The following is a 53,750-nucleotide window of genomic DNA, read 5'->3' as shown; positions in this document are numbered from 1 at the left end:
GTTCAACCATTTGTGCCCGGAATTCCGCCGGGTACGGGGTACGATGCTTGCCCATTTCGGCACCTCCTTCTTCAAAAGGATAGGCGTCCGTTTTCGCGGGTCAACTTCAGTATTGCGCCGTCGGTGAAACTCACCTATGCGTTCTACTATCTGGCGCTGCTGGCGTTTCTCGCGATGATGACGTTTGGCATCCACGACATGCTTGGGCCGGTGCGTGGCGGTATGCGCTGATTTGTGTTTTGGCTTTGTCCGGCGGTTCATCGACCGGAGCTGCCACTCGGGCGGGCTGGGTTCTACGTCAGCAATGCGGCCGATTGCCGACGATGGCGGCATCGAGCAGCCCGATGGCAGCTTCCTGCATCAGCGAACGCACACTCCCGACCCTGAAGAGACCATGGCGGTTCTCCAAAACAGCCATTCGCGAGGGTAATGCTGGAGAGACCCGAGCATACCTTTTAAGTACGGCGGCGTAGCTTGCGCTGCTGTAGCGACACCATCCGTTCGATAATTTCTTCCGGCAGTTTGCGTTCCCGAGCGATCGCTACGCTGTCGCGACCTACCGAATCTGGAATCGACGGGTCCGCTCCGGCGTCGATCAATAGGGCCAACGTAGCAAGCCGCTGGAGCCTCGCCGCATAGAAAATGGGTGTCTCGCCATGCGCCCTGAGATTCAGTTCCGGTTTGGACTTCAACAGCGCACGACATACATCGTCGTCGTCGCGCCACACGGCCGCCCAAAGCGAATAGCTGGCGTTGGCGCCACGCTGCAAAAGAAACTCGACCAAAGGAAAGTTTTCTCCACGGGCGACCGCATACCATAGCGGCGTAGCTCGAAAATCCCCTTCGTCCTCACCCATTGGCACGGCCCGTTCGAGGTCCGCACCTGCTTCGAGCAACGTTGTGATGGTTCTTACGCCGTGCGGCTCGACCAGTTGTGGACTACTGCCAGGCTTGACCGCGCATGCCCGATGCAGGGCGGTGTGCCCCTGCGGGTCGCTCGCCGCGACGAGTTCGGGGGCTGCAACCAATAATGCGGCGACTGTCGGCCAGTCCCACATGCGGGATGCAGAGAATAGCGCTGTTCTGGAAGGTTTACCCATTTACGCCTCCTTGATCGCGACCGCTCTGATTCAAGCAGTGCCAATTGTCACAAAGTTTAGACTATTAGATTGTCGTCAATTCGGGGCAGGCAGTCCAATGACCGCTGATGGCCGATAGCACCAGTTCGATTAACGTGCCGCCGTGAGGATGTTGGAATTCTCAATGGCAGCTTTCCGGCGGTTTGTGCGAACGCGTACTGCTGGCCAGAAGGGTCATTCGTCCGACGTGTCACCCGGACATTCGGATGGCGGCTCCGCCCTATCAAACGGCCATTCGACAGCCGGGGGCCAAGGTTGCTTCAGAGAGCACCACTTCGGTCAGCCGAGCCTGCCGATAATTGGCCGATCTTGAACCGGCCCAGGAAAAATCGAACAGGGGCTGACCTTGAGGGTTGTTCGACGCCTGCCGGCACGCGGCGCAGCATGTTCACAGTCATGGCGACCACGGCGGTCATCCAACAACCCTCAACGAGCCAGGACAGTCGCGCAGGCGTCAAAGAGAGGAGCGCAGTTCAAAGCCAGGTGCCGCCCTGGCGTTCGGTCGGCTCTTGTGCAAGGGCGTCGAAATCGTGAATCCAGTCGATATGATGCAGCAGGCTGTCGCGTGCGCTAAGGCGGGCGTTGCGCGCCTGTGCCTCGGGTCCGTCCGGCAGATGCAACACGTCTGCCGTCGATATCGAGGCGTATTGCACCTTGCGCGTGCGGCCGCGCCGCAACCGCTCGTAGGCCTCCTGCGCCTCGCGCCAGCGACCCGGGCCCGCCTTGGCCAGCTGCGCGGCCAGCACCACGGCATCTTCGATCGACTGATTGGCACCCTGGCCATGGTGCGGCACGAGCGCATGCGCGGCATCGCCGATGAGCGTTACGCGGCCCTTGCTCCAGCGCCCGAGCGGGGGACGATGGAACAGGCCCCAGCGCTGGCTGATCGGCACCGCCGTGATCATCTGCACCACCGCCGGATGCCAGTCCTTGAACAGGCGCAGCTGCTCACCCTCGCTCGCCGGCGTGACCCAGTCGCGTGACGGCCACGGCGAGGGATGGCGCTCGACGAGCAGAAAGTTCTGGTCGCCTTTGTCGCCGATCGGATAGTGAAGCAGATGGCCCTGTGGTCCGACCCAGAACTGAATGGCCTCGGGATCGGGCAGCAGATCCATGCGTCCAGCCGGCACCACGCCACGAAAACCTGAGCAGCCCGAATACAGGGCGTCGTCGTAGCCGAGCATCCAGTGCCGCGTGATCGAGCGTGCCCCGTCCGCGCCGATCACCAGATCGGCGTCGATGTGCCGACCGTTGGCGAAACTCAGACTCACACGATCCGGGTGCTGCACGAGATCGGTCAGCCGATGGCTGAGATTGATGCGCTCGAGGCCGACCGCGTTCGACAGCACGGCCTGCAGGTCCGCGCGGTGTACGCCCCAATAGGATCCCCCGAACTGCTGGCGATAGCTCGGTTCGCCACGATGCTGTCCAATCACTTCGCCGCTGCGCCCGTCCCGATAGATCAGCGCGGGTATTTCAGCGCACACCGCGTCGAAGGCTGCACGCAGTCCCATGCGCTCGTAAAACCGCGTCGCATTCGCCGACAGCGCGACTGCCGCTCCGACCTCGCGAAGTTCGTCGGTCTGCTCGTAGAGCTGCGCGTCGATGCCATGTTCTCGCAGTGCGAGCGCGAGCGTGAGGCCGCCGATGCCGGCACCGATTATTGCGATCTTCAGATCCAGCTGTTCCATGGGGTGTCTCCAATATTCAGACTGTGTGATTGAATCGGCACGGCACGCGAACTGCGCTGAAGTCGGATGCGTGCGCCGTATCTGAATTCTCGGCACTGGTCGTCCATTTCGCAATAAAATGGGGTGAATCTGCATCATCACTGAAATCAATGAGCCCGGGATACCCGCGTCATGAAGCTGAGTGAAGTTGATCTCAATCTGCTGCTGCTTTTCCAACGGTTGATGCAGGAGCGGCGCGTATCGACCGTGGCCGAGCAGATGAACATGAGTCAGCCCGGCGTCAGCAACGCCCTCGCCAAACTGCGTCGACGGCTCGGTGACCCGCTGTTCGTGCGTGGGCCGGGCGGAGTAGTGCCCACGCCGTTTGCGTTGCGCCTGGCAGAGCCGGTTTCTCAGGCGCTAGCGATCCTGCACGCCGCACTCAATCCCGAGACCGGTTTCGATCCGCTGCGTGTCACGCGCACGATAACGATCGGCATGACCGATATCGGCGAGGTCGTCTTTCTGCCCGCGCTTGTCGAACGACTGTCGCGCGAGGCGCCGGGCATCGCGCTCAATACCGTTCGCGACACGAGCGTCAATCTGAGCAACGAGATGGCCGAGGGCCGGGTCGATCTCGCCATCGGCCTGCTGCCGCAGCTCAAGGGCGGTTTCTATCAGCGCCGCCTGTTCGATCAGCGGTATGTCTGCCTGTTCAGGCGCGGCCATGCGCTCGAAGATGCGCCACTCACGCTCGCTGCCTGGCGTGAAACCGAGCATCTGGTAGTGGTGTCCGCCGGCACCGGACACGGTCAGGTGGACGATTGGCTAAAACGGCGAGGCGTGCAGCGCCGGGTGCGATTGACGGTGCCGCACTTCATGAGCGTCGGCTACATCCTGCAACGCACCGATCTGATTGCCACGGTGCCGGAGCGACTGGCCTTGCAACTGGCAGCGCCGTTCTCACTGAGCCTTCGCACATTGCCCTCGACGTTGCCCGCCGCGCCGATTCATTTGCTCTGGCACGAGCGAGTCCAGCAGGACGAAGGCAATCGCTGGCTGCGCGGGGTGGTGATCGACCTGTTCGCGGACTCGGCAATGCAAACGCGCAGAACGAAGTCCGTGCAAAAAAGATCGTAGTTCGAAACAAGACATCGGGTCGAGCGGCCTGATCGAGGCGGGCGAGCGAGCATATGACTGGATCTGGCGCCATAAACTGCCGCTCACAGGCGTCGTCGGTCGGACATTCCGGGGTCGGCTCCGCCCCGCAAGCGGCCGTTGACGGCGCGCCGACACGACCGTCAGTTGTGGGTCGGAAGTGTGAGTTCACCGATGCAGGAAGCTGCCGTCCGCCTGCTCGACGCTGTCACCGTCAGTAGCCCTCCGCATTGCGGACGTAGAATCCAGCCCATCCCGATGACGGCTCAGGCCGACGAGCGGGTAGCGGCAGTTGTGCGCGCAACGACTCGAGTTCGGCCATTGCCGACGTTCACGCAGCGACGTCTGTGAGGCAGCTTCAGGGCACCTTCCTGCCGTTTGCACATCGATGGCAGCGAATGTCAGGTCCCGGTGTCAGCCAACGTGTGGTTTCCACCCTGTGTGGACCATCGAGTTTCCACATAGCTGTTCCTCACTGGCTTTTACTGATCTGACCGGTACCGGACAGAGTTACCGCAGTGTTGGTGGAATGCTTCATTCTCAACCTGTGTCCACCAGTGACCGTCAGGTCACTCTCGCGAGGCAGGTCACGGCAAACCGCCGTATATAGGTCCATCGCATTCACCAGGCGCGCGATCGGGGGTAGACATGTCAGCGCATCCAGGTTCTTTCCGTTGGTTCGTCGGCACGCCCGATGCACGCCGCGCAGTTTTGACAGACGAAATGATGGAACAGGCGCAGCAACGTTCCATCATGGAACTTTCCGGGTGTGCTTCGCAACCGGTCAAGCATTTTGACGCGTTGCGACTCAAGGACGAAATCCTTGCGATGGTGGCGCATGAGCTTCGCGGGCCTTTGACGCCGATGCAGTTCGCGGCGGACTTGGCAGCGGCGCGACGCAAGCAGACTTTAACGGTCCAGATTGCTGACAGGACGTTGCGCGTTGACTGTGATCCTGTTCGCCTCGCACAGGCCGTGAACAATCTGCTGCACAACGCGCTGAAATATACGCCGGAAAACCGTTGTATCACGGTGAAAGTGCTGGCGGAGCGCAACGTTCTTGTCTTGTCCGTGAGGGACGATGGTATGGGCATGTCGGATTCGCTCATGCCGCATATCTTCGAACTTTTCGCTCAAGCCCGCAGAACGATAGGGGCAAGTGCCGGTGGGTTGGGGGTCGGTCTTGCCGTCGTGAAAGCCGTTGCCGAGTCGCATGGCGGGACTGTGTCGGCGTTCAGTGCTGGCCCCGGTGCTGGCAGCGAATTCACACTTCGACTACCCATCGTGGTGGAGGCGTGCGTAACGGAGCGGCTAGAGTGATGGCGCGCGCTCCAGTTACGCGCGATCAACATCATCCATGAAACGAATAAAGAACGTGGTGCGACGATCCTGATTCCGAGTTAGATGGTCGACAGCCTGAATCCACCGCTCGCGCTGGCGATTGCAGTTCATGATTTAACGGGCGCTGCGCCGCCCCAGTTCAAGATATCTGGGGAATGCGGTACTTCGAACACTGCGTCGATCGAAACGGGATGACGCCAATGGTCCAGATAAATTTCAGAAAGGGCGGCTTAAGTAGACGCTACCGTACAGACGGCCAAAACTCGATCGGTTCATGCTGATCTCAAGAACAGGAGGCGGCCATGTACATCGAACTTTCCCCCGAGGCTGTCCAGACTCTCAAATCGCTTGATCGGATTCCAGATTCCGTGGCAGAGACGCCGCGCTCGATAGCGGAAGAACTATTAAGCTTCGGACTTGCCTACGAATCGCGTGCCTGTGGCGTCATCAACATGACGGCGGCGGGCCGGGTGTGGTTGAACCAGCGCGTCGCATAGCTCGCTGCAACTGGCTGAGCTTTGTTTTCGCCTGTTGGCCGCAGCGGGCGCCTTTCGATTTCTCGTCTTTGCGTCCGGCAGCGGACCGACTACCGCTAGCCTGGCGACTATGTCAACGTCAACTATGGCGACATGACGTTGGGTTGCGAACACCTACGTCGAATCGGTCGGCACCTTGCATATCCGTTCGCGGCACAGGGAGACTTAAAATGTCATTAGGATTACTTCTTCTTATCGTTTTGATTCTGCTGCTCGTCGGCGCTATTCCGTCATGGCGATACAGCAATGGATGGGGCTACGGTCCGAGTGGCGTCCTCGGCGTTGTGCTGGTCGTGGTGATTGTTATGCTCTTAATGGGACGATTGTGATACATCTGTCCCGATCGGCTCGCGTACCTCGACCGCAAGTGCTGCGCTGGGCTGGTTTGCCGGTGAAACGGCTCAGAAGCCGGTCGCTCTCGCTTTCGCGCCTGACAGCAGGTCCAGATATACCGCCGGGCCTGTGCCGCCTATAATTTCATGATGGGGTGGGGGCTGCTGCGCGCCACCGCGCAGGGTAATTCAATAAACCGTTCCGAACGGTAGTGCAACTGCGCCTGCGTCCATCTTGTTAGTCGCAATCTTACGAATGCGACGCCACTTCTCTCGGGATTTCGGGGAGTGTCTCATGTCGAGTATCGATCAACCCCACGACAACCATCTGCTTGCGGTGTTGCCTGAAGCGGAGTGGGCCCGCATCGGACCGCATGTGGTGCAAGTGGATATGCCGCTGGGGCAGGTCGTCTATGAATCCGGTGACCGCTTCGACCATGTCTATTTCCCGTCCACCGCAATCGTTTCGCTGCTGTACGTGATGGAAGACGGCGCGTCCGGCGAGATTGCGATTGTCGGCAATGAGGGGGTGGTCGGCATTGCCCTCTTCATGGGCGGCGACACCACGCCAAGCCGGGCGGTCGTGCAGAGCGCGGGGAGGGCAGCCCAACCTCGTTCAAAGCGGTTGTCGTTGCTCATACCATCTGCTGAACTAAAGATCATTGCCTGATACCGTACAGACACATGCCTGTCGCGTGAGAGAGAGTCGTGCCCAGAAAGATAGATGCGGGCGAACCTGGGTGTCGCCATCATGAGTCTCGATTACCAAAGGATATCGCGATGAACATCAATCCTCTCGCCGGAAAGCCGGCACCTTCTGCGATGCTGGTCAACATCCCCCGGCTGGTCACGTCGTATTACACCGAAAGGCCCGACCCCGCGATACCGGCGCAGCGGATCGCGTTCGGCAGCTCCGGGCATCGCGGCTCGGCTTTCGCGCGCAGCTTCAATGAGTGGCATGTGCTCGCCATCACGCAGGCGATCTGTCGTTATCGGCAGCAGCAGGGTATCGACGGCCCGCTCTTTATCGGCGTCGACACGCATGCACTGTCTGAACCCGCTTACGCCAGTGCGCTCGAGGTGCTGGCCGCCAATGGCGTTGAACTCATGATTGCGCAAAACGGCGAGTACACGCCCACGCCGGCGGTGTCGCACGCAATCGTCGCGTACAACCGCGGTCGCACTACTGGACTGGCGGACGGTATCGTCGTGACGCCCTCGCACAATCCACCGGAAAGCGGCGGTTTCAAATACAACCCACCGAGCGGCGGTCCGGCCGACGAGATCGTGACCGGCTGGATCGAAGCGGCAGCGAACGGATTGCTCGAAAGCAAGCTGGATGGCGTGCTGCGTATGTGTTTATCGAGGGCGCTGCGCGCCACGACGACGCACCGGCATGACTTCCTCAACGCCTACGTTGGCGATCTCGTCAGCGTCATCGATATGGATGTGGTGCGGGGCGCGCCGATCGTCCTGGGCGTCGACCCGCTTGGTGGCGCGGGTGTGCACTACTGGGGGCCGATTGCCGAGCGATATGGCCTGAATCTGAGCGTGGTAAACGACCACGTCGATCCAACTTTCCGCTTCATGAGCGTCGACTGGGATGGGCGGATTCGCATGGATCCATCGTCGCCGTATGCAATGCAAACGCTGATCGACCAGAAGGATCGCTTCGATGTGGCCTTTGCGTGCGACCCCGATCACGATCGTCATGGCATCGTCACGCGGCACGCCGGTTTGCTGCCGCCGAATCACTATCTCACCGTTCTCGTCGATTATCTGTATTCTCATCGTCCCCAATGGCGCGCCCATGCGGCGGTGGGCAAATCCGTTGTCAGCAGCCAGATGATCGATCGCGTGAGCGAGCGGCTCGGTCGTACGGTTTACGAAGTGCCTGTCGGATTCAAGTGGTTTGTCGACGGCTTGCTCGACGGCTCGCTCGGCTTCGGCGGGGAGGAGAGCGCGGGTGCCAGTTGTCTGCGGCTCGACGGCACGGCGTGGACGACCGACAAGGATGGCATCGTGCCGGCGTTGCTGTCGGCCGAGATCACGACACGCATCGGCCGCGATCCCGCTGAAATCTACCGGGATCTGACCCAGAGGATGGGCGAGCCGGTTGAGCGTCGCGTACAAGCCGTAGCAACGGCGCCGCAGCGCGCGATGCTGGGGCGGCTCTCGCCGGCGCAGTTTCCCCACACCGAACTGGCCGGCGAACAGATCGAGCAGGTGCTCGACCGTGCGCCAGGCAATCACGCCGCCATCGGCGGCATCAAGGTGATCACGAAGAGCGGTTGGTTTGCGGCACGTCCGTCAGGAACCGAAGATATCTACAAGATCTATGCGGAGAGCTTCAAGGGTGAAGATCACCTGACGCGTATCGTTGAGGAAGCCCAGGCGATGGTGGATGGCACGCTTGAGGAATACACGCTTGCCTATGATTGCGCTCAGCCGTAGAGACCGGCCGCCGTTAACCTGGCTGCGCCCGGTCTCATACCGCGCAAACGCGATGAACGCGGCACGCCTAGTAATGGTCGTGAGCCTCGTGATAATCGCCACCGCCGTGGTGGTCGCCGCCGCCGACCGGGACGAGAATGCACGCACTCAGGCCGGCAATCAGCGACAGCGCGATCAGCATCCATACACGTGTTTGGTTCTTCATCTCCATCCCCCTTTTAGTGCAATTTTTTCTTGAACATCCATAACGCCGATAGCGGGCGCAGCTTACTTGGCGTCCTCGGCGGTATTGTGGATGGCCTGGCCGCCTTTTGATACGTCCTCGCCCGCGCCCGCAATAGTGTTGCAGCCCGCGAGCAGAGCGGTACCAGCGATCATAAACAGAACGATGAGTCGCATCATGGTGTCCTCCGAACGGTTCCTGTTGCCGGCCGCGGTTGCGCGCCGGATACTTTTCCATCAAAGCTAGAGCGGCAGGAACAAGCTGATTCCAGGGGACTCCTGCGGTGCATAAACAATAGGTGGCGCTCCGTAGGCATAGTCCTGATTGCCATAAGCGTGGCTGTTGCGATGATGATCGTCATGGTGATACGCCTGGCGTGGGGGGGCGGCATGGCCTTGGGCATGCTGCTGATCGCCATGGTGAGCCTCTTCCGCTTGCAGAGGCGTCGTTGTGACGAGGCAGGCGATCGCTAACGTGAGGCCAAGTGCGCTCAAAAGCCGTGCCCTCATCGCGCCCTTGTCAGGCGCGCGGGTGATTGAAGTTTTCATGGTGTATTCCTTGGTTCGGACCGGGACCCGCGCAGTAGTGCGCGGCGCCGGCTGCGTGGCGCGGCCCCGGGGTCATCCCTTCTTCGCCGCGTGATGGGTGTTGCTGCGGAAAATCAGATCGGCATTGTGCTTCTGCGTATCCGACATGCTGTTGTAAAGCGGCTCGAAGGCCGACGTGAGCTTCTTGACGCCGTCCGCGTGAGCATCGATAACCTGACCGTAGGTTCGGAGATCGTCGATCGCGCTCATGTTGTTGGCGTTAGCCATACGGGACTGCCTGAGCGAATCCATCGTGCTGGCGTTGTCGCGCATGACCTGCGCAACGGGTTGCCAGAGGGATTCCTGGTCAGCCGTGATCTGAAGCCTCGCATGAAGGTTGTTGATGCGGGTATCGACCGGGGCATGGGTTGCCACGGTCATGACATGTGCGCTTGCCGGAGTCTGCCCTGGCGTGGCGGCGCTTGTCGGCGTGGCGAGCGTCGCGATGGCTAGAAGCAGCGCTGCCGCGAGCACAGGCATGGGACGGCGTTGGAAAGGGGTGGTCGTGCGCTTCATGGTTTCTCTCCCAGGTAATTCGGTCAGGGATCGAATTGCCTGCAAAGTACCGATGCTGCGAGCGCACTGCGAACGAATTCGATTGAACAAATGACTTATGCCCCCATTCCCGATCGAGGTCTGTCCGATGGCGGACGTTTGCGTGCAAGGTAGCGGAACGCCGCTCGCGGCGTTCGTCAGGAATGTTACGCTTGAGCGGCGGGGAGACTACGTCACTCCTTTCCTCCGCCGTTGATCCCGCTTCCGCTGCGCCATACCTGCTTGCCCGGCTCGGAGAGCTTGCCGCAACAATGCGCGGCATCGGCCTGCGCCCCTTCAACCGCCGTCTCGCCGCCTGCCTGTTCCTGTGCGCTCGAACTCGTTGAAGAGCTTGAGCAACCGGGCCACGCGTTTGGTACCGTCGGGCAGGAGGGTCTGCTGCGCCTCCAATGCTGTGACGCGTTGCCGCCAGTACGGTAGCGACAGAGGATTGCCCCGCTCGAGCAACGGCAGAACGTATTCAAGGTGGGCCAGATCTTTGGCGAACTCATGCAGTGACATTTCTTTTCCTTTGGGAGGCCGGTCAATGCCTCCGCCACACGGTATGCCAACTCAGGTTCGGCGTCTGCACGTTACCGTACAAGGCGCGAAGTAGCGTCTACGCACCGCAGATAGCCGGCAGTTTGTACGCTGACGTACCGCTTCCGGAGTCGATCGGGCGTAGTGTCAGAGTCACTATCTGTAGAAGTGGAGGCCATGATGCTACGAAGAAAATTTCTATTCACGACACCCGGTTCGATCCTCGCGATCGGGCTTGCGGTGTCAGGTTGCACGACGACGAGTCCGTCCGACACCAGTAGCGCACAGATGGACAAGCGTCACAGCATCGACGCTGGCGTGGACTCGACCTTGGGGCGTCTCTACACCGCCGCAAAGGGATCGCGCGAGCTGGTTGCGAAGGCCCGTGGGGTGCTGGTGTTTCCGTCGGTCATCGATGCCGGCTTTGTCGTAGGCGGCCAGTATGGCGAGGGCTCGCTGCGGGTCGGCGGCCGTACCGTCGGGTACTACAGCACGGCAACGGGTTCGATCGGCTGGCAAGCGGGCGCGCAGTCAAAGGCGATCGTCTTTCTGTTCATGACTGAAGAATCGCTGACGAAATTCCGTAACAGCGAAGGCTGGTCGGCGGGCGGCGATGCGTCGGTGGCCTTGCTGAAAGTCGGTGCGAACGGCAACCTCGACACGAGTACCGCAACCGGTCAGGTGGACGCGTTTGTATTGACCAACACTGGACTCATGGCAGGGGTGACGCTCGATGGCACGAAGGTCAGCCGGCTGAAGACCCTGTAACGCGAGCTGGCCGGGACGCGCATGCGGCGCATGTCGCGTGTGCGCGAGGAGACAGTCATGCATATGCTCACAAGCGCCGGTCCGCTGGTTTCACTGATCGCCGGCATCCTGATTCTTGTGGTGCCACGTCTGTTGAACTACATCGTGGCGATCTATCTGATTGTGATTGGACTGCTGGGACTTTTCGGAAGCCACATTCACTGAACGCGCGTTTTCCACCTGGGAGACGACGCGGCGAACCGGGTGCCGGGAAGCAGAAACGGAGTATCGAACATGCTGCGCAACATAGAGTTTTTGCAAGGGTCCACCGTCAAGGCGAGCGACGGTGACGTCGGGACGGTCACGCAAGTTTACTTTGATGACGAAAAGTGGGGCGTTCGCTATCTGGTGGTTGAAACCGGCGACTGGCTCAGGGACCGGCAGGTGCTGATTTCCCCATATGCCGTTTCTCACTCGGATCCCGGATCAAGCGCGGTGCACGTGAAACTCACGCGGGAGCAGGTGCGCAACAGTCCGAATATCGACGCGCATAAGCCTGTGTCGCGCCAGCATGAGATCCAGTACCTGCGGTACTACGGCTATCCGACGTATTGGGGAGGAGCAAACGTGTGGGGAATGGGTGCCTATCCCGCCTTCGACGGGCCCGCTGCGACGGCAGCTCTGCCATTGGGCGCCTTTCCGGTTGTCGATCCGGACCCGGAGGCCGATGAGCCGCCGGCGGACACCCATCTGCGTAGCACCGAAGCGGTGAAGGGTTACCACATCGAAACGATCGACGGCACCATTGGTCACGTTTCCGGCTTCATTTTCGACGATGAGACCTGGGTCATACGCTACCTGACCGTCGATACGCGCAACTGGTGGCCCGGCGGCAAGGAAGTCCTGTTGGCGACGGAGTGGATCGAGCTGATCGACTGGTTCGGCTCAACCGTTTCCACGACGCTGACGCGCGATGCCATCAAGCACAGCCCGGCGTACGACGATGCGATTCCGGTCAATCGGGACTACGAATCGGCACTGTACGAGTTTTACGGCAGGGAAGGCTATTGGTCGAAGGAGAGGGCGGCTTTACCGAGTGAGCGAATGATCGCACCATGAGTACCGATGCCGGGGGTATCCGGCCTTCACGGGTCACGAGCCTTCACGAAAGGCCGTGACCTGTTGGTCTTGCCCCCGCTAGATGGCGCGCAGATCGGGCAACAGCCGGTCGAATTCGCGTCTCACGACGCCGTAGCATTCGCAGACACGCTTTTCCAGCCCGGGCCTATCCAGTACCTCGATATGACCATAGCTATAGCGGATCAACCCTGCGTCTTGCAGCTTCGTGGCCGCCTCGGTCACGCCGGGGCGGCGCACGCCGAGCATATTGGCGATCAGTTCCTGAGTCATCTTCAACTGGTTGGACGGCAATCTGTCAATGCTCAGGAGCAGCCAGCGGCACAACTGTTGATCGATCGAGTGGTGCCGGTTGCAGACGGCGGTTTGCGCCATCTGGGTGATCAGCGCCTGGGTGTAGCGAAGCAGCAGCCGTTGCACGGGGCCGGCGCGATGAAACTCCTCCTTCAGGACGCGTGCGTCCAGCCGGTAGGCGTGCCCTGCGCTTTGCACGACGGCGCGGCTGGGCGTGGTTTCTCCACCCATAAAGAGCGCGATACCGACGAGTCCTTCGTTACCGACAATCGCTATCTCGGCAGACGCGCCGTCTTCCATGACGTACAGCAGCGAGATGATGGCAGTGATGGGGAAATAGACGTGATCGAGGCGGTCGCCGGATTCGTAGACGACCTCTCCCAGCGGCATATCGACCGGCACGAGATGCGGTTCGATGCGCTTCCACTCTGCCTCCGGTAAGACCGATAGCAGGTGATTTTCTTTGGGATGATGCGATTTTGACATCGCCGCTCCTCGACATTCTGTTGAAAAACGGCGTCGTTTTAGAACGATTACGCTGAAAAATCGGCTGTTGAGGCCAGACTTCAACTGAAGTTCGACGTGAAGCTGGCTGAACGGAGTTGTTGTGCCTCTGCGGCACGGCCTCAAGGTAGTGCGATCTGGTGTCCCTTACCCTATTATAGGGCAGCGCTACCAGACGCTGCACTGAGGTAGCGAAACATCAGTTGGATCGGGCGTCCGCGCGCTTTGTGAAGTACGTGCTCGCCAAGAGCCGGCATGGAGTCCCCGGCCGTATGGATACAGCTAGCGGCGTGCGTCAAAGTCAGCGGTAGAGAGGAGGACGGCAGGCGCAGCGTGAATTTGCCGCAGGTCAGGAGAAACCGGTGACCGTGGTAGCTATTCTGGACGTCAGGAGCATTCTCCCTGACGGATATGACAAGGCCAGGACTTTGGTCGCTTATAGACGTTTCTTGAAACGCGCCTTCGCATCGCCGTAAGACGCCTGTGTCTTCCCGATGACCTGTTCGATGCGGCCCTTCAAGGTGATTGCCCGGTTGCCGATGGCTTTGCCAAAACCGGCGCGTAGCTTACCAGCGTGCTCTCTGACCCACCCCTCTATCTGATCGTTGTTCATCATCTGGCTCCCCGAGCGCTGTGTCTATATGGGTGGGCTCCGGCCAGCTACTTTCCATAATCAACGACTTGGCATAATCGGCCATAGCTGACGTTGGAGCGGACCCGGTTCTACGTCAGCTATGTGGCTTATCGCGACACAGCCCCCCAGGCTAACTACCCTGATAGATATCGCACGACAGGCCCACCACGCACGGTTGACCGTCTCGGGTTTTGCCGTAGCCATTTCGTCCGCCCGGTTGGGCTCCATAGTCCCACGTACTGCCGCCGTCCATCGGCATCGCCCGCTGCGATGGATTGATTGGCTGCTGACTGGATGAGTGGCTAGCGATGTCTGACGGTTGCGTTTCCTGAGAGTGGGCAGAGCCGGCCGCAGTGAGCAGGAATAGCACGATGGTTACGGCCGAGGGTTGCACTTTCATTTCTTCACCTTTTCGTCATCAACGGGTTGCATGGTTCGCGCGCCGTCAGATCTTTGTTAGCTCCCTCCGAAAAAAACGTTGCACTGCGGATCTATCCGGCACGGTCTGGCATTTTTTGCACCGCTTTGTACCCGTGTGTCGGGCGTACCGCCGTATGCTTCCATCCCCGCATTCGGGTCAGAGCTTTGTGTTGCGGCGTTTTCTTGTGGGGCGGATTGAGAGGCTTGCGGTGTGCCCTGCGAATGCGCAACGCCGGCCGCGACAAACAGCACAACAGCGGATGCGACTATCAGTGGCGATTTCATGTTGGTTCCTTTATCTACGTTGAGTTTTCCATTCGTGCGATTCGTTATTCGCGTTTCGCACGAGCCAAGGCTGGTTCAGCTCATCACGACGACTCACCGCTCCGGGTGCACTCGACGAATTCCCGCTCAGCGTTGCTGTCATATTCATTCTTGGTCAGGCGAAATGCCGTCGCCACGCACATGCGTAGCCGGTAGACAGCAATCGTCGGCGAAAGATGTAGGTACTGTGATCGTCCGATTCTGGTGACATGCCGGATACTCGCGTCCCGACGGCGCCTTCCTGAACCGTCCAGGTGCGGGGCGAGCGCATGTCACGTCGCTGATACATTTGTGTATCGAATGCGATCGATCGGAAGCAGGCTGGCTGAAGTCAGTGGGTTGGGTGCCCGCCGGCAGCCGGCAGGCTTCGGTCAAGCGCCGGATCCGTGACCGGCGGGACGCCGAGTTTGATCCCGCTATCCGCCAGCATGACGATGAGTTCCGTACGGCGCCGCAGATTGAAATGCGCAAGCAGATGACTGATGTATTTCCGTACCGTAATGTCCTCGAGCCCCATTCTCAGGGCAATGGCCTTGGACGGAAGTCCGCGCACCAGCCACACCAACGTTTCGAACTCTCTCGGTGTGAGTCCCAGCTCGGATGCATTGCTCGTTTCCGATTTAACGCGCGGCTGTCTATCCTCAGGTCGATTTGCCGGAGCCTTGTCAGTGTCCATATCACGACTGAGGCTGGCGATGCTGGAGGCTGGCAGGAACACGCCCCCGGCAAGCACCGCGCTTATCGCCGCACGAAGCGCTTCAGGCGGCGACGATTTGGGCACGTATCCCATGGCGCGAAGTTGGATGCATCGACTGATGGTTTCCACTCGTTCATCGGCCGATATCACGATCACCGGTAACGACGGTCGCGACTCCTTCAATTCGGCAAGCGCGTTGCTACCGTTGCCATCGGGCAGGTCGAGATCGAGAAAAACGATGTTCAGGAGCTCGCCAAGCGCATGATTTACCCCCTGCGACAATGTGCTCGCGTGCAGCAACTCGATGTTCGGAAAGAGCTCCGTCAGTAGAAGCGCCAATCCGGCCCTGAACAGTTCATGGTCGTCGACGATCAGTACGCGCATTCCATCGTCTCCTGGAACTGTTTTCGAGCCGAGCTGCGATTGCACATCGGAGGGTGGCTAAACCGGTCGTGATCGTCCGATGTATTCAGGTCTGATAGTACACAGTGGCGACTGATATATTTGGCGTCGCCTGCAAAGTGGCGGTTTTCGCCCATCATTAGACGAATCAAGCGTACCAGGCGTAGCAAAAGGACCACCGCGCTCGGGACGCTTGCAGTCACTGATCGTTGGCGAGATCGAGTTTCATCTTCCGCTGAGCGCTCACGTACCGGCTGATCTCCGCCAGCAGGTCTTTGGGGGCAGAGGACTTGCGCAATAGCACGAACGGTTCGGGGAAGTCGCGAAGGACCTGATCGGACAGCAGTTCGCCGGTGATAAATGCGACGGGGATAACGCCCGCCCACGCGAAATGACGCCTGATCTGATCAGCAACCTCCTTGCCGGTGGCTCCGTCGCGCAGACGGATATCGGCGACGATGAGATCGGGAATGCGGCTGTCATCGGCAAGGATGGCTTCGAATCCAGTCATCGATTCGGCGGCGTACACGAGCGCGCCCGCGCTTGAGAAAAGACGCCTCAGGCCTTCGAGGACGGTAGGTTCATCGTCGCACAGGAGCATGAACGTGCCAGTGAGATCGGGCGTGTAGACGTCGCCATTCTGAGCATTTGTCCCGACGCACGGGGTTGATGCCGAAACCGTCGCGTAAAGGGAAAAGCGCGACCCGCGCCCTTCCACGGAGGCGAAACTCATGCTGTGTCCAGGCAGAATATGGATCGCACGCTGCACAATCGACAGCCCCAGTCCCAGCCCTTTCGAGCGGTCGCGCCCCGGATTGTTGATCTGATAGTACTCGGAGAAGATCGCGTCCCGATGGGCGGGCGCGATGCCGATGCCGGTATCCCAGACATCGACGCGCAGCCGTTCATTCAGTTGCACCCAGCCAAGCACAACGCCACCCGATGACGTGTTCTTGATCGCGTTCGATACGAGATTCGACACGGACCGCTTGAAGAGCGATCGGTCGGTCTCGATGGACGGCGGGTACCTTCGCCGCCCCGCGATTCTTAGATCGATGCCACGCAATCGGGCCGTCTCCCGGTATTGCTCGAAGACCTCGGTCAACAGGCCGTGGGTATCGACCGGTACGAGATGGGGAACATACGAGCCCAGCTCACTGTAGTCCTGAATGTCCTTGAACATGTCGAGGATGTCTGACGCGGTCTCCTCGATGACATCGAGCTCGCGATCCACGGCGTATCCGTCCCTGATCCTCGTCCGGGCGCTTCGGATGAAAAGGTTGATCGCGGCGAGAGGCTGCTGGATGTCGTGATACGCCGACGAAAAGAATCGCTCTTTCTCCTTGACGAGCTCTTGCATGCGTCTGTTCTGCTCGTTGACCGCGCGCGACGCCGCTTCGACGCGCGCCTTGGCCGCGCGCAAGGTGCGCCGGTACATGAATTCGCGCCTCGCGGCGCGTTCCAGCGGGATGCTGAGCAGCACACCGACGATAGCCATCAACGGCACCATCGTGGCGTGCGCAGCCACCGACTCCATGCGCAGTTCGACACTCCCGCCGACGGGTTTGAAATAAAGCATGATCAGATAGCTGACGACGCATATCCCGATTAGCCAGGCCGCCGTGATGACCCGAAGCCGAAAGGCCATGAATATCACGAAAAGGCAAAGCATCAGCACCGGATAGACTTCCCGCCAGCCAAGGTCGCCCGGATAGAACTGCAGCATTCTCAGGGTGGTGAACCAGCAACTGATCGTCCAGACACTGAGCAGCCCGACGGCCCAACGCTCATCGAGTGCGCGTGGGGTCCAGAACAGCACGGGAATCGTCATGCCGATTGCTCCGGCGACTCGCAGGAGAATGAGCTCGTTGTGGTGCAGATGGGCGGGATCGAGTACGTTTAACCGGGGGAAGTCGCGGATGGAAAATACGATCCACAACGCGGTGAAGATTGCGATGGCGAGTCTGCGCTGTCCGGAGAACCGTCGCGCGTAGTCCCACCGGAACGCGCGCTCCTGAGCCGCCGAGCTGAACCTGCGCACCCTGAGGCCTGACGATCTCATGACGACGCTCGATCAGGAAATTCGCTGCCTGCGGATGGGGCAGCGTGGAATTCGAACAGGATAGCAGGGCGCGATCCAAAGTTATACCTACAAATGTAGTGGCCTGGATGCGCCTGGCAGAGCAGGAGCGGCTACATCTTTCCGGATTCGATCGATGTTGAACGTTTGAAGGTGTTTGGGTTTTTACGGCGCCTGCCCACATCTGCTTGTGGCGCTCGTCCATGCTTGTGGCTGAGGGCAGGCATTCTACAAATCTGAACGAATGAAGTCGGTCACGTTCTCGATGGTTAGTGCTGCGTCGGCGCCGGCTGTTGGGCAGCGTCTGCTTCTTCGTTTGTCGTGGGTTTGGCTGACGTTTGTTTGCCCGGGCTGGGCTTCGTGGATGCCGGTGTTTCCGTCGTCACTATTTGTGATGCCTCTGCGAGAAGGCGTGCTGCACGGCTCGCGGTGATGCGGCTCTGCGGGATGCCCTTCGCATCGAGCGCGATCACCTGGTATAGCTCACGGTCACACTCAAGCGCCTGCTGATATTGCTCTGCCGTGTCGACAAGCAATTCAAGCATGGTCTGTTGACGTCGTCTTTCGTCGCTCGTGATGGCAGGATTCCTACATATTGAGGACGCGAGTGTGATCAATGTGTTTAGTTGGCTCAACTGCCGGTTGCAGAGGTCGAAGGTGGAAAGCGCGAGCTTTTCGTACTGGATCGCGTCGACAGGCGGGCGTGAAGCGGGTTGGGATTGTTTTGTAGGTTTGCTGCTCATGGTGCGACCTCCCTGATACTTCTTGGATCGCCCGACACTCGCTTGCTTGGGGAAGTGGGTGAGCGGGCACGTGATGGGTTTGGAAGACCGGGTCAGAAACATGCCGGCGAGCCTCGCGGCTCCCCCACCACAGCCCGCCCATTGAAGACAACAGACGTGCAGGGGTAGACGCACCCCCGCCTGGGCGGAGGTGCGGTTTCTGACTTCAGGCTTCCACACCTGACCGCCGGGTGTTTCCCGATGGCTTGATGATTATAAATCAGGCCGGACAGGTAGTGTTCAACTGAGTGGGCTAAAAGATCCGGTTTGACCGATTGGACAAGGCGTGGACTGCCTTCGTTGACCTGTTACGGGACGGAGCCGTTGCTGCGACAGGTGCTTCCTCAGTTTAACGATGAACAGAACGGCGTTCTCATTTTCGTTTTAAATCGTCACTTTCATGATCGGTACTCCATATAAATCTATCAGCGCGAGCGTGATTGACGAGATGGACGCACTAGGTGTCAACATTGATGCACGTCAACCCCGCTGATAGTTTCTGACTTGTCTCGCATCTGGCCTCCTCAAACGAAGCTAGGCTTTCGGGAAGAGATTGTTCAACCCTGAGGGGGGGCATTGGTGGACTTTGACAATCTTCGTTTTATGGTTTTGGGTCCGTCCGTGATCTACGGCTGTGTCGATTGCGTCGGTCTCGGTCGACATAGGTCAGTTATCCGATGGAATACTGCCGGATTAATTCTGTTCTTTGGAACGACTATCTTCTAGCTGATATGCGTAAAGAGCGTTCATTTAAGTGTGGGAGAGTTGCCGCAACGACGATCTTAGCGATCACGCTTGCGGCCGTCACCGTTACAAGAGCACTCGGAGAAGATGCAGGTGTGACGCAGTGCGTCGGCCCGCTTTCTTTGCGACTTGCAGACGCAGCGCTAAACGCGCCACGCGTTGCCAACAGCGATGGCACGCTATACGGCCTGCAACGATGGCGACCAGGTACCAATCAAACGTATTTAGGCGTGGCGTTCCCAGGCTTGTTGTCGTGTGCATATACGGTCAGCGCAATCTTTGGCGCAGCGTGTCATCCGATTGGCGCGCTCGCTTCAGTGAGGCAAGTTGACGCCGCTCTATCTGGTTGGAAAAAAATCTCGAACCTCAACGAACTACAACCGGGAGACGTCATATTCTGGAGGCCAAGGAAAGCCAAAATCTTAGGTGTTTCCTGCCCCAATACTCATTGGCATGTCGGCATTTCTGTGGGTGGAGACCGAACGGTCGACAACGACTGGTGGTCGGGTCAACCACGGCTAAATAGGATCGCTAGACTCTGCTCAGACTTTGCATACGCCCGCCGACCTTTGCGTTAGGTTGTGTAAAAGTTCTATTGATAATCGAGCGTGTCATCGACTTTGGTGATCTTCCAGCCGTCGCCTTGCTTGCGCAGAAACACCAACACGCTGATCTTGTCTTTCGAGCCAAGTGTAACTGGAACAACCGCGACATCGCCGAGCATGATCGCCTGGTGTGTTGCGATGTTGTTAGACCAGTCGTGTTCGTCGTAGTCCTGCACCTTCGTGAAATAGTCGCTGTCGCCTGGCAGCCTGTTGTGGCGGTAGGCGCTCCGAAGTCTGTCGACCGTCACTTTGGTCACGCGGGCATAAATGCCCTTGTCCAGCAACGGGTAGGTATCTTTGGATTCCAACTTGATATACCAGGCGTAAAACGCCTTCGTGCTTGCGTCGGGAGCAGCGCTTTCCGCGAACGCCCCTTGCTGGAAAAGCAATCCGCCAGCCAACAGCAATACCGACACGGCGAGGGTCAATAGCTTCTTCATCTTTCGTCTCAGTTGTATCGATAAATTTTGTATGCCGGTTGCGATTGTCGATACGATGCACCCGGATAGAAGCCTTGCGAGCCTGGGTGCGTTTGCTTGAAATCAGATACCCATATGGAGCCGTCAAAAATCGCCAAGTGTCATGCAGGGTGCCCGTGGGCTGGCTGAATCACAACCACATCGCCTTTCTGCGGCTCTGCGGTCGATTGACGAAAGCCGACGGCCTCAAGAAGCGGGCCGTAGTCTTTGGCGTAGTGTGCGTGGTGCGAGGAGATTCCGCCCCATTCGATTGCTTTGCGCACGTACCTTGCACAGTTACCCGAGGACAGCACTCGACCCCCGGCCGTGGATCAGCCCGTCACAGATCAACGGCCGCTATCAGAGTGATTCGGTCGACCATGCTGTCTCGTAACCTCATTGGGCGACTACACGAAGCTAGAGCCAAGTCGCAATTGCTTCCACGCACCGTTCTACGCCATCTAAGCCCTCAGAGTATGCGCTGACAACACCCACGCCAAAAGTCTCCCACGTCTGCGGTCGCTCGAGCGATTCGACCTCCGAGGCGGCAGGTAACAGGAGGAGACACAGATCGGGGCGACGATCTTCCAGAAAAAGGGAGTCCCGATAAATGTGCGCCGATGCCATCGCGTCCAGCACATTGCTTCTCCCGCTGCGATACTTTGCGTCGAGAATCAGCATCCTATGTGCGCCACCGTTGGACGCCACGAGTACGATGTCAGGACGTCGCTCTCTGGAAACACTCCACGCTTTTCTCGTGCTGCTTATCCCGTCCGAACGAAATGTCGTCTGGAACAACAGCTCGAGTTCGTCACCGTTGGGCAGTCGCGCAGCCAAGGTCACTTCTGGAGACACATCGTTGAATCGCGACTTTCCCGGCTCCAGCCTGACGCCCAACCGCGATTCAAGTGCGTTCGCCAAAGCCACGTAACACCACGTCTCATATACGCCCCATGAAGGGCTGACATGTAGATGTTCTGCTGAAGATTGGCTTTCCACGCCAAGACGGAGTGCCTCGGTACCGGTGCGAAAGGCACGCGAATAGATGGGGCTCGCAGCGATCTGAGTAAGGCCGGCTGCGGTGATCTCGGGCTTGTCGACAGCCCGGAACGGATAGCGGTTCAGCAAACGTCCGACGTTAGCTTCCAGAGAACGAAGAATGGCCAGACGCCGGTTGCATCGCCCGAGCGCATCGGCATCGGAGAGCTCTCCGCGGTCGGACATGACCCATGATTCCAGCGCGATGACGGCCCGTCTGAATCGTTTGAGAAGCGCGCAGATAGCCCGGTTCGCCGCAGTATCGATTGTCTCGACAGGTACATGGGCATTCACCCGGATGGAATCGATACGCTCGTGTTCGGATAGCTGCCCTGTAGCCAACGCAACGATGCGTCTGTCGCGCAGTGCGGCCACGGGCAGCCGCTTTATCTGCACCAATGGCAGGAGTTGCCTTACCGGCTTGAGTTTCACATGAGGCATGCGTGTGATCGATTCCACGCAAGTCAGAAAAGCGCTGCCGTGCCGCTTCACGCGCTCCCAACGAACCAGGCCGTCGAATTTGCCGCTCATCCCGGCGTTGCCGAATCCCAGACATGCGGAAGCCTGCCCCAGAAGGAGCCGCTGATCGAATCGCCGGATGGCGTCGATCATAGACGCGAACTGAGCGGTTTGGAGTTTGCGGTTTGCCGGCACGACTTCGAGATAAAACGAAGTTTCCGTTCCGTTTTGGTCGACAGAAATGACTTCGACGCGCCCGGCAAAGAAACCAGACGTCCAGGCGAAGTGTCCATCGTGCGCTTCCGTCAACGGAACATCGTCCACATACAAGCGTGTTCCGCCGTCGACCTTGAGAAGGTAGGAGGCGTCTTCCCTGAGACCGGAAATCAGCCCTCCCTGCCCGGTCCGGCCCAACTCTTCCTGAGCTAGGCCGATGGCATGGATGACGAGGTGCTGCCGCGGACCCACGTTATCGCCAGAACCGGGTTGAGCCGGCTTCGCTCAGGTCACGCAGCATGTCCTGCACCTTACTGGCGCATCTGGCCAAGCCATACTCCTGGCAGATGGCCTGAGCCTGAGACATTGCTCTCGCTAGGCGGTCGGAATGTTCACCGCGCAACTTCGGTAACACTTTTGCATACACGACATCATCCAAAGCCTTGTTGGATTCGACGCCCAACCCTTGCGTGAATACAAGGTAATTAACGACATCATCGATCGTGCGCAATCCGAAGTGCAGGCGCACAGGTTCGAGCGCCTCCATCAGCTTTCCGAGGACATCTTTGACTTTATTTCGAACCTCTTCGGCTACGAGGTTTGACCACTTAGGGTAGCTCTCGGGGTCGATCTTCCAGAATTCCAGCGTGTATGCGCGGTCAAGGACCTTGTCGGACAGACCATGAGTCGTCTCGTCCATGTTGACAGTACCGATGATGGCAAGATTCGCGGGATATCGAATCTGACTCGGCACGCCAACGACATCTTCATCCATCTGATGGAGGTCGATCACGCCCTGAGTTTCCATGGCGGACAGGATCGGCGCCAGATATTGTTCAGGATGAGACAGATTCATCTCGTCGAGAACCGCGACATACGGACTCGTCGGGTTCTCCGCTGCTCTCAGGAGAAGCTCCAGGAATGGCGTCCCATCATAGATATTCTGTGAGAGCATGTTCATCTGTCCAAGCAGGGGGCCCGTATCGAACCAGCCTGGCTGGACTGGAACCACTTTCACGCTTTCCTGTCCGGCTCGCTGCGGCCCGCACAGGGCCAGCGCGTAGTTGAGCGCGAGCTGAGTTTTACCCGAACCCGACAAGCCGGCCATCACTGCAAAGTGACGCACCGGATGAAACCACAGGCCGCCGTGCAACTGCTCGATGAGACCTCTGTCCCACCTGAAGTTGCCGGCTGCGGCTTCGGCAAGACGCGATTGTAGCGTCGCCCAATCAGGTAGGGTGAGCTTCGCATCCACTTCCTCCTGAATCTCGATCACCGTCTCGGCCACCTTGGGAAGTGTCGGCGGGTCCCATGTGATGAGATCGTTCCATTGTCGGCCCGCATCTGTCAGGGTGTAGCCGTTTGCTGGCTCGTACGAGATGACCTGCAGGCTCATCAGCCAGCTCAGCAACGCTGACGGCGCGAATCCTGTCGTCCAGCCGGGATTCACTCTCTGCAGTATCGCGACGAGCTCGGCTTTGGATTTGGGGCCTGCTGCCAAAGTCCGAATGACGTAGTCGACACCCAGAACCTTCGTCAGAAGCTGGTCAGCCAGTTCTTGAGGGTCCTGAGAATCGAGAACATTGACGCCGCGAGCGGAAAGCTGATACACGGAGCCATTGCGCTTGCAGAGGTCGAACTCTCGCATGACGACGTTGACGACCGTTCGGATGCTGCTGTCCACCAGCGTCGGATTCGACTCGCGAATGAGGTCGCGGAAATCCTCCTCGCTCAGACCATCGCCACTCAGCGCAGGCAGGTATCCCAAGAGCGTCTGGAAGTAGCCCTTGATGGCAGTGAGTCCCTTGCGGCGCAGAAGCGCTGGCATAGGAACGAGGCCGCCTCCGCGAACGGACTCGGACTGCGCAACGACTGCTTCCTTGTCATCGCTGATACGCTCGTAGAGAAACCACGACAGGCACATCTGCTTCACACTGTCCATCGTTCCCGGTTCGGCCGGGCCAACGACGTCTCTGATCATCCTGCGGATAGCCATATGCATGTGAACGGCATGGGCTCGCCCTTTGCCACCCAGTGCGCGGTAAAGCTCCGTGAGCTTCCCTTCGTCTGCCACCGTGGTAAAAAAGTCCGGAAACAGTGCGGACAGCGCCCGGTTGATCTTGAGCAGCGGCCGCTTTCCGCACAACTTGCGAAATCTGACTGCAAGCTCGTCGTGCAATTCGGTAAGCCGCGCCGCTGCCTCGTTCGGGTCGGGTGGAAGAGGCCTGGATGCATTCTCGGAGAACCAGGCCACGAATTCTTCGTCATCGATGGCCGGCCCCACTCTGATGGTACACATGCCTGTTGCCGACACGTTCTCGGAATCGAATAACGTCTTCAGGAAATCTTTGTCCCGGAGCTGGGCAGCGGACGCGCCGCGCGTAGCAATCAAATGGCGTTGCAACCTCGGAAGCCAGGTTTCGACAGCCCACTTCGGCGGCGTCTCATACAGGGACTCAATATCTGCCCGGAAGGCAGTTTCATCGGGCAATTTCCCCGTCACTTTCGGCTCCGCCGCACCAGGTGGATTCTTTACACCAGGATTGTTCTCGAAGAGAGCCAGCTCCGCATCGACGAAGCTCAGGAACTCCGCAACGGTGCCGTCGAATTCACGCAGAACGTCTGTCCCGGCCAAAGAAGAAGAGATGGAGAGTTTTACCGTCACCGGCCCTCCGTCAGCGGTCCGGCTCACGCGCAACAGACGTTTTGCCGGTTCTATACCGTTCGATAACCAGATCGAACACCCGTCGCTTCGCGGCTCCACCTTCAGTTCCGGCCGCTGTGATTGGACACCGGCAATAATCTCGTCGAAGATCATGACTTCCCCTTTCGTTTTGTCTGTACGCTAGTTCCGGCCCATATGAAGGTCGGGCGATCCGGAGCCGGACTTTGCAACTTTGTCGAGATTGTACTTGTCGAAGCGTCATCAACTGTGCGATCTACCAATGAGCAGTGTAGGTAGTCGCAGGTGCCCGATCGCGATTCAACGATACGTTTAATACTCGACGGCCTTCGTAGTTCAGCCATCCCGCGGAGCCGCCAACCGAATGACCGCTGCCCGTCAAAAATCTGTCGGATAACCTACATACACATTTCGGCCTTTGCGGACGGCGGCTAATCAGGAGCGTGCGTCCGTTCCAGGTCGCCTTGCCGACATTCGCGGCCCGGTGTCGGCGAATTTAGCTTTCGTCATTGGCGAGTGAGTCTTCTCGACCCACAAGAGCCCTCCAAGGACCCCGAAAGCGGACTTCCATCATGTGTATTCGGGCGTAGCACCGTACCGATAGCAAACAAAGTTGCCGCTGTGCTAAACCGCGCAATTACACGTCAGACGTCGAGGCTCGTCGTCCCATCACGAAGCCCAATATGGCGATTACGAAACAGAACGCGGCGAAGCGTGCCGTCGATATCACGCCGTGTGTAACGTTCTCTTCTGCTCGCTCCTGTGTAAGTTTGTAGACTTCCCCGCCGTTCGAAGTTAAGCGGACAGGTTGAGCGCCACAAAACTCCACGTGCAAGACAGAGCCGGGCGACAGACCTTCCAGAATCTCCACTGGGAGCGGGCCGTGAGCATGTGCGCCTTGCGCCGCTAACAGAAACGAATTGCCTTCGTTGACCAGGAAAGCTCTCACTCCGCCGAATCCATCACGGACATACAGCGTCCCATCCCGGCTAACCACATGGCATGGCAGGCCAACAGGTTTTTCCTGCCATAAACCGGTCGTGATTGAAAGCGCAGTCACGCCGCCCAATATCCCGAACAGGCACAAAATTATCCCCAGTATTTTCATCGTCGCGATCTTATGTGTGGTTCCGTCTGTCCCAGCCGATGCCGTCGCGCCAAGTTCAGTGCGCGATTCGCGGGCCATTGTCTGCGATTTAGCCTGGGCTGTCGATTGACCGCATATGGACGGTGCCACCCAATTCCACGTTATTAGAGCGGCGACGGATGCCCAAATATCTAATGACAGAAATGGGCGGTCGACCACTTTAGCAACAGGCTACCTGCAGCCACCCCTCCTATCAGAAGCAATGCGCGGTTTCGTGACATCGTCGGCCGAAGCGCTGTCCCCTTGTCTGCAAAAGCGTAGAAGTATTGAAATATTGTCCCAAGCATCGCGAAAGCAGTCGCCAATGCATAAACGACGAGCACGGCACCAATGCTAGACCCAAGCGAGGCACGCATATTCAAGGGTGAATTGTTGCAGGTGAAAACTGGGATGCCTGCGAAAAGCATCACGGTGAGTAATGCTGAGATGACAAATGAGAGTCGATTTTTCAAGCCAAGCCCCTAGACCGAACTTTTTGTGAGCAAAATCTTAGCCCTGATACGCTCGCTCCCGCCGCCGTGTCTGTAGCCTCAATCTCGAATCGTCGAACGGCATTTTGCCGTTTGTGGCAATTGTCAGCGATTTACCCGGCGCGGTCGAGCGTCCGAACATGGCCGATAGCGCCTGTACGATGAAGGTGCCTCCGAGAGGCCATCGGAATTCTCAATGGCAGCTTTCCGGCGGTTTGTACGACCGCGTACGGCTGTCTAGGGGCGTTCGATGGCTGCCATGGTCCACAGGAATGTGAATGGGCCACCGCGCTTCGCTGGCAGGCGTCGAACAACCCTAAACGAAAGGGGGCGGTGTCGCTCGACGCGCGAATGCGGCCGCAGAAAAAAGTGCCTTCCTACGGCCGCAGCTTGTTGTTAGATCTCGGTTTGCTCGGAGATCTCGAGCGCGTCATCAACCTCTATGCCAAGGTACCGAACGGTGCTTTCAAGTTTGCTATGGCCAAGCAGCAGTTGAGCGGCTCTGAGGTTCTTCGTCCGCTTATAAATCAAGGTAGCCTTCGTCCGGCGCATCGTGTGTGTTCCGTAGACTTTCGGATCAAGGCCGATCGCGGCGACCCACTGATGTACCATTCGGGCGTATTGTCGTGTTGAGATGTGCGGCGACCGAGAAAGACGGCTCGGAAAGAGATACGCATCGGACCTTAGCTTGGCCGTCTCGATCCATGCTGCGACCGCAGTACGAGCGGGCTCTGTAACTTCGAACTGCACGGGTCGTTTGGTCTTTCGCTGCATAACCATCGCGCGCGGCAGTATCTGATTGCCGTGAGTTACGTCGTGAACGTGCAGGTTGACGAGATCGCACCCGCGCAGCTTGCTGTCGATCGCAAGATTGAACAAAGCCAAATCGAGGATCGCGTGCGCATTCTGAAGGTGAATTCGGATCGCCCAGACATCTTTCGGCTTCAGCGGCGGTTTCTGACCGATCAACTTGCCTTTATTCCAGGGCTCACGACTTTGATTGCTTCCCATGACAGACTCCCATTGAGTTGATGGGAGCTACATTGTCATCCACTATTTTGTTCGCCACGTCCGTCCAAGCAGTATTGGTATCTGAATCGAACTATCCTGACGGCGGTCGATGTGAGTTCGGTGGCTGTTGCAGTTCGCCTCCATGGCGGAGGATGAACGGCCCGGGTGCGCAAAGCCTGAACGAGTACAGCCGGCCATGAGCGGTCACCTAAGCTGCAACGAGCAGTGACACTCAAGCGTCCGTTTATTCGACTGAAGCTGCCATTGATTTTTAGGTCTGTCGTTGCCGCACAATCCGGCTGGCGACAAAAAACCAAGATGTCCAAATAAGGGCTCACGGTCTTCCGCGTACCAAGTTTCGCTATACCGCTCTTCTGTCATTCACCAGAGACTAACGCGGTTCTTACTGCGTCGAGACCGGATCGCTACCGACATCTTGCTTCCCCGGAGTGCTATCCGGACCGAACTGTGTGCCAACGCACACATCAGCGGCGAAAACCACGGTTAGTATGACAAACCGAGGTTGGATTGGCATTCTCTCCGGGGGAGACGCCATGAAACGGCTTTTGACGCTGCTCCTGCTTCTGGCCATGGTGCAATACGTGCGGGCCGCACCTCCCCCTTGCTCACCACAAGCCGCACGTCAGTGCAATCTCGCCTGGTCTTCGGGATGTCTAGCCCCAAACGACAACGAAGTATGCAGCAATGTCGACCTGAAAATACCACTTGGTGCCATCCAGAAGGTGCCTGGTCAAAATGCCCCCCAACCCGCTGCACCGGATGTGTCCGGCATACTTGAAAAGCTCGGCGAAGATCCGCTTAATGAAACCGCACAAGCTCAAGCTCGGGCAAAGATCGCTGGCTGCAAAGAGGCCAAGAATGTCGAGTCCATGTACACATGCTCGGGGTTCTTCGTACCTCCACAAGTCAGACTGAATTGCCTGAATACCGGCCCATGCCAGCCCTTGGCCTGGAAGGAAGTGCCAAGTGGTAACCGGAATTGGTGGTCCTGGCAGGTTTATTCGGACGTCGGCGATGTCAGGGTGGCCGCTTATTCGCTCCCATGGATCACCACGCCGTCCGTGGCGCATTCGTGCGCGCTGAGGAACACCCGAGGAGGCAAGCTGCAGGAGGCCGCATTTGCTCTGTGTATGGCTCAGCAGATGGGAGGCCAACAAGCGCAGATTGCGCTGCGTTGCTACAAGAGTTGGGCTAATTCGCCGAGTGGCTATTCCGCCTGTCTGTCAGGGGTGAATTTGAGCCAAGCTCAGAAAGTGGAGATCGATTGTGTGGTCAACATGTCCACTATCGATAGCAACTGCGCGCGCGTTTTCAAGATTCCGGCAGCTCAAATCAGCAAATGCGCTTCACTTGGGAAGCAGGATCAGATCAATTGTCTTCTGGCAAATCCAAAATCGTTGTCGATTACCGGGGATTGTGCTCTGCGCGCCGCAGGCGATTCATCTCTGCTCGCTGCGTGCCTGAAAGGAGTTCCGATGCTGAACTCCTCCCCGACATTGCAGAACATCACCACTTGCGTTGCGAAAGTGTCTGGCAACAAAGAGGCTTCCGCGCAGGACCAACAGAAAGCACTACTAGGCTGCGCCGATGCAACGAAGCAGGCAACGGGCCTGATAGATGACTTCAAAAAGACTCAAGCGCTGACCGATTGCTTATCCAGCAGCCAGTCCGACGCCGACCGATTGGCCTGTTTCCAGAAGTCGACCATTGCGCTCCCAGATCAGGTAAAAATGGTCAGCTGCATCTCGGCTGCGGCGAATGCAATTGACCTTGCAGCTTGCGCCGGGATTCGCGACGCGCAGAAGGTAAAGCTTGCAAGTCAATGCATAGAACAGGCAAATGGCGACTATTCCACGGAGGCACTTTGCGTAAGCGTATTGGCGAAACTCCCGGAACGTCAGGCTCGACTGGTATCCTGCGCGGCAACTTCGGACGGGTATGCAACCGCCGCAGCGTGTATGGCAGCGCCATACATGAGCCAGGACATGGCGCGCGCGGTCAAATGCGCGACAGAGTCGGGAGGAAGTCCGGCGGGTACCGCAGTATGCCTAGCCGCGCCCTCTATGAATGCTGAACTCCGGATAGCGGCGGAATGCGCCGTCTCTAGCGGAGGCGTTCCGATTACGTTTGTCGTATGCGCGGGTGGCCGTCTAGTGATGAAAGAATTACAACAATGCATCGCCGGCGGATTCAAATCATCGAATGGATGCTTCGGGGATAACAACGAGATCGTCAAGTCTTTCACTAGCCAGGAGAAACTGCTTCGGGGCGTGTTGAGGACTGTTGGTCTCGAGAATAGTTACGACAACGTTCTGCATGACCTTAAAACGGGAACCTTGGGAAAAAATAACGATGCCCGCAAAGTCTTTGAGGTGGTGAATATTATTTCCATACAGAAGCCGGCGGCGGCAGCTGCTGCATTGGCTACCACAGCATTTGCAAGCGGTCGGACGGTAGCTAAAGGGGTTAAGGACCTGGCCGATCAGGTAGGCGGGGTCCAGAACCAGATTCAGGCTTTGGCCGTCGCAGCGCTTCCCCCGGTGCCCGGAAATATCGGTGGCTTGCGAACTGACATACCGGGGGGTGGATCCGTGGCTGTTGGTCCGACGCACGTGAGCGCGAGCCTGGGTAACAACAGCGTCGACGTGGGACCAACGAGCGGCCAAGTGAAAATAGCAGGAGTGAAGATTCGAGTCAGTCTCTAGTCTCCCCTTGATTCCAGGGGAGAAGCTGGACGCCCGGTCGGCGCGAGGTTATGAATAGCGCCCATGGATATTTTTGTTTCGCGATCCAAAATATTGGGAGAACGCCCGATGCCCGTTGCTAACTTTACGCTTGTGAACAAAAATTTTCCGGGTTCCTCTGATAACCCGCCCCACGTCAAGATCGTGGACCTGGCAACGGGTGGACCGATATTCGACGATCCTTTGCCGTTGGATATCCCGATACAAAAGACTGTCGTGGCCAACGATTCTGGCGAAGGCAATGTCAGGATCTGGCGAGACCAGCAGGATCCTTACGATCTAGCCGTTGATGACGATCACGAATACTCCCTGTCCTAATTTTCAACTCTGTCGTAAATGTTCCATCGATCTCAGTGGCGGGCTGAATACGCGTGTCGCGCTTTCAAAACCGTCTCCGTGACGGTCAACTAATCGGCGAAGCGACTCGCTATGAAAGCCGACGTCTCGGGGAGCGTATTGACTGCCCTCAGGGAAATGACCGTTGCTCTTCGAGAGCTGCCACTGAACCCCATGGCAACTTGAGCGACGATAGTGGGTCGACCTGGGCCGCTCGTCATCGGACCGGGTTCGGCCAACAAGCGTCATTCGCCCGTTGCGTCGCTCTGACGTTCAGACGTCGGTTACGCCCCAGTAAACGGCCATTCGATTGGCGAAGACCAATGTTGCTTGATTGACCTAAACGGACTTTCTCACCCTGACGGATCGGCACTCCACGAACGCCCGCGCAACGACGCCCCCGACTTGCCTATTTGCGTGCCTCACGATTTGCGGTCGTTCGGCAAGTTAATGTGTGTGGTGACCATAGGGTATACGGCGCCGCGATTGAGACGTAGCTCGTACGGACGAGAGGCGACTGGCGTAAATGCCTGCCGTGCGCCGAGTGGTTCATAGAGGCGCCGGTCCATCACGGGCACCATACTCAGGACATGGTGGGAAACGCCGTCTGGAGTGCGAGTGACCCTGGTTTCGGCCCCGGCCGTGCAATGCCCGTATCGGAATAGAAGCTGGCGTACCGAATCGTCGATCGAGCAAGCAAATAGCCGGTCACTGGACATGATTATGGTCCGTCGATTGATCTCGTCGAATTCCGCAGGCGTCGCTTCGCGGGCACGTTGCCCTTTGGCTCGTCCGTTGTTGGATAGGACGAGTGCCAGTTCGCTCGACAGAGGCAGCGTTGTCACTGTATCGGGATCGGCTAGACCGCCTCGTGGGTCCGATTCTTCGGGGCGGGCATCGGCGTTGAACTGGGCTACAGGCTGGTCGCCAGTTATGAACTGCTTTCCCGTGGGAGCGCGCAGCAATTCGGCTTGGCAACGTCCGATTATCCGGAGTATGTCGTCGTCGAACGCGAGCGCAAACATATGCTGCATGACATGCCAGTTGCCGACGTCGATTCTGAGCTTCTCGAAAGACAGCGCTTCCTGCACCTCTAGCGGCTTCGGAGGGAGTCCGCCGTGCTTCTCTAGCAAGAGGCCGACCGAACGAACATTCTCCCGGATGGAGTCTTCGACCATATCTTTCGTTGCCGGTACCCGCGCCATGAGCATCGAAGTGAGGCGGTCCATAGACGCACGAGTGCCACGCGTGAATGCTTCGTCCTTCAAGACGCTGTCGAGCGCCGGCGCGATCAGGCCTTCTACCTTCGAGATAAACTTTTCGAGCGCTTCGGGATCCGCACAGCCGTTGAAGTCCAGCTTGTGAAAGTCGCGTATCGCGGCCGTGTCCAGGATGCTTGCGCCGAATGACTTACCGGTGCACTTCTCGATCTGGTAAAGATGCGTTCCCTTCTCAGAGAAGCCCCGGAGATAGAACTGCGGCAGATAATGATGCTTCCGTGGTCTGGGCTTTTTCACGACGTATCGCGCTCCATTTTCGGGATTTGCGTCGAGGTTAGGGAACAGGTAAGGGCGCCGCCACAAGTTTATGCGATTTCTTAACGCTCTAATTATCGGTTTTCGCTTATGATTTCCCGAAAAACTCGGGGGCGAGATGTCGGGGCGTGAGACGAACAAGCACTGGTTGGACTATGTGGCGGCCTGGGTTGCGTTATGCGCGGCTATCGGCTCGCTGTTGGGCGCGGGGGCGTCCTGGTATCAGTTCAAGGCGTCCAGAGATCAACTGCAGTCCATGAAGTTTGATCAGCGCCCCTGGGTTTCGCTGGAAATGGAACCGGAAGGGCCACTTGTCCGTGACGAGAACAACGGATTGGCATACACGTTTAGATATAGCCTAAACAACGTGGGCCGATCGCCGGCTTTCAATGTCATGTTCACGGCTACGATGATGCCGCTAGCCGATCCGAAAGAAACGCCGCCAGCTTCCGGCGGATTTTCTTATCCTGAACCGCTTGAGGCCCTACGGCGTGCCATAGCTCAAACGTGCCAAGAGAACGACGTTGCGCGCGCACAGGGAATGGGCGAGGTAATGTTCCCGAACGCTGCTCAAAATCTACGATGGAAGGCCCACAGTCCGGGGCCCGCCAAAGGGTTAGTTCCTGGATTCGCCGTAGTGGCGTGCGTCGCATATCAGTTCAGCGGCGACCCGGCTGTTCATAAGACTGTGCGGGTATTCGATTTAGAGCCGCGCGAATACGGCAAGATGATTCATCTTGACTCTTCCAATGGCGACCCGCCAGAGTTGGAATTTTCCCCACAGCTGGTCGAAGGTTTTTCGGCCGACTAACGCGGGAACGGCCATGCTAGTGCGGCTCACTTATGAGCAGTCTAGTTGCCGATGCCACCGGCGTTGACGACTCGCACCACCTCGGCAAGCGTGAGGCTGTGCGACTGGCCGCAACGGCCGAACTACTGTCCTCGAGAGGCCGGCTTGGATGACCGGATCACTCTGTTACCGGCCGTTAAACCCATAGTGGCGGCACCGGCAGCAGTGGTCGTCTGCTGTCCTTCGCAAGCTGGCTGCTCCGTCATGCGCCGGTCGTCGCGCCTTTCCGATTTCCGCGGGCTCGACATAAGCCGATGTCTCTGAATACTGCTGCCCACGTTGCAACGAATCAAGTCCGGTTGAAGCTAACAGCCTTCGACGGCCTATGTGCCTTTTCCGCGAATGTGCGGTGGAACACTCGTGGGGTAAATATCATCGTGACGTTCCACATACCCTGAGCGTAGTCTTTCTGTACACAAAAAACCGGCGTCATCATTCGGCGAGAATCCGGGCGACCACGCAGGTGAAAAAGGGAACTGGATGCGCGCTCTCGGGCGAACGCAGCCTGCGCGCACATAGCGCGATACCAAGAGAAAACACGGACGGGGATTCAGGTGGACAATACACTCATTTTCGCGAGGCGCGCCGCCGTTGCGCTGGCCTATGCTGCGCTTGCTGGCTGCATGACGACAACGCTTCAAAGTCAAACCTACAAGTCATATTCGGTGGGCGTGTCGAGGACCGCGACGATAGGCGATGCCTTCATTGTCGATCAGAATGGCACGGTAAGTACCATAAAGCGCTGGGTAGGCGTTCTCAACTCGCTGGATGGCTGGCAGATAAATAATGTGTATTCGCAGGACTGGGTAAAGAAAGAGTTGATCTACGGCGGAAAGTCCGGAAGCACGATCGAGGTCACTTATCGCGAATTTCGGGGCGGATACGCTGCGCCGGCCTTCTACCAGAATCTGAAATATGATCTCAACTCGTCGGCGACCATTCGTTTCCAGAAGTTCACTATCCAGGTTCAGCAGGCCGACAATCAGACGATCGTCTACACGGTACTGAGTGATCGGTAACACCCCATATCACACGAGGCATCCATCGCAACCGGCTTAGTTCATTAAGGGTTATTCGATGCCTGCCATCGGCCACAGGAATGTGACGGTGGCTCAGCGCGTGTTGGCAGGCGTCGAATAGGCCTTAACGGAAGCGTGAGTTCGCCGATGCAGAAAGCTGCCGTTCCGCTGTGTGGTGCCGTGACCGTCAGCAATCCGCCACATTGCTGACGTAGAACCAAGCCGGCCTCAACGTCAGCAATGGCCGAAGATCAGTCCTTCACAGAGCCATGAGTGGGGCTAGGACTCAAGTCGCATGAGGGATAAGGCCGAATGGTGGATCTAGGGCGCCGAAATGTCTCCCCTATGGCAGGGCCGTACCTGCCGGCCCCCAAACGTTACTTCACCGCCCCCAGCGCCAACCCCTTCACCAGAAACCGCTGCAACCACGCAAACACAATCGAAACTGGCAACGTCGCGCAGAGGGTAGCGGCCATCACCAGATGCCACTCAACGACATACTTCCCAGCCACCATATCCGTAACCTGCACGGTAAGAGTCTTATTCTCCGGCGACCGAATCAACGTATAGACCACCGCAAACTCATTCCAGGCATTGATAAAAGTAAAGATCGCCGTAACAACAATCGCCGGCACAGCCAACGGCAAGAAAACCTTAAAAACAGCCCTCGTCCTCCCACACCCCTCCAACCAGGCCGCCTCCTCCAGGTCCCTCGGCACCGTCTGAAAGTAAGAAGACAACATCCAAACCGCAAACGCGATATTGAACGCCGCATAAGAAACGATGACGCCGATCTTGGAGTCAACCAGATTCCCATCCCCATAAGGAATCATCGCCGCGAGCCGGAACAGGCCAACAACTAGCAAAATCGGCGACAACATCTGCGTCACCAGCAGAAACTGCGAATACAACCCCTTCCCACGAAACGGAAACCTGGCCAACGCATAAGCCGCCGGCAAGCTCACTGCCAACGCCAACGCAGTCGACAAAAAGCTAATCACACAGCTATTCCTCAGCGCGACACCAAAGTTAGCCGCAACCCACATATCCGAAAAATTGCTCCACTGCCAATGCACCGGCAGCCACCTTGCCGGATAAACAAAGATCTCAGTAGCCGGCTTCAAAGCAGTAAACAACATCACAGCAAACGGAAACAGCACCGCCACAATCAGCGGCGAAAGTGCCAACCAGCACCACAACGACCGCTTCATCTTGACGCTGAGACTCATGACGTCTCTCCTTCTTTCGCGGGCTGCAGGCGCAGATAGGCGATCGAGAAAACGAACAGCATGACGAGCATGATCAGCGACACCGCCGCGGCTTCGCCGGGACGTCCCAGCCGGAACCCAAGCTCATAGAGATACGTAACGAGAATATGCGTGCCGTTATCCGGGCCGCCTTGCGTCATCACCCAGATGATCGGGAAAGAATTGAACACGTAGATCACATTCAACAGAATCGTCATGTTGATAAACGGCCGCAAGAGCGGCATCGTCAGCTTGCGAAACTGCTGCCACGCACTGGCGCCATCCATCCGCGCCGCTTCATAAATGTCACCCGGCACCGACGACAACCCGCCCAGCAGAATCGTCACCGTAAATGGAATCGACACCAGAATACCGACGGCGATCTCCACCGGAAAAGCGAGCTCCGGCGTCGCGAGCCAATGTATCGGACCGTTGATCAAACCAAGCCGCTGCAACGTGACGTTGACCATGCCGTAGTCATCGTTGAAGGCCCAGCGCCACACCACGGCGGTCATCGTCAGCGAGACGGACCACGGCAGCATCACAATCGTGCGCGCCACGCCGCGTCCATAGAAATCCTGATTCAGTATCAACGCAACCGGCACCGAAATCAGCACCGTGCCGCCCACCACGCACACGGTCCAGACAATCGTCCGCTTAGCAGCAGCGAGAAACGAGGGGTCCGTGAAAATCGTATAGAAGTTCTGCAGACCGGTGAAATCGCGGATCGCGCCGAAGCGCGAGACCTCGTGCAGCGATTGCCACACGATGTTGAAAATCGGATAGCTGATGATGAAAAGCGCCAACACCAGACTCGGCGCAATCAGCAACCAGGGCGCCTGGAGGCGCGAAGAAGCGGAACGGCTCATGCGTGCTCGATCGTAAGACGCGTCCGCAATTGAGAAGCGGATGCGACGGGATGGGCCGGATAGTGCATTACGGACATGACAACCGAAACGCGCGCCACCTTCGCAGCGGCGGCGCGCGTTCCGTATTCAGCAAATCACTACGAGACTACGCGTGTCACTTACCGAGCGATTTGTTCGCTTGCGTCGCAGCGGCATTCAACGCGTCGGCCGGCTTCGCCTTACCCAGGTAGATCGATTGCATTGCATCGGTCACAGCCTTCGCGGTGTCTTCCCAACCGGTCACAGTCGGCGCGAAGTGAGCCGTCGGCAGCAGCGCGACGAAAGCTTTGGTATCCGGATCGTTGAACGCGGGATCGGTCGCCTCAGCCTTGGTGGTCGGCAGGAAGCCTTCGGTCGTCGTGAACTCGACGCGCGGTTCCTTCGTGAACAGATAGTCCAGGAACTTCCAGGCGGACTTCTTCACCTTCGAGTTCTTGAACATCACGATCGAGTCGGTCACCGCATAGGTGGCGTGCGTCGTGCCCATCGGGATCGGATCGATGCCGTACTTCAGGTTCGGCGCTTCCTTCTTGATCTGCTTGGCGAGGAACGGTGCGGAGATCATCATCGCAACGCGGCCCTGCTTGAACAGGTTCTGCACGTCTTCACGGCTGTAGCCGGTCACGCCAGGCTGCGTCAGGCCGTCGTCGATCATCGTCTTGTACAGCGTGGCCGCCTTGATGCCGGCCGGCGAATTGAACGCCGCCTTGCCGTCCTTGCCGACGACGTCGCCGCCGTTGGTCCACAGGGCGTAGTAATAGTAGACGTCGGTTTCGATTTCCTTGCCTTGCAGACCGAAGCCGGCAATGCCCTGCGCCTTCAGTTTCTTCGATGCATCGATCACGTCATTCCACGTTTTCGGGCCGTCGGGATAACCGACCTTCGCGAGCAGATCCTTGTTGTAGTAAAGCGCGCGTGCGGAAGCGGCGATCGGCAGGCCGTACACCTTGCCGTTGATTTCGCCAGGTGCGAGGAACGGGCCGATGAAGCGGCCCTTGAAGCTGGCGTCCATGTAGCCGTCGAGCGGCTCGGCGACGTCGTCCTTCACGAAGTCGAGCAGCCAGCGCGTACCGACGATCGCCAGGTCGGCGTTGGCGCCGCCGGAGATGTCCGTTTGCAGTTTCTGTTGCAGCGTGTCCCAGTTCACGTCTTCGATCTTGATCGTGGTGCCGGGATTGGCCTTCTCGAAGTTACGGGCCATTTTTTCGAAGTACGGCGCGGTCGCATCGCTGTAATGCGCGACCGTCACGCGGACCGTGTCGGCGTGAGCCGCGACGGCGATACCTGCAAACGCGAGCGCCACGGCAACTTTGCCTAGCGCGAGGGAAGCACGGGCATGCAACGACATTTCTCTCTCTCCTGTGTCGATCGGAGTTAGCGCTTTGGCACTGGCTCCGGTCCCATCCAACGATGGTGGGGGGTGGTCTGCTGCCGTCGCCGGCCGCTTTGGGTTAAATTGTTTGAAAAAATCCTACATGACGCAAAATAGCTTGTCACGTAGGGTCTGCCATATTTTTTCTCGGCCAGTTTTGTGCATAAGATGCTGTAAAGCAGGGGTATTCTGCATAACGCGAAGTCACGGATACCCAATCTTCGGGATGACTAGACAACTGTTCGATGCCGGTTTTGTAGGAAATTTACACGCTAAACCGGTGCTGCAACGGGGTTGAGGAGCGAGGGCAGACATGAATCGTGTGGTGTTGGTGACGGGCGCTTGCGGCGGTATCGGCAGCGTGTTGTGCAAGCGCTTCGTGGAGCAGGGCGATACCGTGCTGGCGCTTGATGTCGACGCGGTCGCGCTTCACGGATTGGTGACGCAACTCGGCGAGACGAATGTCACGCCGATCGCGGTCGACCTCGGTGACGCTGCCGCAGTGCAGCAAGCCGTGGCCGAAGCGGTCAAGACGCGTGGTCCGGTGGACGTGCTGGTCGCTAACGCGGGTGCCGCTAAAGGTTTGACGCTCGCCACGACGGATGCCGCCAGTTGGCAGCGCGACATCCATCTGAATCTGAACGGCACCTATCACACGGTGGAAGCGGTGCGCGCGTCGATGATCGAACGGCAGAAGGGCGTGCTGGTGCTGATCGGCTCGGTGAACGGCATGGCCGCGCTCGGGCATCCGGCGTACAGCGCGGCGAAGGCGGGGCTCATCAGCTACACGAAAGCGCTGGCGATCGAACTCGGCCGTTATGGGATTCGCGCGAACATCGTCTGTCCGGGCACGGTGAAGACGCAGGCGTGGCAGGCGCGCGTCGACAAGAATCCGCAGGTCTTCGAGGATCTGAAGAAGTGGTACCCGTTGCGCGACTTCGCGACACCGGACGACATTGCCGATGCGGTGCTGTTCCTCTCATCGCCGATGGCGCGTGTGATTACCGGCGTCGCGTTGCCGGTCGACGGTGGACTGATGGCCGGCAACCGTTTGATGGCGGAAGAACTGACGCTCGAATCGCTTTGAATGGATTGGATTCGCTTTGAACTGCTTTGACCCGATAGCGCGGCGTGTTTTTGCTTGATGAAGCAAGGCAGCACGTCCGCATGACAGCACGACGATGAGGACAGCATGGCAGCAGTGCAACTAAGCGGCATTTTCAAACGCTATGGCGACACGCAAGTGGTGCACGGCATCGATCTCAACATCGACGACGGCGAGTTCGTCGTGCTGGTCGGTCCGTCGGGTTGCGGCAAGAGCACGCTGATGCGCATGGTGGCGGGGCTCGAAGAAATCAGCGGCGGCGATCTGATGATCGGCGGCACGCGCGCGAATACGCTCCCGCCGCAGCAGCGCAATATCTCGATGGTGTTCCAGAGCTACGCGCTTTATCCGCATCTGTCGGTCTACGAGAACATCGCGTTCGGGCCGCGGATTCGCAAGGAATCGTCGGCGAGTTTCAAGCCGCGGATCGAAGCCGCCGCGAAAATGCTGAACCTCAGCAGTTATCTGGATCGCTTGCCGCGTGCGCTGTCGGGTGGTCAACGTCAGCGCGTGGCGATGGGCCGCGCGGTGGTTCGCGAGCCGTCGTTGTTCCTGTTCGACGAACCGCTGTCCAATCTCGACGCCAAATTGCGCGTCCAGATGCGCACCGAAATCAAGGCACTGCATCAACGTCTGAAGAATACGGTGATCTACGTCACGCACGATCAGATCGAAGCGATGACGATGGCCGACCGCATCGTCGTGATGAACGCGGGGCGGATCGAGCAGGTCGGCCGCCCGCTCGACCTGTACGACCGTCCGGCCAATCTGTTCGTCGCCAGCTTCCTCGGCTCGCCGTCGATGAATTTCGCGGAAGGCGTGTTGGTCAATCGGGCGCAAGGACAAGGCTTCGCGTTAAAACTCGCGGACGGTGGCGAGATCGTGCTGGAAGGGACGCCGGCGTCGGCGGTGGTCGGCGCGAAGATCACGCTGGGGGTACGCCCGGAGCACATCGAGACCATGGCGCAAACGCCGGACGCCACCATGGAAGTCGAAGTGGTCGAGCCGACTGGCGCCGAGACCCATTTGTACGGGAAAATAGGCGGCAACACGTGGTGCGTGACGACTCGCCAGCGCTCGAAAATCGAGCCCGGTCAGCGCGTGACGCTGCGCTTGCCGGCCGAGCATATTCATCTGTTCGATACGGAGAGTGGACGCAGGCTGGTCTGAACCGCGTGTTGCCTTTTAAAGCTGAATAAGCTGATTGAAGCTGCGACGCGACGCGGATTCATCTAACCCTTAAGGAACACCGGGTGTCCGCACCGAACTTGATTCCCCACATCCGCGGCGCGCTGGCCAATCTGCGGCCCGCCGAGCGCAAAGTTGCCGAGATGGTGCTGAGCGACGTCGACTTTGCGATGCGCGCGAGCATTACCGAACTCGCGCAGCGCGCGGAGGTGTCCGAGCCTTCCGTCACGCGCTTTTGCCGCGCGATCGGCGCGCATGGTCTGCGCGACTTCAAGATGCAACTGGCGCAGAGCGTGGCGGGCGGGGTGCCGTATGCGTCGACGGCGGTTGCCCGTGATGATGATGTGCAGACGTTGATGGGTAAGGTCGGTGAGGCTGCCGTCGATGGAATTACGCATGCGTGTGCTGCGTTGGATCCGGCGGTGTTTGAGAGCGCGATTGCGGCGCTGTCGAGCGCGGGGCGGGTTTTCTTCTTTGGCGTGGGCTCGGGGTCGGGACTCGTTGCGCAAGATGCGGCTTTAAGGTTTTTGCGGTTGGATATCGCGGCGACGGCGTTTACCGATGGTCATTTGCAGCGGCTATACGCAGGCCTCATGGAGCCGGGCGATGTGGCGTTTGCGATTTCGCATTCGGGGCGCAGCGTCGAAGTGAATGAAAGTATTCAGATCGCCAAAGAGCGTGGCGCGACTACGATTGCGTTGACTAATGTGGGCTCGCGGCTCGCCTGGCTCGTTGATATTCCGCTACTGCTGCGCGTGCCGAGTCCGATTGATCCGAATACGCCGGGCGTGTCGCGGCTCGTGCACCTGTGCATCATGGATGCGCTTGCGATTGGCGTCGCGTTGAAGGCGAGGCCCAAGACGCTTGAAAAAATGCGGCACGCGAAAGCGCGGTTGTCGTCGCATGAGCCGGAGGCGGCGGGGGATTGATCAAGATGGTCCGCTTCAGGAACCCTGCGACGAACGCGTGAATAGTTACGCTGCTTGAGGACGCCAGGCGATCATGCCTACCGTCCGCGCTCGAACTTCCGGCGAGGCTAAACAGGTCGCTACGGCCTCGTAGCCCAGCGCTCCCGGATAGGGGGCGACCAGAGTGGGCGGACTGTGATTGGCTGGGCACAGGATAATGGATTCATCAGGTCCGACTGCAGCCAGATCCAGGATCGCTGAAGAGCGCGTCATCAGAAACAAAGGACGCGCACCAAGCTTGGCGCGTTGGCGAAGGTGGATGATCAAAGCTTCCTGCGTGGCCTGATCTAGCCCTTGCTCTACCAGGTCGACGACCAGGATGTTTGGCCCTTCAGCCTCCAAACCGACTAGCAGTGCGATTAGCGCGTCCGATTCTGCTGCGCCTTCATCAACGAGCCAAGCCAGTGTCTGATCGACTCGCGATTTGAGCGCCGCATCGGCTTCCAAGCGGGCTGTGACATTCCCATCCTTTACCCGATCAAGACCCAGAAAGGCAGCGTTGGGGAGTTCCTCAGCCAAGCGCATAGCCAGCCGTGTCTTGCCGCTTCCCAAGGGGCCAATGATGTAGGTCAACGGTCGGACGTCGCGAAGTTCGAACCGTTCGCCACCCCAAGGCCAAGGGAGGTCAAAGGCCGTGCTGAATTGAGCGGATGGGTTGAGCAGGCGTGCCAATTCTCCGTCGGCAGGCGCCTGGCCTCGGGCGAGACCCGCTCGAATCCCTCTGACCTTGGCTATCGTATCCACGAGCTGACGAATTCCAGCCTCAAGCGTCGCTTCGTGGGCAGCCAAGGCGGGTTCCAAACTCTGAGCGTCACCTTCCAGCACTTGTGCCACTTGAGCGAGGCTGAGGCCAAGCGCGCGCAGGGCCACAATCTCCGCAGCACGCGTCATCTCGTCGGGACCATAGGTGCGATACCCGGCCGTCGTGCGCTCCGGCGTCACCAAACCTCGCTGCTCGTAGAGTCGCAGGGCCTTGGTAGAGACGCCAAGCCGCCTGGCTGCTTCAGACGCACTCAAGAATGGGGCGGAACAACGCATGAGTCACCTCTTCGTTTGCTGACCACTCAAATCATGGAGCCGGCCCCTGGGGCCAAGTCAATAAGATATTTACGGCGCGGCATTTCTTTCTCGTCATTGTTTTACAACGAACAGCGCGCACCATAGAATCCGCCGGATCAGTTGAACCCGCAAATGCGCCGCGCATTGGCAAAAAAACCTCGAAGAGAAAAATGAAAAAACTACTCGCTTCCGCCGTGCTCTGCCTGCCTTTGTTCGCCCACGCCGGTACTGACGCCAATGCCGACTGCCAGGCCCATCTTTCCACGTGGATGAAAACCCTGCACCCCGGCCGTCAACTCGACACCGAGCATGCCGCGTGCAAAGTCTGGCCAGCCGACCCCTTGCTGACGCTGGCTGTGCAGGCATTGCCGAAAGCCGGCAACACGGACGACGGCGGCGAGTACGACCTCGAAGTGCTGGTCGCCGACAGCAAGTCGGGTGCAATCATCGCGCATGAATATGAACCGGCGGCTATCAGTTCAGACGCGATCCGGTTCAGTCAAATCGATCTGGACACGGCTCGCTATCAACTCACCCCGCAATTGCGGGCATTCGGCGTTCGCGTGAGCTATGAGGGCGCGTCGCGCGTCAATCCGTACGAAGGCCAGGCGCTGAGCCTGTATGTGCTGGACGGCCATACGCTGCGTCGCGTGGTCGACAATCTGGGTGTCCAGAACAACTCCGGCGAATGGGACGGCAATTGCGCCGGCACGTTCTCGGCCACTACGCGCACGCTCGCGATCGGTCCGGCCGGCAGCGCAGGCTACGCGACGCTGCGCGTCGGCGAGACGTCGAAGGAAAGCGTCAGTAAGCAGACGAGCAGCGACTGCGTCTCGACCGATCGTCCGTTGAAGCGCAACACTACGACGCTCGAATACGACGGCACGGCTTACCGCGTACCCAAAGCGTTGCACTATGAATGACGGCGGTTCGGCACCGGCGCGGCGGCAAGTGCGTGGCGCGCTCGCCGCTTGCGCCGTGCCGCTGCTGGTGTTCGTGCTGATGCTCGTCGGCGCCTGCGGCAAGCCGTCAACACCGTTGTCGAACGACGCCTATATCTGGCAACGCAAATGGACGCCGCCCGTCACATCCGCGTTTGAATACAGCCGCGGCTTCGTTCAAACGTGGCATGTGCTCGCCGCAGAGAAAGACACCAAAAACGACTGGACCATCGTCTCGCCCGATTGGACGACGCTCACCGCAGCGCATGCGCCAGTAACAGCCGTCATCCGGATCGACGGCCAACTCGACGATCTGAATGCGCTGCCGGTCGCGCGTATCGTCGAACTCGCCGCCGATTGGAAGCAGCACGGCATCACACTCGCGGCCATCGAAATCGATCACGACTGCGCGACCTCCAGGCTCGCTGCGTACACGCGCTTCCTCGCCGCCTTACGCGCGCAACTCGATCCCACCGTCAAACTGACGATCACCGCTTTGCCCGCCTGGCTGGACAGCACAGCGCTCGATGCGCTGCTGGCGCAAGCCGATGAATCCGTCCTCCAAGTGCACGCGGTCATGAACCCGGCACAAGGCCTGTTCGACCCGACGCAGGCGCGCGCATGGCTGGGCGCATTCGCGCAACGCACGAAGCATCCGTGGCGCGTTGCGTTGCCGACTTACGGCTCGCGCGTCACATGGGGCGACGACGGCCGCGTGGCCGGTATCGAAAGCGAACGTCCGATGTTGCTGGCGAACGGCGTCACGCAAGGTGTCTCGCATGAACTCGTCGCGCAACCGGAGCAGATCAGCGCTTTCGTGACGCAGATTGAACGCCATGCGTTGCCCGGACTCAAGGGTATCGTCTGGTTCCGCCTACCCACTGACGCCGACGAACGCGCCTGGAGTCTCGCCACCTGGCGCGCCGTGCTCACGCGTGCACCGCTAACCGTCGCCATTGCCGCCGACGTGCGCAAGAGCGCGCAGCAACCGGGACTCTTTGACGTGTCGCTCGTCAGTGGCGGCACTATCGACGCGCCATTGCCCGCCGTCGTGCGCACCGATTCCTCATGCGAAGCCGCCGATGGCGTCAACGGCTACGCACTCGACTATGACGCGCGCGGCATGCTGCTGCGGCGCGTTCAACCCGGTTTGCTGCACGCGGGCATGCGTCGCGATATCGGTTGGCTTCGCTGCGGCGCAGCCGATTACAAAAAGGTCTCCGTTCATGTTGAACCGTAAATATCTTGCGCTCGGTGGCGGGGTCGCGTTGTTGGCCGGCGCTGTCATCGTCCACGCGTGCGGACCGTTTTTTCCGCTGCAATTGCTCGACAATCGCGCGGGCACGCTGTCGGGTACGCCGAACAATTCGTTCGCGTATGAGGTGTCGCGTCTCGTGACGCCCGGCGACCATCTTCTGGCTCCGGAAGCCGTGCGCGTTCCGGCCGGGCAGCAGCCCGTTGATTCCGCAAAGGCGGTGTTGGCAGGTCTCTCGCCAGAACAGATCGCGACGCTCGCCGCAATGGCCAAGGCCGCCGATGGTGACGCAGCCTATGCAATGGGGACAGGCGTGCCGGAGGCGCAGCGGCTTTATGCAGCCGCCGACGTCGATTTCGGGCATGCATTAGCGGGCTGCGCGAGCACCGCAGCGTCCGACGCCGCGCCGCAATCCGCCTGCGCCGCACACGAACCGCTACTGAACCGCGCAGCCACGCGACTCAACGCGATCCTCGCATTGCCCGCCGCAACCGGCGCGCCACGCGCGGTTGCCGCCGCAACCGAACTCGCGGCCATCGCCCAAGCCCGTGCGGACGACTGCACCGGCGGCGACGCTTGCGCCACCCTCACAGCAGCGTTGCCGGCTGCCTACGCAAGACCGCGCACGCTCGCGGCAAACGGCGCCGCCGATCCGGAAGGCCTCGCGGTAGCCAGCTTCGGCGACGAAGCACTCACCTATCTACACAACGAGAAGACCGGCAAGCAGTGCGACTACCGCAGCTTCCTGAACGACACACCGTGCGCGGCGGCAATCGCGCCGGTGAATCTGAAGCAGGCTATCGGCCTCTACGCGCAGCAGGCGGCACGCGGTGGCAACAGCGGCTTGCAATCCCTGCGCTTCATCGCGGCGTGGGTGCTGGCCGACAAGGCGCGCGTCGCGTCACTGATCGACGATCCGGTCGCACAACGCCTGCTGGTGTCCTACGCACTCGCGCGTGAAGGCGACATCGTCAGGGACCGTCCGGAGAGCGCGTTCGAATACTACGGCGGCTACGACAACAGTTACGGGCCGACCGGCTATGCCGATGCCGCTCGCGGCGACAAGGGCACCAAATCGAACCCTTCGTTAGTGTCTCTGGTCGAGGCGATCCGGCAACGTGGCATCGATCATGTGGCAGGCGCTGATCGTCTCGCCGCGCTGGCCTATCGAGTCGGCCGCTACGACTTCGCCAGTGAGCTAGTGGCGCGTGAACACAGCACGCTCGCAAGCTGGGTGAGCGCAAAGCTCGCCTTGCGCCGCGGCGATACAGCCGCTGCCGTTGAGGCCTATGCACAGGCCTCCAAAGGTTTCCCAGTCGCCGATTCGAGCGTCGAACCTGCCGGCGCTCAGCTGATCAAGGGCGAACAGGCGGTGCTGACGCTGTCGCGCGGGCAGTACGTCGAGGCGCTCGGCTACCTGTTTGATGCGGCGTCGCGACAGGACAGCATCGGCGTGAATGACGACTCCGTCTCCGATGTCGCTTATGGCAGCGACATGGCCTACATCGCGGAACGTGTGCTCACCACGGACGAGCTGAAGCGCTTCGTGGATTCGCGCGTCCCTGCATCGGCGGTGCCGCCGACACCATCGTCCGATGCCGGCGTGGATGCCTACTATGCCCTGCATCAAACCTCCGCCGATGCATTGCGTTATCTGCTCGCGCGCCGCCTCGTGCGTGACGGCCGGATCGACGAAGCGCTACCGTATATCCCCGCCGACGACGATCCGCGCTACGGCTCCTTCAGTTGGGAAGGTGGGCACACCATCCGCAAGCAATTGCAGCTTCGCAAGTTGGCGCGCGACTACGCGGCAGCGTTGGACGAGGCGCAGCACGCGTGGACACGCACGAACCGGGCGCGCGGATGGTTCGCTGCGGCGACGCTCGCGAAGCAGTCCGGTATGGAGTTGATGGGTTACGAGCAAGGACCGGATTATCACGACATCGACGGTGCGTTTGCAGGCGGATCGGGGCGCTCGGGTGTCGTGAGCGCGCGCGTGGATCGGGCTTCAGATCCTGGCGCGGCTAGTGCGGCTACCGTACCGGACACGCCGGCGGCGCGCGCCGAGGTGGAGCTGGCTGGACCGTTCGTGACCGTCGACGAGAAGCGCCGCTATGCGGCCAGCGAGAGCAACCCACTGACGCGTTTTCACTACCGCGAGATCGCCGCCGACTACATCGTCAAAGCGGCGGATGGGTTGCCGCCGCGCTCGCAGGCATTCGCTGCCGTGCTATGCCGCGGGACGGACTGGATGCGCAACGACGACCCGGCGCGTGCGCGTGGTTTTTATCGGCGCTATATCAAGGAGGGGGCTTACGTCGACTTTGGTGGCCCGTTCGGCACGCTGTGCCCGGAACCGGATTTCCAGGCCGCAGCGACGTTCACTTATATGCAGGCGTGGCACAACGTGAAGCGCGATGCGGGACGCAATAAGAAGCGCGTGGCGCTGATCGGGTTGCTGCTTGCAGCGGGTGTGATTGGTGTCGGGGTGTGGCGCTATCGGAGGGGGAGAGCGCGGAGGGCTGAGGGCAGCAGCAAGTGAGGTGGGCGTCGGCGGGGATTAAAAAGAGCGCCGACGCTGCGATTTCGATTATTCGGCTCGCAAAACGATTACAAAACGGCAGTTTTCCAGAAAAACGATTACAGGACGTCTGCTCTCAAAAAAAACGATTACAAACGGCCTGTTTTCGAGCAAAACGATTATGAGATGGCGCGTCGTCTTGTTGCGATGACTTCGGGCCGCCCGAGCTCTGAATTGCCGACGGCTTTGCGGTCCGACGCACAGGAAGCCTGTCTAGCCGATGGCAGTGGCAATTTTCGCTGTGACTTCAAGGTGCCGCCGCCATCCACCCAAACCGCCGCGACAACCTCAGGGTTGCCGCGCGCAAGGTTTGCGCGGGACCGCCCGCGAGCTCGCTGTCGAAGCTGCCGCTCGGCCCCATCACCGCGAGCACGAGACAGATGCTGCCGGTATGGTCCAGCACGGGCGCGGCCAAGGTGTCGATGCCTGGCACGGGCCGGCTCAATGCAGTATCGATGCCGTCCGCGCGGATTTGCGTGAGACGTTGTGAGTAGGCTTTGGTTAGCTGCGGAAGCGATGGCGCGGCGTCTTTGCGACCTGAGGCCGTTGCTGGACCTTCAGCCGCTGTCGCCGTCTCCACAAAAATCTCCTCCGCCTCAGCGCCCGCTAGCCGCAAATGATCCTGCGCCAGCAGACCGTGCCGCACGTCGTCCGCAACATACGCAGCAAACACCCGCCCGATCGCCGTGTTCACCAGCGACATCACCGTGCCGACCCGCAAGCTCACATGCAGCGGCCGCGCCGACTCCTCCAGACGCACGACGGTCGGTCCGAGCGGCCCAAGCACGGCCATCGCGACGCTCATTCCCGTCGACGCAGCCAGTTCGACCACTTCCGGCTCGGCTTCGCGCGTCGGCGATAAACGCTGCAAGCCGATCAGCCCCAGCTCAAGGGCTAAAGGCCCGGCTTCGAAGCAACCAGTGGCATCGCGGTTCAGCAAGCCGATCTTCAGCAGACTCACCAGGTGTGGAAACGCTTTGGCCGGCGGCATGCCCGCAGCCGCCGCAAGATCGCGCAAGCTCAATGGCCGTGCGGCCGCAACCAGCGCGCCGAGCAATTCGCCGGTGCTATCGAGCGACTGGATGCCGCGCTGCGGCTTCGCATCGGAGGAAGCGGCAGCAGTTGCGTAAGAAGTGTCGAGAGAATCAGTCACGATGCGGAAGAAGCTAATAAGGAGGGCGCTGCCGCAAGTTCGGCGCTGATGTCATGCGCCGCCGCAAGCAGCGCGCGAGCCGTCGGGCCATCGGCGGCGACGTCGATCGCGCCGGTCGAGCCGATCACAGTCAGCGCGAGGCATAAGTGGCCGCTCGCATCGAGCACCGGCGCGCTCAAACTGCTGATGCCCGGACTCGGCGCATCGACGCTGCATTCCAACCCGCGTGCGCGGATGGCGACTAACGCTGCATCGAACGCGGTGCTTTCGTCAGGTGGCGTCATCGCGCGACCCATCGAGCCCGACTGATTCGCCCACATCCCATCCACGGCCTCACGGGGCAGATAAGCGCAAAACACGCGGCCCGTCGACGTGGCCGGCAGCGACATCACCGTGCCCACATGCAGATTCACGTGCAGCGGAAAGCCCGCATGCTCATAACGAACGATGGTCGGCCCCTGCGGCCCGGCAATACAGATCGCGACGCTGAACCCGATCGCCTCGGCCAACGCCGCCACGCGCGGCACGGCGGCGCGAAACGCCGGCTGGTTCTCCAGATGCATCAATCCAAGCCGCAGCGACAGCGGACCGGGTTCATAACGCCCCGACAGCTCGTCACGTTTGATCAGACCTAAGCGGCTCAGGCTCACCAGATAAGCATGAGCCTGCCCCGGCGCGATCTGCGCGGCGGTGGCGAGATCGGACAAAGCCAACGGGCTGCGCGCCTGAGCGAGCGCCAGCAACACGCGACCGCCCACTTCGACGCTTTGAATCCCGCGCTGCGTCTTGCCGCCATCCGCCGTCTCGCTGCCGCCCGCGCCTTTGCCGGCGGCCGATTTCGCTGCTTTGCTCACACCCGCGCTCGTCCGTAAAAAGGGTCCATGTTAGCCGAAGCCCTGCGCGAAAGCCCGCGCCATCCTGTCCTCATGTTAGGCGCTTTAAAATTTGCGTATAGCGATATATTTCGCTATTGACAAATAAACTGGGTCGGCCATAAGATGCATTCACCCCGACATACCGGTGCAGTCACAGAGTCAAAACGGGGCGAGACAACCTCCAATACCGCCAGCCCGCGCATCTGAATCTGAACGCGCAGCCGGCCGTCTCGCCTCACGTCCAACTTTTGAGGGAGACAAGCATGGCAAAGGCATTCGCATCCCAGGCCGACCTGGAAGTCAAGAAAGTCACGTGGACCAAGCTGTCCGAGAACGCTTACGCGTACACCGCTGAAGGCGATCCGAACTCGGGCGTGATCATCGGCGACGACGGCGTGCTGATCGTCGACACCACAGCCACGCCGGCCATGGCGCAAGACCTCATCGCAAAGATTCGCAGCGTCACGGACAAGCCGATCAAATACGTCGTGCTGTCGCACTACCACGCCGTGCGCGTGCTCGGCGCATCGGCGTATTTCGAAGAAGGCGCGCAGCAGGTGATCGCGAGCCGCGGCACGTACGAGATGATCGTCGAGCGCGGCGAAGCGGACATGAAGTCGGAAATCGAACGCTTCCCGCGTCTGTTCGCCGGTGTCGAAACGGTGCCGGGTCTGACGTGGCCGACGCTCGTGTTCGAAAAGGAAATGACGCTGTTCCTCGGCAAGCTCGAAGTGCGGATCGCGCATCTCGGTGCGGGTCACACGAAGGGCGATACGGTGGTGTGGCTGCCGTCGCAGAAGGTGCTGTTCTCCGGCGACCTGGTCGAATACGACGCAGCCTGCTATTGCGGCGATGCTCAACTCGAACAATGGCCCGCCACGCTCGAAGCGCTGCGCGCGTTGAAGGCCGAGAAGCTCGTGCCGGGCCGCGGTCCCGCATTGACGACGCCGGAAGACGTCAACAATGGACTCGATTACACGAAAGACTTCGTCACCACGCTGCTGCAGCAAGGCCGCGAAGCGGTCGAACAGAAGCTCGATCTGAAGGCCGCGATGGCGCACACGCGCAAGGCCATGGACCCGAAGTTCGGCCACGTGTTCATCTACGAGCACTGCCTGCCGTTCGACGTTTCACGTGCCTTCGACGAAGCGAGCGGCATCACGCATCCGCGCATCTGGACCGCGCAGCGCGACAAGGAAATGTGGGACGCGCTGCAAGCCTGATAACAGCATGGAAGCGCTGGAAAGCGCCAAGCAGAGCAGAGAAGGACGGAGACACAAGATGAGCATCAACTACCAGACGCTGTCGTTCGACTATCAGCCGTGCCGTGAACAAAGCGGGCAAAGCGACGCGGAGCAGGCAGTCTATCCCGTGATCGTGGTCGGCGCGGGGCCGGTGGGCCTGGCTTCCGCGATCGATATCGCGCAGCAGGGCGTGCCGGTCGTGCTGGTCGACGACGATTGTTCGTTGTCCACCGGTTCGCGGGCGATCTGCTTTTCGAAGCGCTCGCTCGATATCTTCGACCGGCTCGGCTGCGGTCAGCGCATGGTGGAAAAGGGCATCAGCTGGAATGTCGGCAAGGTGTTCCTGAAAGATGAACTGGTGTACACGTTCAATCTGCAACCGGAAGCGGGCCACAACCGGCCCGCGTTCATCAACCTGCAGCAGTACTACGTCGAAGGCTTTCTGCTCGAACGCGCGCAGGAGATGCCGAATCTCGAGATTCGCTGGAAGAGCAAAGTGGTCGGCGTGCAGCAGAACGGCACACCTGGCGCGGCTCAAGCGAGTGTGACGCTGACGATCGAAACGCCGAACGGTCAGTACCCGTTATGCGGCCGCTATGTGGTGGCCGCCGACGGCTCGCGCAGTCCGATGCGCAATCTGATGGGACTCGACAGCAAGGGTGTCACGTTCAAAGATCGCTTCCTGATCGCCGACGTGAAGATGGAAGCGGAGTTTCCGACCGAGCGCTGGTTCTGGTTCGATCCGCCGTTCCATCCGAATCAATCGGTGCTGTTGCATCGTCAGCCGGATAACGTGTGGCGGATCGATTTCCAGTTGGGCTGGGACGCCGATCCGGTGCTGGAAAAAACGCCGGAACGTGTGATACCGCGCGTGCGTGCATTGCTCGGACCGGATGCGAAGTTCGAGCTGGAATGGATCAGCGTCTATACGTTTTCGTGTTTGCGCATGGACCGTTTCCGGCACGGTAACGTGTTGTTCGCGGGCGATTCCGCGCATGGCGTGTCGCCGTTCGGTGCGCGCGGCGCGAATAGCGGCGTGCAGGACGCGGAAAACCTCGCCTGGAAGCTGGCGATGGTGCTCGAAGGCAAAGCGTCCGATGCCTTGCTCGACACCTATGCGAGCGAGCGCGAATTCGCCGCCGACGAAAACATCCGCAACTCCACCCGTTCGACCGATTTCATCACGCCGAAGAGCCCGGTGAGCCGCGTGTTTCGCGACGCTGTGCTGAAGCTCGCACGGCATCACCCGTTTGCGCGGCAGTTGACGAATAGCGGCCGCCTGTCGGTGCCCGCGGTGTTGCGTGATTCCCCACTGAATACAGCGGACAGCGAGAGCTTCGAAGGTCTGATGGTGCCGGGGGCATCGTGCGTCGATGCGCCGGTTCATGCTGCCGGACAACCGGCCTGGTTGTTACAGCAACTCGGCCAGCAATTCACAGGCGTGTTGTTTTGCGGCTCGCAAGGTGTCGATCAGGCGACGCAAGCTGCGTTGGATGCATTGCGTAGCGGTCCGATTCCGCTGAAGCTCGTCGTGGTGACGAGCGGTGATGCGCAGGTCGTTGCGGCTTCGGGTGCAGATGTGTTGCACGACATTGACGGTCTTGCCGCCGCGCGTTACGACGCCAAACCCGGCACGTTCTACCTGATCCGTCCTGACCAGCATGTCTGCGCGCGTCGGCGACAACTCGACGCGAGCTTTGTGGAAGATTCATTGAAGCGAGCATTGTGCGTTGAAGGCACGGCCTGAAGTCTCCGCATTGACAGTACACGTGGCACTTGCGGCCCAGGCGGAAAACGCAGCACATCGGCACAAGAAAATAGCAGGAGACAGTTATGGCATTGAACACGCAACCCAATCTCGCCCGCCCCGACGATTTCTACGAGGCACTGATAGACATGCATCGCGATTTGGACGATGCGCAGAGTCAGTCGGCCAATGCGCAACTGATCCTGTTGCTCGCCAACCATATCGGCGATCACGCGACCTTGCTCGAAGCGATGCGCCACGCACGTGAAGGCGTGACCGACGTTGCGGCGCAAGGCGCGCAGACGCATTCGCTGGCTGCCTGAACACGAGTCACGACGAGCGGTAACGATAAAACGCTGTACGCGCGTGGCCGTTCGAGCCACGCGCAATCCACCACGGCGCGCGGCGCACCCATGCCACCGCATGCCGTTCCCGCAGAAAACAGAAACGCGGCGCATCAAGACGCCGGACCCAGCGGGTCCGCTGGACCCTCACGTTTGGAGATAACCGATGAGCCAATCCCACGCCCCCGCGCTCGAGCCGGGCGCATCCGCTGCTGCGCACGACGATCTGTTGTATCGCAAGGTCTCGATGCGGATCATTCCGTTTCTGTTCCTCTGTTATGTGGTGTCGTTTCTCGACCGCATCAATATCGGCTTCGCGCAGTTGCAGATGAAGCACGACCTTGGCTTCAGCGACGCCATGTACGGTTTGGGCGCAGCGGTCTTTTATGTCGGGTACGTGTTGTGCGAAGTACCGAGCAACATGCTGCTGGCGCGCTTCGGCGCGCGCCGAACATTCACGCGGATTATGCTGCTGTGGGGCATTGCATCGGTCGGCATGATGCTGGTCTCGAAGCCTACGCACTTTTACGTGCTGCGGTTCATGCTTGGCGTGTTCGAAGCGGGGTTCTTTCCCGGCATCGTGCTGTATCTGACCTACTGGTATCCGGCTCGGCGGCGCGCGGCCGTGTTGTCAATTTTCTTTGCGGGTGTCGCAGTGGCGGGTGTGCTCGGTGGCCTCGTGTCCGGTTGGATCATGCGCGATATGGGCGGCGTGATGGGTCTGTTCGGCTGGCAGTGGATGTTCGTGATCGAAGGTGCGCCGGCCATCGTACTCGGCCTGCTTGCCGCGTTTTATCTGGTCGACGGTCCGCAACATGCAACGTGGCTCAATGCTGCCGAGAAGGCGCAATTGATTGCACAGCGCGATGAAGACCGTCGCGTTTCATCGGACGCACATTCATCGCGTTCCGTCATGCAATCGCTGCGCAATCCGCGGGTCTATCTGTTCGCGTTCATCTATTTCTCACTCACCTGCGCCTCGCTGACGCTGAACTTCTGGATGCCGCTGATGATTCGCGACTTCGGTGTTCACGATGTGCTGGCAATCAGCCTGTACACCGTGATTCCGAATGCGGTCGGCGCGGTGGGCCTGATTCTGATCGCGCGCAACTCGGATCGGCGTGGCGAACGACGCCGGCACTTTGCGGTTTGCACGATCGGCGGCGGCATCGCGCTGTCTCTGCTGACACTGCATCTGAGTAGCTTCCCGGCGATGCTCGCGATTCTCTCGCTGGCGGCCGTGCTGATCTTCGCCGCGTTGCCGATTTTCTGGACCGTGCCGTCGGGCTATCTGTCCGGTACTGCGGCGGCGGCCGGGATTGCGCTGATCAGCAGCATTGGCATTACGAGCGGGATCGTGAGCCCCTGGGTGATCGGTCTGATCAAGACACACACTGGCAGCATGGACAACGCGCTGTATCTCTTGACCGCGCTGCTGTTCGTCAGTGGTGTCGCGTTGCTGGTTGGCGTGCCGAAGGAAACGAAGCGGATATAGGACTTGTACGGGGCGCTGACAAGGCGCGCCCGGCCGGCGAGCGAAAAAATTCGGCAGCAGCGGTGCGGCGGTGCGCTTGACGGTGGTCATGAACCAATTGTCCGCTGCACTCCGCCATAAGGATGAAGGATAGATAGAGGAAAGTTGGTTCGGGACGTCCACGACGACGCTGCGATAGTATGCGATCTGGTTATCTCTTTAACGGTTTGCAATGCTAAATGAATTGCGTTGACAAAAAATGACTCAATTCTGAGACTGTCCTATTTGATTCGATCTCGAAGTCCATTAGAGTTTTTGCCGGGGTATCCCGTGAATCTCTAACAGGAGTGGGCTTGAGTCGAAAAACTGGTTTTACGCACCGGCACTACCATCTCGACATGCCACAGGCCGCCAGTGC

47 protein-coding genes and 3 pseudogenes are annotated in these 53,750 nt (G+C 59.4%); 25 read left to right on the top strand and 25 right to left on the bottom strand.

Going from position 1 to position 53,750, the window contains the following annotated elements; translation table 11 throughout:
* Window positions 1–231 (top strand): annotated as a pseudogene (locus tag KHO31_RS36040) (hypothetical protein); the annotation flags it as partial.
* Between the two features lie 224 nt (window positions 232–455).
* Here KHO31_RS36040 and KHO31_RS36035 read toward each other — a convergent pair.
* Together KHO31_RS36035 and KHO31_RS36030 are read right to left on the bottom strand one after the other, a co-directional pair.
* Window positions 456–1,100, bottom strand: a complete 645-nt coding sequence (locus KHO31_RS36035; RefSeq protein WP_211625674.1) for an ankyrin repeat domain-containing protein — start codon at window positions 1,098–1,100, stop codon at window positions 456–458.
* Window positions 1,101–1,612: 512 nt separating this feature from the next.
* The gene (locus KHO31_RS36030; protein WP_211625672.1) at window positions 1,613–2,830 is read right to left on the bottom strand and encodes an FAD-dependent monooxygenase; all 1,218 of its coding nucleotides are present in this window, start codon (window positions 2,828–2,830) and stop codon (window positions 1,613–1,615) included.
* Between the two features lie 171 nt (window positions 2,831–3,001).
* On the opposite strand from KHO31_RS36030, the gene KHO31_RS36025 reads away from it, so the two are divergent.
* The 7 genes and pseudogenes from KHO31_RS36025 (at window position 3,002) to pgm (ending at window position 8,630) form a co-directional block, all read left to right on the top strand.
* Complete coding sequence (locus KHO31_RS36025) at window positions 3,002–3,949, top strand: LysR family transcriptional regulator (protein ID WP_211625670.1); 948 nt, start codon at window positions 3,002–3,004, stop codon at window positions 3,947–3,949.
* Window positions 3,950–4,615: 666 nt separating this feature from the next.
* Window positions 4,616–5,287, top strand: coding sequence for a sensor histidine kinase (locus KHO31_RS36020; RefSeq protein ID WP_201139310.1), 672 nt, complete (start codon window positions 4,616–4,618; stop codon window positions 5,285–5,287).
* A gap of 6 nt (window positions 5,288–5,293) precedes the next feature.
* Window positions 5,294–5,503: pseudogene (locus KHO31_RS39640) on the top strand (hypothetical protein); the annotation flags it as partial.
* 107 nt (window positions 5,504–5,610) lie between these two features.
* A complete protein-coding gene (locus tag KHO31_RS36015) occupies window positions 5,611–5,805 on the top strand; it encodes a hypothetical protein (protein WP_201086481.1) in 195 nt (64 codons plus the stop codon).
* A 209-nt stretch (window positions 5,806–6,014) separates the two neighbouring features.
* On the top strand, window positions 6,015–6,173 hold the full coding sequence (locus KHO31_RS36010) for a DUF3309 family protein (protein ID WP_201082801.1): 159 nt from the start codon (window positions 6,015–6,017) through the stop codon (window positions 6,171–6,173).
* Window positions 6,174–6,471: 298 nt separating this feature from the next.
* Window positions 6,472–6,780, top strand: a pseudogene (locus tag KHO31_RS36005) (Crp/Fnr family transcriptional regulator); the annotation flags it as partial.
* 176 nt (window positions 6,781–6,956) lie between these two features.
* Window positions 6,957–8,630: a phosphoglucomutase (alpha-D-glucose-1,6-bisphosphate-dependent) gene (gene pgm / locus KHO31_RS36000; RefSeq protein WP_201139309.1), complete on the top strand. Its 1,674-nt coding sequence runs from the start codon at window positions 6,957–6,959 to the stop codon at window positions 8,628–8,630.
* 67 nt (window positions 8,631–8,697) lie between these two features.
* Here the strand turns inward: pgm and KHO31_RS35995 are convergent, their stop codons facing one another.
* The 5 genes from KHO31_RS35995 to KHO31_RS35975 all read right to left on the bottom strand — a co-directional run bounded on the left by KHO31_RS35995 (window position 8,698) and on the right by KHO31_RS35975 (window position 10,496).
* Window positions 8,698–8,835, bottom strand: a complete 138-nt coding sequence (locus KHO31_RS35995; protein ID WP_201082811.1) for a hypothetical protein — start codon at window positions 8,833–8,835, stop codon at window positions 8,698–8,700.
* A 62-nt stretch (window positions 8,836–8,897) separates the two neighbouring features.
* Window positions 8,898–9,032, bottom strand: coding sequence for an entericidin A/B family lipoprotein (locus KHO31_RS35990; RefSeq protein ID WP_201082798.1), 135 nt, complete (start codon window positions 9,030–9,032; stop codon window positions 8,898–8,900).
* A gap of 63 nt (window positions 9,033–9,095) precedes the next feature.
* Window positions 9,096–9,401, bottom strand: a complete 306-nt coding sequence (locus KHO31_RS35985; RefSeq protein ID WP_201086479.1) for a hypothetical protein — start codon at window positions 9,399–9,401, stop codon at window positions 9,096–9,098.
* A 72-nt stretch (window positions 9,402–9,473) separates the two neighbouring features.
* A complete protein-coding gene (locus tag KHO31_RS35980) occupies window positions 9,474–9,956 on the bottom strand; it encodes a Spy/CpxP family protein refolding chaperone (RefSeq protein ID WP_236071682.1) in 483 nt (160 codons plus the stop codon).
* A gap of 315 nt (window positions 9,957–10,271) precedes the next feature.
* The gene (locus tag KHO31_RS35975) at window positions 10,272–10,496 is read right to left on the bottom strand and encodes a hypothetical protein (RefSeq protein ID WP_201082796.1); all 225 of its coding nucleotides are present in this window, start codon (window positions 10,494–10,496) and stop codon (window positions 10,272–10,274) included.
* Window positions 10,497–10,694: 198 nt separating this feature from the next.
* On the opposite strand from KHO31_RS35975, the gene KHO31_RS35970 reads away from it, so the two are divergent.
* The 3 genes from KHO31_RS35970 (at window position 10,695) to KHO31_RS35960 (ending at window position 12,380) form a co-directional block, all read left to right on the top strand.
* Entirely contained in the window at window positions 10,695–11,282 is a 588-nt protein-coding gene (locus KHO31_RS35970; RefSeq protein ID WP_201082809.1) for a BPSL1445 family SYLF domain-containing lipoprotein, read from the top strand.
* 57 nt (window positions 11,283–11,339) lie between these two features.
* Complete coding sequence (locus KHO31_RS35965; protein ID WP_074288095.1) at window positions 11,340–11,486, top strand: DUF3096 domain-containing protein; 147 nt, start codon at window positions 11,340–11,342, stop codon at window positions 11,484–11,486.
* Window positions 11,487–11,555: 69 nt separating this feature from the next.
* Window positions 11,556–12,380, top strand: a complete 825-nt coding sequence (locus KHO31_RS35960; protein WP_201082794.1) for a PRC-barrel domain-containing protein — start codon at window positions 11,556–11,558, stop codon at window positions 12,378–12,380.
* 78 nt (window positions 12,381–12,458) lie between these two features.
* Here the strand turns inward: KHO31_RS35960 and KHO31_RS35955 are convergent, their stop codons facing one another.
* From KHO31_RS35955 to KHO31_RS35905, 11 genes are all read right to left on the bottom strand, one after another.
* Window positions 12,459–13,178 (bottom strand): Crp/Fnr family transcriptional regulator, encoded by a 720-nt coding sequence (locus tag KHO31_RS35955; RefSeq protein WP_201082807.1) that lies wholly within the window; start codon window positions 13,176–13,178, stop codon window positions 12,459–12,461.
* A gap of 454 nt (window positions 13,179–13,632) precedes the next feature.
* Complete coding sequence (locus KHO31_RS35950; RefSeq protein ID WP_321207330.1) at window positions 13,633–13,812, bottom strand: CsbD family protein; 180 nt, start codon at window positions 13,810–13,812, stop codon at window positions 13,633–13,635.
* Window positions 13,813–13,960: 148 nt separating this feature from the next.
* Window positions 13,961–14,230: a hypothetical protein gene (locus tag KHO31_RS35945; RefSeq protein WP_201082792.1), complete on the bottom strand. Its 270-nt coding sequence runs from the start codon at window positions 14,228–14,230 to the stop codon at window positions 13,961–13,963.
* A 675-nt stretch (window positions 14,231–14,905) separates the two neighbouring features.
* Complete coding sequence (locus KHO31_RS35940) at window positions 14,906–15,655, bottom strand: response regulator transcription factor (protein ID WP_211625668.1); 750 nt, start codon at window positions 15,653–15,655, stop codon at window positions 14,906–14,908.
* Between the two features lie 217 nt (window positions 15,656–15,872).
* The gene (locus KHO31_RS35935) at window positions 15,873–17,735 is read right to left on the bottom strand and encodes a hybrid sensor histidine kinase/response regulator (protein WP_211625666.1); all 1,863 of its coding nucleotides are present in this window, start codon (window positions 17,733–17,735) and stop codon (window positions 15,873–15,875) included.
* 287 nt (window positions 17,736–18,022) lie between these two features.
* The gene (locus KHO31_RS35930; protein ID WP_211621275.1) at window positions 18,023–18,496 is read right to left on the bottom strand and encodes a hypothetical protein; all 474 of its coding nucleotides are present in this window, start codon (window positions 18,494–18,496) and stop codon (window positions 18,023–18,025) included.
* Window positions 18,497–19,871: 1,375 nt separating this feature from the next.
* Complete coding sequence (locus KHO31_RS35925) at window positions 19,872–20,324, bottom strand: DUF3828 domain-containing protein (protein WP_201139308.1); 453 nt, start codon at window positions 20,322–20,324, stop codon at window positions 19,872–19,874.
* Window positions 20,325–20,759: 435 nt separating this feature from the next.
* Window positions 20,760–22,307, bottom strand: a complete 1,548-nt coding sequence (locus KHO31_RS35920; protein WP_201082781.1) for a nuclease domain-containing protein — start codon at window positions 22,305–22,307, stop codon at window positions 20,760–20,762.
* Window position 22,308: 1 nt separating this feature from the next.
* Entirely contained in the window at window positions 22,309–24,873 is a 2,565-nt protein-coding gene (locus tag KHO31_RS35915) for an McrB family protein (RefSeq protein WP_211625664.1), read from the bottom strand.
* 502 nt (window positions 24,874–25,375) lie between these two features.
* On the bottom strand, window positions 25,376–25,924 hold the full coding sequence (locus tag KHO31_RS35910; protein WP_211625662.1) for a hypothetical protein: 549 nt from the start codon (window positions 25,922–25,924) through the stop codon (window positions 25,376–25,378).
* 827 nt (window positions 25,925–26,751) lie between these two features.
* Window positions 26,752–27,366, bottom strand: coding sequence for a tyrosine-type recombinase/integrase (locus KHO31_RS35905; protein ID WP_201082746.1), 615 nt, complete (start codon window positions 27,364–27,366; stop codon window positions 26,752–26,754).
* Between the two features lie 554 nt (window positions 27,367–27,920).
* Between KHO31_RS35905 and KHO31_RS35900 the strand changes: the two genes are divergently transcribed.
* Window positions 27,921–30,092, top strand: a complete 2,172-nt coding sequence (locus tag KHO31_RS35900; RefSeq protein ID WP_211621273.1) for a hypothetical protein — start codon at window positions 27,921–27,923, stop codon at window positions 30,090–30,092.
* Between the two features lie 63 nt (window positions 30,093–30,155).
* Entirely contained in the window at window positions 30,156–30,449 is a 294-nt protein-coding gene (locus KHO31_RS35895) for a hypothetical protein (protein WP_201082744.1), read from the top strand.
* A gap of 440 nt (window positions 30,450–30,889) precedes the next feature.
* Here the strand turns inward: KHO31_RS35895 and KHO31_RS35890 are convergent, their stop codons facing one another.
* The gene (locus KHO31_RS35890) at window positions 30,890–31,984 is read right to left on the bottom strand and encodes a DUF4238 domain-containing protein (RefSeq protein WP_211621271.1); all 1,095 of its coding nucleotides are present in this window, start codon (window positions 31,982–31,984) and stop codon (window positions 30,890–30,892) included.
* Between the two features lie 166 nt (window positions 31,985–32,150).
* Between KHO31_RS35890 and KHO31_RS35885 the strand changes: the two genes are divergently transcribed.
* The gene (locus KHO31_RS35885) at window positions 32,151–32,813 is read left to right on the top strand and encodes a hypothetical protein (RefSeq protein WP_211625660.1); all 663 of its coding nucleotides are present in this window, start codon (window positions 32,151–32,153) and stop codon (window positions 32,811–32,813) included.
* Window positions 32,814–33,406: 593 nt separating this feature from the next.
* A complete protein-coding gene (locus tag KHO31_RS35880) occupies window positions 33,407–33,871 on the top strand; it encodes a hypothetical protein (RefSeq protein WP_236061669.1) in 465 nt (154 codons plus the stop codon).
* A gap of 377 nt (window positions 33,872–34,248) precedes the next feature.
* Here the strand turns inward: KHO31_RS35880 and KHO31_RS35875 are convergent, their stop codons facing one another.
* From KHO31_RS35875 to KHO31_RS35865, 3 genes are all read right to left on the bottom strand, one after another.
* Window positions 34,249–35,100, bottom strand: a complete 852-nt coding sequence (locus KHO31_RS35875) for a carbohydrate ABC transporter permease (RefSeq protein ID WP_074286267.1) — start codon at window positions 35,098–35,100, stop codon at window positions 34,249–34,251.
* The gene (locus KHO31_RS35870) at window positions 35,097–35,987 is read right to left on the bottom strand and encodes a carbohydrate ABC transporter permease (protein WP_054035601.1); all 891 of its coding nucleotides are present in this window, start codon (window positions 35,985–35,987) and stop codon (window positions 35,097–35,099) included. The genes KHO31_RS35875 and KHO31_RS35870 overlap by 4 nt, the downstream gene beginning before the upstream one ends.
* A 154-nt stretch (window positions 35,988–36,141) precedes the next feature.
* Window positions 36,142–37,374, bottom strand: a complete 1,233-nt coding sequence (locus tag KHO31_RS35865; RefSeq protein WP_200621736.1) for an ABC transporter substrate-binding protein — start codon at window positions 37,372–37,374, stop codon at window positions 36,142–36,144.
* Window positions 37,375–37,711: 337 nt separating this feature from the next.
* On the opposite strand from KHO31_RS35865, the gene KHO31_RS35860 reads away from it, so the two are divergent.
* From KHO31_RS35860 to KHO31_RS35850, 3 genes are all read left to right on the top strand, one after another.
* Entirely contained in the window at window positions 37,712–38,485 is a 774-nt protein-coding gene (locus KHO31_RS35860) for an SDR family oxidoreductase (RefSeq protein WP_211625658.1), read from the top strand.
* A gap of 105 nt (window positions 38,486–38,590) precedes the next feature.
* Entirely contained in the window at window positions 38,591–39,673 is a 1,083-nt protein-coding gene (locus KHO31_RS35855; protein ID WP_211621267.1) for an ABC transporter ATP-binding protein, read from the top strand.
* 83 nt (window positions 39,674–39,756) lie between these two features.
* Window positions 39,757–40,620 carry a MurR/RpiR family transcriptional regulator gene (locus KHO31_RS35850; RefSeq protein ID WP_201086471.1) on the top strand — a complete coding sequence of 288 codons (864 nt, stop codon included), beginning with the start codon at window positions 39,757–39,759 and terminating at the stop codon, window positions 40,618–40,620.
* A 45-nt stretch (window positions 40,621–40,665) separates the two neighbouring features.
* On the opposite strand, the gene KHO31_RS35845 is transcribed toward KHO31_RS35850, so the two are convergent.
* Window positions 40,666–41,697, bottom strand: a complete 1,032-nt coding sequence (locus KHO31_RS35845) for a MerR family transcriptional regulator (RefSeq protein WP_211625656.1) — start codon at window positions 41,695–41,697, stop codon at window positions 40,666–40,668.
* A gap of 191 nt (window positions 41,698–41,888) precedes the next feature.
* Between KHO31_RS35845 and KHO31_RS35840 the strand changes: the two genes are divergently transcribed.
* The 3 genes from KHO31_RS35840 to KHO31_RS35830 are packed head-to-tail and all read left to right on the top strand — an operon-like array spanning window position 41,889 to window position 46,456.
* Window positions 41,889–42,641: a PA3715 family protein gene (locus KHO31_RS35840; protein WP_211625654.1), complete on the top strand. Its 753-nt coding sequence runs from the start codon at window positions 41,889–41,891 to the stop codon at window positions 42,639–42,641.
* Window positions 42,634–43,899: a DUF3142 domain-containing protein gene (locus tag KHO31_RS35835; protein WP_236071679.1), complete on the top strand. Its 1,266-nt coding sequence runs from the start codon at window positions 42,634–42,636 to the stop codon at window positions 43,897–43,899. The genes KHO31_RS35840 and KHO31_RS35835 overlap by 8 nt, the downstream gene beginning before the upstream one ends.
* Window positions 43,886–46,456 carry a hypothetical protein gene (locus KHO31_RS35830; protein WP_211625652.1) on the top strand — a complete coding sequence of 857 codons (2,571 nt, stop codon included), beginning with the start codon at window positions 43,886–43,888 and terminating at the stop codon, window positions 46,454–46,456. Before KHO31_RS35835 ends, KHO31_RS35830 begins: the two co-directional genes overlap by 14 nt.
* 286 nt (window positions 46,457–46,742) lie before the next feature.
* Here KHO31_RS35830 and KHO31_RS35825 read toward each other — a convergent pair whose 3' ends face one another.
* Window positions 46,743–47,648 carry an IclR family transcriptional regulator gene (locus KHO31_RS35825; RefSeq protein WP_201082679.1) on the bottom strand — a complete coding sequence of 302 codons (906 nt, stop codon included), beginning with the start codon at window positions 47,646–47,648 and terminating at the stop codon, window positions 46,743–46,745.
* Window positions 47,645–48,502 (bottom strand): IclR family transcriptional regulator, encoded by an 858-nt coding sequence (locus KHO31_RS35820; protein WP_201082677.1) that lies wholly within the window; start codon window positions 48,500–48,502, stop codon window positions 47,645–47,647. The genes KHO31_RS35825 and KHO31_RS35820 overlap by 4 nt, the downstream gene beginning before the upstream one ends.
* A gap of 284 nt (window positions 48,503–48,786) precedes the next feature.
* Here KHO31_RS35820 and KHO31_RS35815 point away from each other — a divergent pair, with 284 nt between their 5' ends.
* From KHO31_RS35815 to KHO31_RS35800, 4 genes are all read left to right on the top strand, one after another.
* Window positions 48,787–49,746, top strand: coding sequence for an MBL fold metallo-hydrolase (locus KHO31_RS35815; RefSeq protein ID WP_201108445.1), 960 nt, complete (start codon window positions 48,787–48,789; stop codon window positions 49,744–49,746).
* A gap of 58 nt (window positions 49,747–49,804) precedes the next feature.
* Window positions 49,805–51,514 carry an FAD-dependent oxidoreductase gene (locus KHO31_RS35810; protein ID WP_211625650.1) on the top strand — a complete coding sequence of 570 codons (1,710 nt, stop codon included), beginning with the start codon at window positions 49,805–49,807 and terminating at the stop codon, window positions 51,512–51,514.
* An 86-nt stretch (window positions 51,515–51,600) separates the two neighbouring features.
* On the top strand, window positions 51,601–51,837 hold the full coding sequence (locus tag KHO31_RS35805) for a DUF2783 domain-containing protein (RefSeq protein ID WP_201086465.1): 237 nt from the start codon (window positions 51,601–51,603) through the stop codon (window positions 51,835–51,837).
* Between the two features lie 187 nt (window positions 51,838–52,024).
* Window positions 52,025–53,353: an MFS transporter gene (locus KHO31_RS35800; protein WP_201082670.1), complete on the top strand. Its 1,329-nt coding sequence runs from the start codon at window positions 52,025–52,027 to the stop codon at window positions 53,351–53,353.
* Window positions 53,354–53,750 lie beyond the last annotated feature (397 nt).

The organism is Paraburkholderia domus, from assembly GCF_905220705.1.
GTDB lineage: Bacteria > Pseudomonadota > Gammaproteobacteria > Burkholderiales > Burkholderiaceae > Paraburkholderia > Paraburkholderia domus.
The sequence above is the reverse complement of the archived record's forward strand: the minus strand, read 5'-3'. Positions and strand labels throughout refer to the sequence as shown.

Excerpts from the sequence above, each read along its gene's own strand:
- KHO31_RS35955 (WP_201082807.1), bottom strand. The coding sequence starts at position 13,178 with ATGTCAAAATCGCATCATCCCAAAGAAAATCACCTGCTATCGGTCTTA.
- KHO31_RS35845 (WP_211625656.1), bottom strand. The coding sequence starts at position 41,697 with ATGCGTTGTTCCGCCCCATTCTTGAGTGCGTCTGAAGCAGCCAGGCGG.
- KHO31_RS35800 (WP_201082670.1), top strand. The coding sequence starts at position 52,025 with ATGAGCCAATCCCACGCCCCCGCGCTCGAGCCGGGCGCATCCGCTGCT.
- KHO31_RS35875 (WP_074286267.1), bottom strand. The coding sequence starts at position 35,100 with ATGAGTCTCAGCGTCAAGATGAAGCGGTCGTTGTGGTGCTGGTTGGCA.
- KHO31_RS36020 (WP_201139310.1), top strand. The coding sequence starts at position 4,616 with ATGTCAGCGCATCCAGGTTCTTTCCGTTGGTTCGTCGGCACGCCCGAT.
- KHO31_RS35815 (WP_201108445.1), top strand. The coding sequence starts at position 48,787 with ATGGCAAAGGCATTCGCATCCCAGGCCGACCTGGAAGTCAAGAAAGTC.
- KHO31_RS35805 (WP_201086465.1), top strand. The coding sequence starts at position 51,601 with ATGGCATTGAACACGCAACCCAATCTCGCCCGCCCCGACGATTTCTAC.
- KHO31_RS35945 (WP_201082792.1), bottom strand. The coding sequence starts at position 14,230 with ATGAAAGTGCAACCCTCGGCCGTAACCATCGTGCTATTCCTGCTCACT.
- pgm (WP_201139309.1), top strand. The coding sequence starts at position 6,957 with ATGAACATCAATCCTCTCGCCGGAAAGCCGGCACCTTCTGCGATGCTG.
- KHO31_RS35910 (WP_211625662.1), bottom strand. The coding sequence starts at position 25,924 with ATGGCCCGCGAATCGCGCACTGAACTTGGCGCGACGGCATCGGCTGGG.
- KHO31_RS35900 (WP_211621273.1), top strand. The coding sequence starts at position 27,921 with ATGAAACGGCTTTTGACGCTGCTCCTGCTTCTGGCCATGGTGCAATAC.
- KHO31_RS35980 (WP_236071682.1), bottom strand. The coding sequence starts at position 9,956 with ATGAAGCGCACGACCACCCCTTTCCAACGCCGTCCCATGCCTGTGCTC.
- KHO31_RS35950 (WP_321207330.1), bottom strand. The coding sequence starts at position 13,812 with ATGATGAACAACGATCAGATAGAGGGGTGGGTCAGAGAGCACGCTGGT.
- KHO31_RS35860 (WP_211625658.1), top strand. The coding sequence starts at position 37,712 with ATGAATCGTGTGGTGTTGGTGACGGGCGCTTGCGGCGGTATCGGCAGC.
- KHO31_RS35960 (WP_201082794.1), top strand. The coding sequence starts at position 11,556 with ATGCTGCGCAACATAGAGTTTTTGCAAGGGTCCACCGTCAAGGCGAGC.
- KHO31_RS35925 (WP_201139308.1), bottom strand. The coding sequence starts at position 20,324 with ATGAAGAAGCTATTGACCCTCGCCGTGTCGGTATTGCTGTTGGCTGGC.
- KHO31_RS35930 (WP_211621275.1), bottom strand. The coding sequence starts at position 18,496 with ATGAGCAGCAAACCTACAAAACAATCCCAACCCGCTTCACGCCCGCCT.
- KHO31_RS35835 (WP_236071679.1), top strand. The coding sequence starts at position 42,634 with ATGAATGACGGCGGTTCGGCACCGGCGCGGCGGCAAGTGCGTGGCGCG.
- KHO31_RS35990 (WP_201082798.1), bottom strand. The coding sequence starts at position 9,032 with ATGATGCGACTCATCGTTCTGTTTATGATCGCTGGTACCGCTCTGCTC.
- KHO31_RS35935 (WP_211625666.1), bottom strand. The coding sequence starts at position 17,735 with ATGAGATCGTCAGGCCTCAGGGTGCGCAGGTTCAGCTCGGCGGCTCAG.
- KHO31_RS35855 (WP_211621267.1), top strand. The coding sequence starts at position 38,591 with ATGGCAGCAGTGCAACTAAGCGGCATTTTCAAACGCTATGGCGACACG.
- KHO31_RS35870 (WP_054035601.1), bottom strand. The coding sequence starts at position 35,987 with ATGAGCCGTTCCGCTTCTTCGCGCCTCCAGGCGCCCTGGTTGCTGATT.
- KHO31_RS35915 (WP_211625664.1), bottom strand. The coding sequence starts at position 24,873 with ATGATCTTCGACGAGATTATTGCCGGTGTCCAATCACAGCGGCCGGAA.
- KHO31_RS36035 (WP_211625674.1), bottom strand. The coding sequence starts at position 1,100 with ATGGGTAAACCTTCCAGAACAGCGCTATTCTCTGCATCCCGCATGTGG.
- KHO31_RS36025 (WP_211625670.1), top strand. The coding sequence starts at position 3,002 with ATGAAGCTGAGTGAAGTTGATCTCAATCTGCTGCTGCTTTTCCAACGG.
- KHO31_RS36015 (WP_201086481.1), top strand. The coding sequence starts at position 5,611 with ATGTACATCGAACTTTCCCCCGAGGCTGTCCAGACTCTCAAATCGCTT.
- KHO31_RS35810 (WP_211625650.1), top strand. The coding sequence starts at position 49,805 with ATGAGCATCAACTACCAGACGCTGTCGTTCGACTATCAGCCGTGCCGT.
- KHO31_RS35905 (WP_201082746.1), bottom strand. The coding sequence starts at position 27,366 with ATGGGAAGCAATCAAAGTCGTGAGCCCTGGAATAAAGGCAAGTTGATC.
- KHO31_RS35965 (WP_074288095.1), top strand. The coding sequence starts at position 11,340 with ATGCATATGCTCACAAGCGCCGGTCCGCTGGTTTCACTGATCGCCGGC.
- KHO31_RS35830 (WP_211625652.1), top strand. The coding sequence starts at position 43,886 with ATGTTGAACCGTAAATATCTTGCGCTCGGTGGCGGGGTCGCGTTGTTG.
- KHO31_RS35940 (WP_211625668.1), bottom strand. The coding sequence starts at position 15,655 with ATGCGCGTACTGATCGTCGACGACCATGAACTGTTCAGGGCCGGATTG.
- KHO31_RS35865 (WP_200621736.1), bottom strand. The coding sequence starts at position 37,374 with ATGTCGTTGCATGCCCGTGCTTCCCTCGCGCTAGGCAAAGTTGCCGTG.
- KHO31_RS35840 (WP_211625654.1), top strand. The coding sequence starts at position 41,889 with ATGAAAAAACTACTCGCTTCCGCCGTGCTCTGCCTGCCTTTGTTCGCC.
- KHO31_RS35970 (WP_201082809.1), top strand. The coding sequence starts at position 10,695 with ATGCTACGAAGAAAATTTCTATTCACGACACCCGGTTCGATCCTCGCG.
- KHO31_RS35995 (WP_201082811.1), bottom strand. The coding sequence starts at position 8,835 with ATGAAGAACCAAACACGTGTATGGATGCTGATCGCGCTGTCGCTGATT.
- KHO31_RS36010 (WP_201082801.1), top strand. The coding sequence starts at position 6,015 with ATGTCATTAGGATTACTTCTTCTTATCGTTTTGATTCTGCTGCTCGTC.
- KHO31_RS35895 (WP_201082744.1), top strand. The coding sequence starts at position 30,156 with ATGGATATTTTTGTTTCGCGATCCAAAATATTGGGAGAACGCCCGATG.
- KHO31_RS36030 (WP_211625672.1), bottom strand. The coding sequence starts at position 2,830 with ATGGAACAGCTGGATCTGAAGATCGCAATAATCGGTGCCGGCATCGGC.
- KHO31_RS35985 (WP_201086479.1), bottom strand. The coding sequence starts at position 9,401 with ATGAAAACTTCAATCACCCGCGCGCCTGACAAGGGCGCGATGAGGGCA.
- KHO31_RS35975 (WP_201082796.1), bottom strand. The coding sequence starts at position 10,496 with ATGTCACTGCATGAGTTCGCCAAAGATCTGGCCCACCTTGAATACGTT.